General features: G+C 67.0%; 52 protein-coding genes and 1 tRNA gene (2 of these 53 only partly in view). 29 read left to right on the top strand and 24 right to left on the bottom strand.

The genetic code is table 11. The features are described 5' to 3' along the window. The 6 genes in view from V3328_RS02130 to V3328_RS02155 are tightly spaced (at most 56 nt apart) and all read right to left on the bottom strand, a layout consistent with a single transcriptional unit that may run on beyond the window. A protein-coding gene (locus tag V3328_RS02130; protein WP_340327990.1) for an ABC transporter ATP-binding protein crosses the window boundary here: on the bottom strand, positions 1-905 show its 5' portion. 121 nt of this gene lie to the left of the window's left edge; 905 of the gene's 1026 nt are visible here — the first part of the coding sequence; its start codon is at positions 903-905; its stop codon lies off the left edge, out of view. A 38-nt stretch (positions 906-943) separates the two neighbouring features. Continuing rightward, a complete protein-coding gene (locus tag V3328_RS02135; protein ID WP_340327991.1) occupies positions 944-1882 on the bottom strand; it encodes a hypothetical protein in 939 nt (312 codons plus the stop codon). Between the two features lie 5 nt (positions 1883-1887). Continuing rightward, positions 1888-2784 carry an ABC transporter permease subunit gene (locus tag V3328_RS02140; RefSeq protein WP_340327992.1) on the bottom strand — a complete coding sequence of 299 codons (897 nt, stop codon included), beginning with the start codon at positions 2782-2784 and terminating at the stop codon, positions 1888-1890. A gap of 4 nt (positions 2785-2788) precedes the next feature. Further along, on the bottom strand, positions 2789-3799 hold the full coding sequence (locus tag V3328_RS02145; protein ID WP_340327993.1) for an ABC transporter permease subunit: 1011 nt from the start codon (positions 3797-3799) through the stop codon (positions 2789-2791). Between the two features lie 6 nt (positions 3800-3805). After that, entirely contained in the window at positions 3806-4315 is a 510-nt protein-coding gene (locus V3328_RS02150) for a GNAT family N-acetyltransferase (protein ID WP_340327994.1), read from the bottom strand. A 56-nt stretch (positions 4316-4371) separates the two neighbouring features. Continuing rightward, positions 4372-5964, bottom strand: coding sequence for an ABC transporter substrate-binding protein (locus V3328_RS02155; RefSeq protein WP_340327995.1), 1593 nt, complete (start codon positions 5962-5964; stop codon positions 4372-4374). A gap of 341 nt (positions 5965-6305) precedes the next feature. On the opposite strand from V3328_RS02155, the gene V3328_RS02160 reads away from it, so the two are divergent. Further along, on the top strand, positions 6306-7550 hold the full coding sequence (locus V3328_RS02160; RefSeq protein ID WP_340327996.1) for a D-alanyl-D-alanine carboxypeptidase family protein: 1245 nt from the start codon (positions 6306-6308) through the stop codon (positions 7548-7550). A gap of 13 nt (positions 7551-7563) precedes the next feature. Here the strand turns inward: V3328_RS02160 and V3328_RS02165 are convergent, their stop codons facing one another. Beyond that, entirely contained in the window at positions 7564-7791 is a 228-nt protein-coding gene (locus V3328_RS02165; RefSeq protein ID WP_340327997.1) for a sulfurtransferase TusA family protein, read from the bottom strand. Between the two features lie 224 nt (positions 7792-8015). Here V3328_RS02165 and V3328_RS02170 point away from each other — a divergent pair, with 224 nt between their 5' ends. From V3328_RS02170 to V3328_RS02185, 4 genes are all read left to right on the top strand, one after another. Beyond that, positions 8016-9815, top strand: a complete 1800-nt coding sequence (locus V3328_RS02170) for a long-chain-acyl-CoA synthetase (protein ID WP_340327998.1) — start codon at positions 8016-8018, stop codon at positions 9813-9815. Between the two features lie 220 nt (positions 9816-10035). Further along, on the top strand, positions 10036-10584 hold the full coding sequence (locus tag V3328_RS02175) for a DUF924 family protein (RefSeq protein WP_340327999.1): 549 nt from the start codon (positions 10036-10038) through the stop codon (positions 10582-10584). Between the two features lie 82 nt (positions 10585-10666). Continuing rightward, positions 10667-12070: a lipopolysaccharide biosynthesis protein gene (locus V3328_RS02180; RefSeq protein WP_340328000.1), complete on the top strand. Its 1404-nt coding sequence runs from the start codon at positions 10667-10669 to the stop codon at positions 12068-12070. Between the two features lie 34 nt (positions 12071-12104). Continuing rightward, on the top strand, positions 12105-13298 hold the full coding sequence (locus V3328_RS02185) for a GNAT family N-acetyltransferase (RefSeq protein ID WP_340328001.1): 1194 nt from the start codon (positions 12105-12107) through the stop codon (positions 13296-13298). A 3-nt stretch (positions 13299-13301) separates the two neighbouring features. Here the strand turns inward: V3328_RS02185 and V3328_RS02190 are convergent, their stop codons facing one another. The 4 genes from V3328_RS02190 to V3328_RS02205 all read right to left on the bottom strand — a co-directional run bounded on the left by V3328_RS02190 (position 13302) and on the right by V3328_RS02205 (position 18792). After that, entirely contained in the window at positions 13302-14918 is a 1617-nt protein-coding gene (locus V3328_RS02190; protein ID WP_340328002.1) for an acyl-CoA synthetase, read from the bottom strand. Between the two features lie 89 nt (positions 14919-15007). Next, entirely contained in the window at positions 15008-15535 is a 528-nt protein-coding gene (locus V3328_RS02195; RefSeq protein ID WP_340328003.1) for a CAP domain-containing protein, read from the bottom strand. Next, a complete protein-coding gene (locus V3328_RS02200) occupies positions 15532-18084 on the bottom strand; it encodes a DUF3772 domain-containing protein (protein WP_340328004.1) in 2553 nt (850 codons plus the stop codon). Before V3328_RS02200 ends, V3328_RS02195 begins: the two co-directional genes overlap by 4 nt. A 69-nt stretch (positions 18085-18153) precedes the next feature. Next, the gene (locus tag V3328_RS02205; protein WP_340328005.1) at positions 18154-18792 is read right to left on the bottom strand and encodes a DedA family protein; all 639 of its coding nucleotides are present in this window, start codon (positions 18790-18792) and stop codon (positions 18154-18156) included. 170 nt (positions 18793-18962) lie between these two features. On the opposite strand from V3328_RS02205, the gene V3328_RS02210 reads away from it, so the two are divergent. Genes V3328_RS02210 through V3328_RS02225 form a run of 4 tightly spaced genes read left to right on the top strand, consistent with a single transcriptional unit; the run spans position 18963 to position 23934 of the window. After that, the gene (locus tag V3328_RS02210) at positions 18963-19718 is read left to right on the top strand and encodes a sulfite exporter TauE/SafE family protein (protein ID WP_340328006.1); all 756 of its coding nucleotides are present in this window, start codon (positions 18963-18965) and stop codon (positions 19716-19718) included. Positions 19719-19774: 56 nt separating this feature from the next. Then, complete coding sequence (locus V3328_RS02215) at positions 19775-21865, top strand: DUF3604 domain-containing protein (RefSeq protein WP_340328007.1); 2091 nt, start codon at positions 19775-19777, stop codon at positions 21863-21865. A 22-nt stretch (positions 21866-21887) separates the two neighbouring features. After that, positions 21888-22904, top strand: a complete 1017-nt coding sequence (locus V3328_RS02220) for a peptidyl-prolyl cis-trans isomerase (protein WP_340328008.1) — start codon at positions 21888-21890, stop codon at positions 22902-22904. A gap of 10 nt (positions 22905-22914) precedes the next feature. After that, the gene (locus tag V3328_RS02225; RefSeq protein ID WP_340328009.1) at positions 22915-23934 is read left to right on the top strand and encodes a HupE/UreJ family protein; all 1020 of its coding nucleotides are present in this window, start codon (positions 22915-22917) and stop codon (positions 23932-23934) included. A gap of 7 nt (positions 23935-23941) precedes the next feature. On the opposite strand, the gene V3328_RS02230 is transcribed toward V3328_RS02225, so the two are convergent. Further along, positions 23942-24247, bottom strand: a complete 306-nt coding sequence (locus V3328_RS02230; protein ID WP_340328010.1) for a putative quinol monooxygenase — start codon at positions 24245-24247, stop codon at positions 23942-23944. Positions 24248-24562: 315 nt separating this feature from the next. Here V3328_RS02230 and V3328_RS02235 point away from each other — a divergent pair, with 315 nt between their 5' ends. From V3328_RS02235 to V3328_RS02285, 11 genes are all read left to right on the top strand, one after another. Then, positions 24563-25801 (top strand): urea ABC transporter substrate-binding protein, encoded by a 1239-nt coding sequence (locus V3328_RS02235; RefSeq protein WP_340328011.1) that lies wholly within the window; start codon positions 24563-24565, stop codon positions 25799-25801. Positions 25802-25868: 67 nt separating this feature from the next. Further along, a complete protein-coding gene (locus V3328_RS02240) occupies positions 25869-26735 on the top strand; it encodes an ABC transporter permease subunit (RefSeq protein ID WP_340328012.1) in 867 nt (288 codons plus the stop codon). A 20-nt stretch (positions 26736-26755) separates the two neighbouring features. Further along, positions 26756-27811 carry an ABC transporter permease subunit gene (locus tag V3328_RS02245; protein ID WP_340328013.1) on the top strand — a complete coding sequence of 352 codons (1056 nt, stop codon included), beginning with the start codon at positions 26756-26758 and terminating at the stop codon, positions 27809-27811. A gap of 4 nt (positions 27812-27815) precedes the next feature. Further along, positions 27816-28544, top strand: coding sequence for an ABC transporter ATP-binding protein (locus V3328_RS02250; RefSeq protein WP_340328014.1), 729 nt, complete (start codon positions 27816-27818; stop codon positions 28542-28544). Beyond that, positions 28534-29241: an ABC transporter ATP-binding protein gene (locus V3328_RS02255; RefSeq protein ID WP_340328015.1), complete on the top strand. Its 708-nt coding sequence runs from the start codon at positions 28534-28536 to the stop codon at positions 29239-29241. Before V3328_RS02250 ends, V3328_RS02255 begins: the two co-directional genes overlap by 11 nt. A gap of 54 nt (positions 29242-29295) precedes the next feature. After that, complete coding sequence (locus V3328_RS02260; RefSeq protein ID WP_340328016.1) at positions 29296-30810, top strand: amidase; 1515 nt, start codon at positions 29296-29298, stop codon at positions 30808-30810. Positions 30811-30821: 11 nt separating this feature from the next. Further along, positions 30822-32342: an amidase gene (locus tag V3328_RS02265; RefSeq protein WP_340328017.1), complete on the top strand. Its 1521-nt coding sequence runs from the start codon at positions 30822-30824 to the stop codon at positions 32340-32342. 31 nt (positions 32343-32373) lie between these two features. Continuing rightward, positions 32374-33030 carry an urease accessory protein UreF gene (locus V3328_RS02270; protein WP_340328018.1) on the top strand — a complete coding sequence of 219 codons (657 nt, stop codon included), beginning with the start codon at positions 32374-32376 and terminating at the stop codon, positions 33028-33030. Between the two features lie 10 nt (positions 33031-33040). Next, the gene (ureB, locus tag V3328_RS02275; RefSeq protein ID WP_340328019.1) at positions 33041-33733 is read left to right on the top strand and encodes an urease subunit beta; all 693 of its coding nucleotides are present in this window, start codon (positions 33041-33043) and stop codon (positions 33731-33733) included. Beyond that, positions 33730-35433, top strand: coding sequence for an urease subunit alpha (gene ureC / locus V3328_RS02280; protein WP_340328020.1), 1704 nt, complete (start codon positions 33730-33732; stop codon positions 35431-35433). The genes ureB and ureC overlap by 4 nt, the downstream gene beginning before the upstream one ends. Before the next feature lie 16 nt (positions 35434-35449). Beyond that, a complete protein-coding gene (locus tag V3328_RS02285) occupies positions 35450-36298 on the top strand; it encodes an urease accessory protein UreD (protein WP_340328021.1) in 849 nt (282 codons plus the stop codon). A 45-nt stretch (positions 36299-36343) separates the two neighbouring features. On the opposite strand, the gene V3328_RS02290 is transcribed toward V3328_RS02285, so the two are convergent. Further along, a complete protein-coding gene (locus V3328_RS02290; protein ID WP_340328022.1) occupies positions 36344-37054 on the bottom strand; it encodes a cysteine hydrolase family protein in 711 nt (236 codons plus the stop codon). A 232-nt stretch (positions 37055-37286) separates the two neighbouring features. Between V3328_RS02290 and V3328_RS02295 the strand changes: the two genes are divergently transcribed. The 5 genes from V3328_RS02295 to V3328_RS02315 all read left to right on the top strand — a co-directional run bounded on the left by V3328_RS02295 (position 37287) and on the right by V3328_RS02315 (position 41635). Then, positions 37287-38330 (top strand): ABC transporter substrate-binding protein, encoded by a 1044-nt coding sequence (locus V3328_RS02295; RefSeq protein WP_340328023.1) that lies wholly within the window; start codon positions 37287-37289, stop codon positions 38328-38330. A gap of 157 nt (positions 38331-38487) precedes the next feature. Beyond that, a complete protein-coding gene (locus V3328_RS02300; protein ID WP_340328025.1) occupies positions 38488-38898 on the top strand; it encodes a MarR family winged helix-turn-helix transcriptional regulator in 411 nt (136 codons plus the stop codon). Between the two features lie 162 nt (positions 38899-39060). Further along, positions 39061-39137: transfer RNA gene (locus V3328_RS02305), tRNA-Arg, on the top strand. A gap of 199 nt (positions 39138-39336) precedes the next feature. After that, positions 39337-40149 (top strand): thermonuclease family protein, encoded by an 813-nt coding sequence (locus tag V3328_RS02310; RefSeq protein WP_340328026.1) that lies wholly within the window; start codon positions 39337-39339, stop codon positions 40147-40149. Continuing rightward, positions 40133-41635, top strand: coding sequence for a M48 family metalloprotease (locus V3328_RS02315; RefSeq protein WP_340328027.1), 1503 nt, complete (start codon positions 40133-40135; stop codon positions 41633-41635). Before V3328_RS02310 ends, V3328_RS02315 begins: the two co-directional genes overlap by 17 nt. A gap of 80 nt (positions 41636-41715) precedes the next feature. Here the strand turns inward: V3328_RS02315 and V3328_RS02320 are convergent, their stop codons facing one another. The 6 genes from V3328_RS02320 to V3328_RS02345 all read right to left on the bottom strand — a co-directional run bounded on the left by V3328_RS02320 (position 41716) and on the right by V3328_RS02345 (position 49290). Then, positions 41716-42579 (bottom strand): RNA polymerase factor sigma-32, encoded by an 864-nt coding sequence (locus V3328_RS02320; protein ID WP_340328028.1) that lies wholly within the window; start codon positions 42577-42579, stop codon positions 41716-41718. Between the two features lie 150 nt (positions 42580-42729). Next, positions 42730-43305 carry a CarD family transcriptional regulator gene (locus V3328_RS02325; RefSeq protein WP_340328029.1) on the bottom strand — a complete coding sequence of 192 codons (576 nt, stop codon included), beginning with the start codon at positions 43303-43305 and terminating at the stop codon, positions 42730-42732. A gap of 325 nt (positions 43306-43630) precedes the next feature. Beyond that, the gene (gene fdxA / locus V3328_RS02330; RefSeq protein WP_340328030.1) at positions 43631-43969 is read right to left on the bottom strand and encodes a ferredoxin FdxA; all 339 of its coding nucleotides are present in this window, start codon (positions 43967-43969) and stop codon (positions 43631-43633) included. A gap of 303 nt (positions 43970-44272) precedes the next feature. Next, complete coding sequence (locus V3328_RS02335) at positions 44273-44671, bottom strand: RNA-binding S4 domain-containing protein (RefSeq protein WP_340328031.1); 399 nt, start codon at positions 44669-44671, stop codon at positions 44273-44275. Then, a complete protein-coding gene (locus V3328_RS02340; protein WP_340328032.1) occupies positions 44668-47931 on the bottom strand; it encodes a helicase-related protein in 3264 nt (1087 codons plus the stop codon). Before V3328_RS02340 ends, V3328_RS02335 begins: the two co-directional genes overlap by 4 nt. A 474-nt stretch (positions 47932-48405) precedes the next feature. After that, complete coding sequence (locus V3328_RS02345; protein WP_340328033.1) at positions 48406-49290, bottom strand: DUF3108 domain-containing protein; 885 nt, start codon at positions 49288-49290, stop codon at positions 48406-48408. Positions 49291-49599: 309 nt separating this feature from the next. Here V3328_RS02345 and rpmB point away from each other — a divergent pair, with 309 nt between their 5' ends. Both rpmB and V3328_RS02355 read left to right on the top strand, forming a co-directional pair. Beyond that, positions 49600-49893 carry a 50S ribosomal protein L28 gene (gene rpmB / locus V3328_RS02350; protein ID WP_340328034.1) on the top strand — a complete coding sequence of 98 codons (294 nt, stop codon included), beginning with the start codon at positions 49600-49602 and terminating at the stop codon, positions 49891-49893. Positions 49894-50008: 115 nt separating this feature from the next. Then, entirely contained in the window at positions 50009-50557 is a 549-nt protein-coding gene (locus V3328_RS02355) for a queuosine precursor transporter (RefSeq protein WP_340328260.1), read from the top strand. Here the strand turns inward: V3328_RS02355 and V3328_RS02360 are convergent. The 4 genes from V3328_RS02360 to V3328_RS02375 all read right to left on the bottom strand — a co-directional run bounded on the left by V3328_RS02360 (position 50554) and on the right by V3328_RS02375 (position 55251). Next, the gene (locus tag V3328_RS02360; protein WP_340328035.1) at positions 50554-51558 is read right to left on the bottom strand and encodes an esterase-like activity of phytase family protein; all 1005 of its coding nucleotides are present in this window, start codon (positions 51556-51558) and stop codon (positions 50554-50556) included. The genes V3328_RS02355 and V3328_RS02360 overlap by 4 nt on opposite strands. An 11-nt stretch (positions 51559-51569) precedes the next feature. After that, positions 51570-53477 carry a cobaltochelatase subunit CobT gene (gene cobT, locus V3328_RS02365; protein WP_378758881.1) on the bottom strand — a complete coding sequence of 636 codons (1908 nt, stop codon included), beginning with the start codon at positions 53475-53477 and terminating at the stop codon, positions 51570-51572. Positions 53478-53551: 74 nt separating this feature from the next. Then, positions 53552-54538: a cobaltochelatase subunit CobS gene (gene cobS, locus V3328_RS02370; protein ID WP_340328036.1), complete on the bottom strand. Its 987-nt coding sequence runs from the start codon at positions 54536-54538 to the stop codon at positions 53552-53554. A gap of 77 nt (positions 54539-54615) precedes the next feature. After that, complete coding sequence (locus tag V3328_RS02375; protein WP_340328037.1) at positions 54616-55251, bottom strand: J domain-containing protein; 636 nt, start codon at positions 55249-55251, stop codon at positions 54616-54618. Between the two features lie 110 nt (positions 55252-55361). Between V3328_RS02375 and V3328_RS02380 the strand changes: the two genes are divergently transcribed. Next, on the top strand, positions 55362-55637 hold the full coding sequence (locus V3328_RS02380) for a BolA family protein (protein WP_340328038.1): 276 nt from the start codon (positions 55362-55364) through the stop codon (positions 55635-55637). Positions 55638-55646: 9 nt separating this feature from the next. On the opposite strand, the gene V3328_RS02385 is transcribed toward V3328_RS02380, so the two are convergent. Continuing rightward, the gene (locus V3328_RS02385) at positions 55647-56282 is read right to left on the bottom strand and encodes a helix-turn-helix transcriptional regulator (protein ID WP_340328039.1); all 636 of its coding nucleotides are present in this window, start codon (positions 56280-56282) and stop codon (positions 55647-55649) included. Between the two features lie 93 nt (positions 56283-56375). Here V3328_RS02385 and V3328_RS02390 point away from each other — a divergent pair, with 93 nt between their 5' ends. Then, on the top strand, positions 56376-57671 hold the 5' portion of the coding sequence (locus V3328_RS02390; protein ID WP_340328040.1) for an MFS transporter. The gene runs 105 nt beyond the window's last position; the window shows 1296 of its 1401 coding nt (coding positions 1-1296); its start codon is at positions 56376-56378; its stop codon lies beyond the right edge, outside the window.

Raw genomic sequence — 57671 nt, forward strand, 5'->3', positions numbered from 1 at the left:
GGCGGCACGACGGTCCGGCACAGGTCGGTCGCGAACCGGCAGCGCGGGTTGAACAGGCAGCAGGCCGGGCGGTCGCCCTGGCCCGGCACGACGCCCGGGATGGAGGGCAGATGCCGCCCCGTGGCACGCTCCGGCAGTGCCGCCAGGAGAGCGGCCGTGTAGGGATGGTGCGGATCCTCGAACAGGCCGTAGACCGACTGCCGCTCGACCTGCTGGCCGGCATACTGCACCACGACGCGCTCCGCCGTCTCCGCGACGACCCCCATGTCGTGGGTGATCAGCACCAGCGCCATGCCGGTGTCGCGCTGCAGGGCGACCAGCAGGTCGAGGATCTGCGCCTGGATGGTCACGTCGAGCGCCGTCGAGGGTTCGTCGGCGATCAGCAGCTTCGGCCGGCAGGCGAGCGCCATGGCGATCATCGCCCGCTGCGACATGCCGCCGGACAGCTGGTGCGGGAAGGCAGACAGGCGCCGCTCCGGTTCGGGTATGCCGACCTCGCGCAGCAGTTCGAGCGCCCGGGCACGGCGCTCCTTGCGATCCAGACCGAGATGGACGCGCAGCGATTCCTGTATCTGGAAGCCGATGGTGAAGCACGGATTGAGGCTCGTCATCGGTTCCTGGAAGATCATCGCGATCTCCTTGCCGACGATGTCGCGACGCTCGCGTTTCGAGATCGTCAGCAGGTCGCGGCCGGCGAACGCCATCCGGTCGGCGGTGACGGTGGCGGTCCAGGGCAGGAGCCCCATCAGCGCCAGCATGGCGACCGACTTGCCGGATCCCGATTCCCCGACGATCGCCAGCATGTCGCCGGTGCCGACCTCGAAGTCCATGGAATCGACGGCACGAAAGCGGCCGGATGCCGTCTGGAACTCCACGGTGAGGTTGCGGATCTCGAGGAGGGGCATCCCAAGTTGATCGTTCAGGGCCATATCCTATATACTGCTCATGACCGTGGAGGCTTGGATGAATCCGCCAGACCCGAAGCCGACTTCGAGCGAGATCGTGATTGACGAGCGTTCCGGACCGAAGCCGGGCTATTAGCGGCTACGACAGTATCTCTCTGTCCGGCCGGAACCTCGTTTTCTTCCAAGGACGCTGTTAGAGCCGCAATCGCTTCGCTGGCCAGACGCTGCGCCTTTTTGATCATGCCTAAGTAGTCGACATACATCTCCAGCTTGATGGCGGGACTTTTCCCGGCAAATCCTTCCCCGTGCATGTCGTCAATGAAATGCGAAACAGAGGCCGCCTGCTTGTAGTAGGCGACCGTGGGTGCGATCACGCCGTGCGGCAGGATGTGAATCTCCGCAATAACGGCGTCGAACACTTTCGAGGTCGAGTCTCGCGGTACGAACGGCGTGAAGCTTTCCTGCTGCAGGCGCTCCCTCATCGTTGCTGCGCTCCTCTCAAGATCGACCCCGTAGAAATGGTCAAAGTTGCTCTGGATCTCCGCGAGCAGGGCGGACTGAATGTCCCGGATCTTCTCGTCGCGCAGTTCGGTATCGCGCTGGCGGCTGTTCTCGTGAGCCACGAACCAGCCGATCATCGTGAAAACGGCTGCGGTCAGCGCGCTGGTAAGAAGGTAAAGGTCACGCGGGATGGTCACTCCGCCGTTGCCATACGCAAACAAGATGTAATGCAGGATGATCAGCAGCCAGGCGAGCAGAACGGTGGCGAACGCCATCAGCCCCCACCCCCAGGCCTGGTCGCGGAAGGATCGAGGGCCGAATCGCCGCCCGAGCAGTCCCACGATCGCCGCGGCCACGAGCGTCGCGAGCAGCGGTACAAATGCTATCTCGAGGCTGGTCACACCGGTGGTCGAAGCCGTTTGAGGCGCGGCCGCCGTCGGTACGCTTGTCGACTGCACGAGGCCTGTCTGCGCCATCGCACTCAGCTCCGCTTCAGCTTCGGGTCGAGGGCGTCGCGCAGGCCGTCGCCCATGACGTTGATGGCGAGTACGGTGATCAGGATGGCGAGGCCGGGGAAGGTGACGACCCACCAGGCGCGCAGGATGAACTCGCGGGCTTCGGCCAGCATGGTGCCCCATTCCGGCGTCGGCGGCTGGGCGCCCATGCCGAGGAAGCCGAGGGCCGCGACGTCGAGGATGGCGTTGGAGAAGGACAGGGTCGCCTGGACGATCAGCGGCGCAGTGCAGTTCGGCAGGATGGTGCTGAACATCAGCCTGAGCGGCCCGGCGCCGGCGACGCGGGCGGCGGTGACATAGTCGCGGTTGCGCTCGCTCAAAACCGCGGCGCGGGTGAGCCGGACGAAGTGGGGCTGCAGGACCACGGCGATGGCGATCATCGCGTTGACCAGTCCCGGCCCGAGGATCGCCACCAGCACCAGCGCCAGCAGCAGGCTGGGAAAGGCCAGGATGACGTCCATGACCCGCATGATGACGGTCTCGACGGGCCCGCGCAGGAAACCGGACAGCAGTCCCAGCACGATTCCCGCCGACAGCGCCAGAACCGACACCGCCGCGCCGATGAACAGCGAGAAGCGCGCGCCGAAGATCAGCCGCGACAGCAGATCCCGGCCGACGGCGTCGGTGCCGAGGATGAAGCGCGGATCGGATCCCTCCTGGAAGAACGGCGGCTTCAGGAAGGCGTCGCGGAACTGCTCGTCGGGATCGAACGGGGCGACGAAGGGGGCGAAGATCGCGACAAGGACCATCGCGACCAGCACCGCCAGGCCGACGACGGCACCGCGGTTCTCGCTGAAATAGTACCAGAACTCGACGAGGACCTCGAGTTCGGCACGGCGCGGGGCGGGAACGCTGTCTGTCACGGGCCTACCTGTGATGCCTGATGCGCGGATTGATGAGACCGTAGAGCAGGTCGACGAACAGATTGACGATCATGACGATGGCGGCGATCAGCAGAAGCCCGCCCTGGACGGAGGGATAGTCACGGCGGGAGATCGAATCGAGCATCCACTTGCCGACACCCGGCCAGGAGAAGATCGACTCGGTCAGGATGGCGCCGGCGAACAGCAGGCTCGTCTGCAGGCCGATCACGGTCACGACCGGGATCAGGGCGTTCCTGAGCGCGTGGATGCCGATGACCCGGCTCGGCGCCAGCCCCTTGGCCCGCGCCGTGCGCACGTAGTCCTCCGACAATACCTCCAGCATCGCCGAGCGGGTCTGGCGGGCGATCACGGCGAGGGGGATGGTGCCGAGCACGAAGGAGGGCAGGATCAGGTGCGAGACGGCGGACTGGAAGGCGCCTTTCTGACCGGACAGCAGGGAATCGATCAGCATGAAGCCGGTGACCGGCTTGAAGAAGTAGATGAGCGAGATGCGGCCGGAAACCGGCGTCCAGCCGAGCCAGCCGGAGAACACGATGATCAGCAGGAGCGCCCACCAGAAGATCGGCATCGAGTAGCCGACCAGCGCCGTCGACATGACCGTATGGTCGAACGCCGAGCCGCGCCTGACCGCCGCGACGATGCCGACGGGCAGGCCGATCACGACGGCGAACATCATCGCGCACAGCGACAGCTCGACGGTTGCCGGAAACAGCATCAGGAACTCGGTCAGAACGGGCTTCTTGGTGACGATCGAGTTGCCGAGGTCGCCGTGCAGCAGGGCGTTCAGGTAGGTCAGATACTGCTCCCACAGGGGCCGGTCGAAGCCGTAGGCCCTGAGGAGCTCCTGGTAGCGCTCGCCCTCCACGCCGCGTTCGCCCGCCAGCAGCAGTACGGGGTCGCCCGGCAGGAGGCGGATGAACAGGAAGGAGACGATGCTGACGCCGATGAAGGTCGGAATGAGCAGGCCGATCCGGTTGATCAGGAAACGCAGCATTTCCGGTCAGCCCGCCCCGGTTCCGGCGATCTCCTTGACCATGCGGTGGCAGGGCAGGGGTACGGGCCCCTCCGGAGTCGACGCGCCATGATCGTGGACGCCGTCGTCGCGCCAGCCTTGCCTGAGATAGAACCTGTAGGCCCGCTCGTTGCCCGCAGCACACCACAGCAGGCAGTCGCGCGCGCCGGTCGCCGCGATCAGGCGTTCGCCCTCGGCAAGCAGCTTCGGCGCCAGGCCGCTGCCGCGAAACGGCCGGGAGACGTAGATGTTGACGATCTCGTTGCCGTCGACCGAGACGAAGCCGGCCGCCACGCCGTCGACTTCGGCGATCGCCGCCCTCCCGAGGATGCCGGGAATGCGGGCGGCCGTGTCGGAGCGGGCCCGATGCCGCCGCAGGGCGTCGGGCGCGACAGCGCCGTGGGCGTCCCACCAGCCCTCGTGCCAGATATCGAGAATCGTCCCGACGTCGTCGCGGCAGGCGGGGCGGAAGCGGATCGAACTGTTGTCCAGGGTCATGCGAGCGGTCGGGGGAACGGGGCGCCGGCCCGGCCGGCGCCCCGTCGTCGCTGCCGCTATTCCTGGATGTCGACGCCGTCGAAGCGGTGGCTTCCCAGCGGATCCATCTTGTAGCCGGAGACCTCCTTGCGCATCGGCATGAACACCACCGAATGCGCAATCGTCGCCCACGGCGCCTGGTCCTTGAACACCACCTGCGCCTTCTCGTAGAGCTCGGCGCGGGCCTCCTGGTCGCTCACCACCTTGGCCTTCTGGACGAGGTCGTTGAACTCCTCGTTGCACCACTGGGCGCGGTTGGAGCCGCCGACCGCGTCGCAGCCGAGCAGCACGGCCAGGAAGTTGTCCGGGTCGCCGTTGTCGCCGGTCCAGCCGAGCAGCACCGCGCCGTCGCGGTCCTCCGCCTTGGACAGGTCCAGATACTCGCCCCATTCGTAGGAGACGATCTCCACGTCGACGCCGACCTTGGCGAAGTCCGCCTGCATCAGTTCGGCCATGCGGCGGGCGTTCGGGTTGTACGGCCGCTGCACCGGCATCGCCCAGATCTTCATGCTGAGGTCCGTGACGCCTTCGTCCTCGAGCATCTTCCTGGCGGCCTCAGGATCGTACGGGTCGTCCTCGATCGCCTCGTTGTAGCTCCACATGGTGGGCGGGATCGGGTTCTTGGCCGCCTGGCCCGAGCCCTGATAGACGGCCTCGAGGATGGCATCCTTGTTGATCGCCATGTTGAGGGCCTTGCGGACCTTCGGGTTGTCGTAGGGGGCGACCTTGGTGTTGTAGGCGAGATAGCCGACGTTGAGGCCCGGCTGCTCCATCATCTGAAGGTCGGCTTCCTGCTTGATCGACTCCAGGTCGGCCGGGTTCGGATAGGGCATGACGTGGCACTCGCCGGCCTTCACCTTCTGCAGGCGGACGGCGGGATCGGTGGTGATCGCGAAGACCAGATCGTCGATCGGCTGCTTGCCGTCCCAATAGTCGGGGTTGGCGGCGTAGCGGATCACCGCGTCCTTCTGATAGGCGACGAACTGGAACGGGCCGGTGCCGACCGGTTCCTGGTTCAGCATCTCCAGCTTGCCCTCGGACTGCAGCTTGTCGGCGTATTCCTTCGACAGGATCGAGGCGAAGTCCATGGCGAGATTGGCGATCATCGGCGCTTCCGGCCGGTTCAGCACGAACTTCACCGTATGATCGTCGACCTTGTCGATCGACTTGATGAGATCCGGCATCGACATGCCGTTGAAGTACTCCCAGGCGCCGCCGGCGTAGGAATAGAACGGGCTGTCCTTGTCGAGCTGCCGGCTGAACGAGAACACTACGTCGTCGGCGTTGAAGTCGCGGGTCGGGGTGAAGAAGTCCGTCGAGTGGAACTTCACTCCCTGGCGCAGATGAAAGGTGTACTCGAGCCCGTCGTCGGAGACCTCCCAGCTTTCGGCGAGACCCGGAATGGTGTCGGTCGTGCCGCGCTCGAATTCCACGAGCCTGTTGTAAATCGGCTTCGAGGAGGCGTCGAAGGTGGTTCCTGCCGTGTACGGGGCGGGGTCGAAACCTTCGGGACTGCCTTCCGAGCAGTAGACCAGCGTCTTGGCCTGGGCGGCGCCCGCGAAAAGGGCGGCCATGGCCGTGGTGGCGAGCAGCGTTTTCATTATGTTCATCGCTGAATTCCTCTCTGTTCTCTCGTTCGCGGCCGCATCCTGTCGAAGGGATGCGGAGGCGATTGGAGGAATCGGTACCACGTCCTTGCGCGCGGTGAAATGCCGATATGGTGTATGCCCGGCCGCCACGGCCGGATACCCGCACCGGCCGGCCGGAGACTTGGCGTGTGCTGCGAAATGCGTCGGACAGACTTGGCGGAATCTTTCCGTTCCGTAAGTCTAGGCCGTCGGGGCGGTGGCGCCCGGATATGCTCAGCGGGAAGGTGCGAAGCGGCCTAAATTTCGGCGGAGCGTCAGCGTTCAACCTTTGCGTCTTGCACTGAATCCCGCTAACAAGGGGCATGTTGTCGCGCGCACGCACATATTCGCTCGAGGCGCGGCGGGGGCTGGTAGCCACACTTTCCAGTGCCTTGGTCGCGCTCGTCATACTGGCAATCCTGCCGTCGCACGGGCGGGCCGGCCCGGCCCTGGTGTTCGACACCCGGACCGGGGAAGTCCTGCATTCCTACGGCGCCTTCACGCCCTGGCACCCCGCGTCGCTGACGAAGCTGATGACGGCCTACGTGTCGTTCCAGGCCATCCGGCAGGGCTCGGTCAGCCTGCAGACGCCGGTTCGCATATCCGCGAACGCGCTGGCCCAGCCGCCGAGCAAGATGGGTTTTGCGGTCGGCACCGAGATCAGCCTCGAATACGCCCTGCGCATCCTCATGGTGAAGTCGGCGAACGACATCGCCGTGGCGGTCGCCGAGACCGTCGGCGGCAGCGAACCCGCCTTCATCTCGATGATGAACAACACGGCGCGGCGGCTCGGCATGACCGACACCTACTACGTCAATCCGCACGGGCTGCACGATCCCCAGCAGAGGACGACGGCCCGGGACCTGGCGTTTCTGACGCGCGCCCTGATCCGGGATTTCCCGCAGTACCAAGGCTTCTTCGAACTCGCCTCGATCCAGGTCGGCCAGAGCGTCCTGAGGAACCACAACAAGCTGATCGGCCGGTTCCGCGGCGCCGACGGCATGAAGACGGGATATGTCTGCGCGTCGGGCTTCAACATCGTGGCGACCGCGACGCGCGGCGGCCGGCGGCTCGCTGCTGTGGTGATGGGCGGCATGTCCGGCGCGAAGCGCGACGAGGTGACCGAGCAACTGCTTGAGGCGGCGTTCCAGACCGGCGGCGGCTTCAGCCTGTTCGGGTCCGGGCGGCCGAACATCGACAGCCTGCGGCGGCCCGCGACCGTCGGTCCGCCGGTCGACGTGCGGGACTATGTCTGCCTGAAGAAGACGCCGCCGGCCGAGATCGCCTCCTTCGGCATGGAAGCGACGGCGGTGGCCGCCGGAGGCGATCCCTCCGCCATCGTCGGCGCCTCGGCGGCGGGAACGGGCAGCGCGCTGGCGCTGACGTCGGCGCAGGTGATCAATCTCGGCGCGGTGGCCTCGCCGGCCGAGCCGGCGGTGGCATTCGACGTGCCGCTGCCGCGCCCGCGCCCCTCGAGCACGGCGGTGGCGCCCGGCGTCGCGCCGCTCGTCCAGTCGGCGCCGTCGCAGCCGGCGGGCATCCGTCCCCTGCCCAATCCGCTGCGCTGAAGCCCGCCGGAATTCAGCGCGCCTTGCGCTCGATGACGAACGTGTAGACGCCCGCGGATTCGGATTGCTCGACCAGCGAGTGGCCGGTCTCGGTGCAGAAGTGCGGGAAGTCGATCACCGAGGCGGGATCCGTCGCCTCGACCGTGAGCAGCGCCCCCGGTTCCAGGCCCGACAGGACCTTCCTCGCCTTCAAGACCGGCAGCGGGCACAGCAGGCCCTTGACGTCCAACAGGTCTCCCACGACCGAACACTCCAGCAGAACCGAATCCCGTATGGATGGGAAACACCACGAACCGCCGGTGTCAAACTCCATCTGCGGCCCGCACCGGGCATCGGCCGAGCAACGGCGCTGCGGCCACCCTTTTTGAGGGGAAACCTTTCCTGTAGAGTCGCGCGCCGGCCGCCGGAGCCGCCCGGACGGCCGCCCAAGACGACGAAGCGGCGAGAGGATTCGCGGGGAAGGTCATGCCGCTCCTGGAACGGCTGCGCAGCGAGTACATCTATCTCACCGGCTCGATCCGAATCCTCGGCAAGGTCTCGCCGATCGTCAAGAACCGGACCCGGACCTTCCCGGACGTGCTGGACGATCTGGCCGACAGATACGCCGACAACGTCGCGCTGCTCAACGACCGGACGCAGCTGACCTACCGGCAGCTGCTGAACCGCTCCAACCAGTACGCGAACTGGGCCCGCTCCGTCGGCATCGGCAAGGGCGACGCGGTCGCGCTGATGATGCACAACCAGCCCGAATACCTGGCCGTCTGGATGGGGATCATCAGGGTCGGCGGGATCTGCGCGCTGATCAATACCAACCTGACCGGACGGGGGCTGGCCCATTGCCTCAATCTGGTCAATGCCCGCCATGCAATCGTCGGCGACGACCTGGTCGCGACCTACGAGACGGCGCTTGCCGATCTCGATCCGGTGCCGCAGCTCTGGATCTCCGGGAAGCCGGGGGCAGCGGGCGAGTCGATAGATGCGGTGCTCTACGACATGCCGGAGGAGGCGCCGGCCAAGGAGACCCTGCCCGATCTGACCATCGACGACCCGGCGCTGTACATCTACACGTCCGGCACCACCGGACTGCCGAAGGCTGCGGTCATCAACCACTACAGGGTCCAGGCGATCATGGCCGGCTTCGCGGCGCTGTGCAATTCGCGCCCCAGCGACCGCATCTACGTCGCCCAGCCCTTCTATCACACCGCCGGCGGGGTGCTCGCGCCCGGCATCGTGCTGATGAACGGCGGCTCGTGCTTCATGCGCGACAAGTTCTCCTCGCGGCAGTTCTGGGACGATATCGTCGCGTATGACTGCACCATGTTCCAGTACATCGGCGAGTTGTGCCGATACCTGCTCAACGCGCCGCCCAGTCCCAACGAAACCCGGCACAAGATCCGGCTGTGCAACGGCAACGGGCTCAGGCCCGACATCTGGATGCAGTTCAAGACCCGGTTCCGCATCCCGCAGATCATCGAGTGGTACGCGGCGACCGAGGGCAACGTCTCGCTGTTCAATCTCGACGGCAAGCCGGGGGCGGTCGGACGCATCCCGAAGTGGCTCGAAAAGCGCTTCATGACCAAGATCGTCCGCTTCGACGTGGAAGCCGAGACGGTGGTGCGCGGGCCGGACGGATTGTGCATCGAATGCCGGCCCAACGAGGTCGGCGAGGCGGTCGGCAAGATCGTGATCGATCCGAAGGCCCCGTCCCAGCGCTTCGACGGCTATGCCAACAAGGAGGAGACCGAGCGCAAGATCCTGCGCGACGTGATGGAGAAGGGCGACGCCTGGTTCCGCACCGGCGACCTGATGAAGAAGGACGACCTGGGCTACTTCTATTTCATCGACCGGATCGGCGACACGTTCCGCTGGAAGGGCGAGAACGTCTCGACCTCGGAGGTCGCCGAAGCCATCAACGTGTTCCCGGGCGTGCGCGAGGCGACGGTGTACGGCGTGGCGGTCGAGGGACATGACGGACGGGCCGGCATGGCGGCGCTGGTCGCCGACGAGGATCTCGACCTGAACGGCCTGCTGGAGCACATCAACTCGCAGCTTCCCGCCTATGCGCGGCCCCTGTTCCTGCGCATCCGCAAGGAGATCGAGGTGACGGGAACCTTCAAGCAGAAGAAGACCGATCTCAGGAGCGAGGGCTTCGATCCGGCCCGCACCGCCGACGACCTCTACTTCAACAATCCGGAAACGGGTCGGCTGGAGCCGGTCGATGCCGGCCTCCACGACCGCATCCAGGCCGGATCGTTCCGCATCTGACGTTCTTCACCATAGCCGGAGCCGCAATGGTGCGGTGCGCAGAGCGGCATTGGTCAGCGCCGCGCCAGTGGAGCGAAATTGAAAGCTCCACTAGAAACAGTTAGTTGCTAGTGGTCCGATTCCGACATTTGCTCTCGGACTCGCTTCGGCGAGATGCAAATGTCGGAATCGGACCACCAAGGGTCTATCTTGCCGGCCGAACCGCAGAGGACAGTGCCCGATGACCGATCTGCCGACCCCGTTCGACGTTCTGGATTTCTGGTGGAGTGCCGGATACGAGCAATGGTACGCCGGCGGCGAGGACTTCGACGGCCGGTGCCGCGACGCATTCCTTCCGCTGCTGGAGCACGCGTCCGGCGGCGGCCTCTCCGACTGGGAGGGAACGCCCCACGGCGCGCTCGCGCTGCTGATCGTCCTCGACCAGCTTTCCCGCAACATATTCCGCGGATCGCCGCGCGCCTTCGCCCAGGACGAGCGGGCCCGCGGCGTTGCCGAGCGCGCGATCGCCGCCGGGTTCGACCGGGCCTATCCGGCGCCGGCGCGGAACTTCTTCCACATGCCCTTCATGCATTCGGAGGACCTGGACGACCAGGCCCGCTGCTGCGACTACTTCCGGGTGCTCGGCGACAAGGACTCGTATTACTACGCCCTGGTCCACCTCGACGCGATCCGCCGGTTCGGCCGGTTTCCCCATCGCAACAAGGTGCTCGGGCGGGAGACAACCGCGGAAGAGCAGCAATACCTGGACACCGGCGGATTTGCCGCCTGACCGCCCTACCGCTGCCGCAGAGCCGGTGTCCAGGCGCTGATCGCGGTCCAGAGAGCGCCGGTTCCGGCGACAGGATGAACTGGTGAACGACATCGCCTCCGCCGGCAGACCCCCCGACTCCGCACCGCCGCCGGAGGCCGGAAGCGGCCGCGTTGCGCGCCTGCGCGAAGCGCTGGCCGACATCCTGCGCGGGGAGACGGACCGGACGCTGGCGCAGCGCACCGCCTTCCTGGCCTTCGCCATCCGCGCCTCGAGCGCGGCCATCGCGCTCCTCTCGCAGATCCTGCTCGCCCGCTGGCTGGGCAGCCACGAGTATGGCATCTATGCATTCGCCTTCGTCGCGATGGTGCTCGTCGGCGGCCTCATCCCGCTCGGCTTCCCCGCCTCCGGGCAGCGGTTCATTGCCGACTATTCCGAGAGCGGACGGACCGAACTGCTGCGCGGCTTCCTGTTCGGCAGTCGCGTCTTCGTCGTGGCATTCGGGACGGCCGCCGCGGCGGTCGGCATGCTCGGCATTTGGCTGTTCGGAGACCAAATCGGCGGGGACTACCGGCTGCCGCTGTTCCTGATCCTCGTCTGCCTGCCGGCCTATGCGCTGACGGACATGCAGGACGGCATGGCCCGCAACTACGGCTGGATCGACCTGGCGCTGGCGCTGCCCTACCTGGTCCGCCCCCTGATCATCCTGGCGATCGTCGGCGGCACGATGCTGGCCTACGGCAGGGCCGATGCCGTGACGGCCGCCTATGCGCTGATCGCGGCGATCTGGGTCACCGGAATGACCCAGCTCGTCCTCCTGGAGGTTCGCCTGTCGCGGCGGGTTCCGCGCGGCGGGCGCGCCTACGACTGGAAGACGTGGCTCGTCACGTCGCTGCCGATCTTCCTGGTCGAGAGCTTCTACATGCTGCTGACCAACACCGACGTGCTGGTCCTGTCGATCTTCGAATCGCCCGACAAGGTCGGCATCTACTACGCGGCGGTGAAGACGCTGGCGCTGATCTCGTTCGTCCCGTTCGCGGTGACGGCGGCGTCCTCGCACAAGTATGCCGAGTACGGGGCGTCCGGTGACCGGCAGCGGCTGGAAGGCTTCGTCCGCGACACCGTGAAATGGACGTTCTGGCCGGCGCTCGGGGCGACGCTGGCAATCCTGGTCGCGGGGCGCCCGCTGCTGTGGCTGTTCGGCCCCGAATTCGTGGTCGGCTATCCGCTGCTGTTCGTCCTGGTGATCGGGCTGATGGCGCGCGCCACCGTCGGGCCGGTCGACCGGGTGTTGAACATGCTCGGCCAGCAGAACGTCTGCGCGATCATCTACGCGGGCGCCTTCGCACTCAATCTGGTGCTCAACTTCTCGCTCATACCGATGTTCGGCATGGCCGGCGCGGCGTGGGCCACCAGCATCGCGCTCATCGTCGAATCGGCGCTGCTGTTCCTCGCGGCACGGTCGCGGCTGGGACTGCACGTATTCATCCTGGACAGGAGGAGGTAGCGGGCGCCCCGGCGCCTGCTCCGGCGAACCCGAGATGTCGGCCCCAGGCACAAGGAACTCCGCTCCCGGCGCAGCCGAATTCGTGGTGAGCCTGGTCGGCTGGGACCGCATGGATTCATGCCGCGAGGAATGGAAACGCCTTTCCCGGCGCGCGGTGGAGCCGAACGTCTTCTACGATCCGGACTTCGCGCTGCCCGCCGGGGCCGGCCTCGGCCTGTCCGGCGACCTGCTGGCGCTCCTCGTCTGGCGGGAGGCGGGGCACGGCAGCGGCTCGGAAACACGGACGCTGGCGGGGTTCTTTCCCTTCGTCCCGAAGCGCCGCTGGGGCGTGCCGATGACGGTCGGCGAAGCTCTCATCCATCCCTATGCCATGTCGTCCGCGCCGCTCGTCGATGCGGCGGCGGTGGACGACGTGCTGCGGGCGTTCCTCGGCTGGCTGAACATGGCGCGGCAGGCGCCCGCCGCATGGCTGTTCGGCTTCCTGCCGGGCGACGGGACGCTGCATGACAGGCTGTGGGCGATGGCCGAGCGCTCCGACATGGCGGCGCGTCCCTATGACGGGCACGAACGCGCGGTCCTCGACACCGGCAGCCTGTCCGGCGACTACCTGGGCGACGCGCTGAGCGGCAAGGCCCGCAAGGAGTATGGCCGGCTGCGCCGAAGACTCGGCGACCACGGCAACGTCACGGTGACCCGCGCCACCGCCCGGTCCGACGTCGATGCGGCGATGGCGGAGTTCCTGTCCCTGGAAGCGTCGGGCTGGAAGGGGCAGCGCGGAACGGCGGCTGCCTTGTCGGCACCGGTCGAAGCAATGTTCGGAGACATCGGCCGGGGACTTGGCGGCGGTGGCGAAATCCGCATCGACGCCCTCAGGGTCGACGGCAGACCGATCGCGATGACGGTGAGTTGCGGCCGGGCGGAAAGCTGGTGGCTGTGGAAGATCGCCTATGACGAGGGGTTCGCCGCATTCTCGCCGGGCGTGCTGCTCGTCCTCCACCTGACGCAGAATGCGCTGAACGCGAATGTCCGCGTACGCTACGACTCCTGCGCGCTGCCCGGGCATCCCATGATCGACAGGATCTGGCGCCAGCGCAGGCCCTATGCCGACCTGCTGCTGGTGCCGGGGCGCAGCCGCATGAAGCGGGGTCTCGCCGTCAGGCTCGAGTCGCTGCGGCGGACGGCGGAGCAACGGGCGCGCGACCTGCGGGCCTTCGCCGCCAGGGACTAGCCGTCAGGCGCGATCGCGGAGCAGGCGGCGGATCACCTTGCCGGTCGTCGTCAGCGGCAGTTCCTCCAGGAAGGCGATCTCGCGCGGATACTCGTGCGCCGCCAGCCGGTCCCGCACGAAGGCCTGGATGTCGGCGACCAGTTCGTCGGAGGGAACGACGCCCTCGCGCGGCACGATGAACGCCTTGACGATCTCGGTGCGTACGGGATCCGGCTTGCCGACGACGGCGGCCAGCGCGACGGCGGGATGCGAAATCAGGCAGTCCTCGATCTCGCCGGGTCCGATCCGGTAGCCCGCCGACGTGATGACGTCGTCGTCACGGCCGACGAAGGAAAAGTAGCCGTCCTCGTCGACGACGCCCTGGTCGCCGGTCTTCATCCAGTCGCCGACGAACTTCGCCTCGGTCGCCTCGCGGCGACCCCAGTACTCGAGGAACATCACGGGGTCGGGACGTCGCACGGCGATCTGGCCGATCTCGCCCGGCGCAAGGACATTGCCGTCCTCGTCGATCACCGCGACGTCGTGGCCGGGCACCGGCTTGCCGATGGCGCCGGAGCGCGAGACGCCGACGGCGGCGCAGGAGGACAGCACGAGATTGGCCTCGGTCTGGCCGTAGAACTCGTTGACGGTCAGTCCCAGCGTCTCGCGGGCCCAGTCGTAGACCTCCCGGCCGAGCGCCTCGCCGCCGCTGCCGATGGTGCGCAACGACAGGTTCCAGCGCCGGCGCGGATCGGGCACCTTGCGCATCATCCTGAGCGCCGTCGGGGGGATGAAGGCGTTGCGGACGCCGAACTCGGCGATGAGCGAAAAGGCGAGTTCCGGATCGAACTTCTCGAACCGGTAGGCGATGACCTTCACGCCGTGAAACAGCGACGGCAGCAGCACGTTGAGCAGCCCGCCGGCCCAGGCCCAGTCGGCCGGCGTCCACATCACGTCGCCGTCCTGCGGGAAGAACTCGTGCGGCATCTCGACGCCCGGCAGGTGGCCAAGCAGCACGCGATGGCCGTGCAGCGCGCCCTTGGCCGAACCGGTCGTGCCCGACGTGTAGATGATCAGGGCGGGATCGTCGGGTCCGGTATCGGCGGGGTCGAACATGGCCGCGGCCCGGTCGATCTCGCCATGGAAGCTGCGCGCCTCCGCGGTCGCGGCGCCGATCGAGAAGACGGCCTCCAGCGTCTCCGGCCGCGCGCCGAAGCGCGACACCTTGACAAGACCCGCCTCGTCGGTGACCAGCGCCCGTGCGCCGGAATCGGTCAGCCGGTATTCCAGCGCGTCGACGCCGAACAGGGAGGCGAGCGGCACGGCGATCGCACCGAGCTTGTAGACCGCCAGATGGGCGATCGCCGTCTCGGGGCACTGCGGCAACAGCAGCGCGACACGGTCGCCGCGCCCGATCCCGGCGGACCTCAGCACGTTGGCGAAGCGGTTCGACCGGTCCCGAAGCTGTCCGTAGGTGACGGACTCCACGGATCCGTCCGCCGTCTTGTGCTCGATGGCGACGCGGGCGGGATCCCGGTCGGCCCAGACGTCGCAGGCGGCGACGCCGATGTTGAAACGGTCGGGGATCCGCCAGCGAAAGCGCCGGACGAGGTCGTCATATGTCGAAGCGTGCGGGAGCATGGCTGTTTCGGTTCCGGGAACGGCGGCCGGATCGTAGGAATGCCCCGGCGGGATTGCAACGGCGGCGGGCGACCGCGCCGCCGCCGTCCTCACGCGGGCTTCGCCATCACCAGCACCCAGTAGACCTTGTACTTGGTGTTCGCCAGGTAGGCGGCGGCGATGCCCATGTCGGTGGCCGCCGGCATCAGCATCGCGGCGCGGTGGGGAGCGCTGTCGCGCCAGCCCGAGAAGGCTTCGGCGAGGGTGTAGTAGCCGGCTGTGACCGATTCCTCGACCTCGGCCTGCGAGTAGCCGGCGGCGGCCAGCCGGGCGTCGAGCTTGCCGTCGGGGCGGATGGTGGGGCTGGCGCCGGCCTTGGTCGCAAGGTCGCGGGCATAGACGCGGGCCAGGGCCGTGAGCCTGTCGTCCAGGGCCACCGGGCCGACGCCGTTGTTGGCCCGGTAGGCGTTGATGATCTTCAGGGCCTCGGCCTCGTCCAGGTCGCCGGAGACCTCGGCCAGGTTCTGGTACATCGGCGGCCGGGAGGCGGTCTCGGGACCGCCGCACGCCGCCAGGGCGAGGACGGCCGACAGGATCAGGGCGGCCCTCGGCCAGCCGGACAGATGCGGACTGTTCATTCGGTTTCGGTGCCCGGGACCGGCGGTGCGCCGGGCCCGCCTCTGGTCAGTGCTGCCTCGAGACGATCGATATCGCGCAAGTGGACGTCTCGCTGCGGGAACGGGATCTCGATGTTCGCCTCGCGCAGGCGCTTCAGGATCTCGAAGCGGAAGTCGCTGCGCACCGTCAGCGTCGTGTTCACGTCACCGATATAGGCAAAGAGGTTAAAGACCAGCGAAGAATCGCCGAAATCCATGAAATAGACGCGCGGCTCCGGGTAGGCGAGGACGTCGGGATGGGCCCGCGCTATGGCGAGCAGGATGTCGCGCACCTGCTCGGGGTCGGCGCTGTAGCTGACGCCGATCGGCACGATGACGCGGCCCATCATGCTGGAATGCATCCAGTTCTTCACCGTACCGGTGATCAGGTCGGAGTTCGGCACGATGACGGTCGCCCGGTCGAAGGTCTCGATCTCGGTGGAGCGGATCGAGATCTTGCGCACGTTGCCCTGATCCGCCCCGACGACGATCCAGTCGCCCTCCTTGATCGGCCGCTCCGCCAGCAGGATCAGGCCCGAGACGAAGTTGTTGACGATCGATTGCAGGCCGAAGCCGATGCCGACGGACAGGGCGCCGGCGACGATCGCGACGTTCTGCAGATTGAAGCCGAGATAGGTGACCGCGAAGATCGCGGTGATGATGATGCCGATGTAGCCGACGATGGTGCGGATCGAGTTGCGCAGGCCCAGATCGAGCTTGGTGTTCGGCAGGAAGCGGACGCCGAGCCACTTCTGCAGGGCCCGGGTCGCCACGAGACCGATCGCGAGGATGATCAGCGCCGCCAGGATCGACGACAGCGAAATCGTGACGTTGCCGATACGAAGGCCGAAGAACGCCTTCTGGATCCAGATTCGCCAGGCGCCGGTGTCGAACCCCCAGGGCAGCAGGACGAGCGTCGCGCCGAGCACGATGACCGCCAGCCGCAGGGCGCCGCTGGCGATCAGTGCGAACTGCATCGTGCCCGACTCTGAAATCCCGAACGCCGACGCGAGGGCGTAGCCGATCCGGCTCTCGGGCCGCAGGATCGTCTCAACCAGTTCCTCGATGAGACCGAGAAGCAGCCAGACGAGCGCAATGACCGCGCTTGCGAAGACGAGCTGGAGGATGATGAAATTCGCAAGGGCGATGTAGCCGGCGACCAGGGCGACCACCGAGACGGCCAGGACGATCCAAATCAGGCCCTTGAGCCAGGTCCATATCAGGCCCGCCTGTCCGTCTTCCGCTGCCGACCGACTCGGTCCCGCCAGCGACAGGCGCCATAGCCCCGTCGCGATCAGCGCGATCAGCAATATGTCCGTCAGCGCCCGCTTGGCGATCTCCAGCGACACCGGCGCGTACAGGATTTCGTTGGCCTTCTCCAGATAGACGCCGATCCCCAGGACCGCCGCGATCGCGGTGATCGTCACCACGGTCTGGGCGGCCAGGGCGTCGGACAGATCGAGTAGCCGCCAGCCCGGGCGAAGCGGCGCGCACAGGGCGCGGGACAATCCGAACAGAAATGCGAATACCGCAACGGCGGCGATCACACCGCGGTTGAGGTCGACGAGCCTCTCGGAGACGAGCCCGCTGGCGTTGAGCGCGACGAAGAGGACCCACGCCGCCATCACGGGGATGAGCCCGTCGGTGAAGACGACGAGGACCGCCCGCGACAACTTGCGCAGCCGCGGCACTTCATCGGACTCGCCGAGGGCCGGTGCGAACCGCCGCACGTAGCGACGAAGGTAGAAGCCGACCAGCACGGCTCCGAGAGCGGCGCCCAGCAGGATCAATATGGCCTGCGTGTTGACGTTGCGGGCGGCGATCGACCAGGAATCGTCGAACAGGATGCCGAACGACCGGCTGACGCGGGGCAGCGCCTGGATTCCCTCCAGCCACAGGTTCGGGTTCAGGACGCTCTGGCTCTGGACGGTGAGCGACCTCGTGAAGCGGGCGCGTCGCAGGCTGGCCGTATCGCGGATGACCTGTTCGGCCTGGACGATCGCGATCCTGACCTTCTTCAGTGCGGTATCGGCTCGGGCGAGCGCAGCGGATTCCGCGGCGCGGCGTTCGGCGATGTCGGGCGCTTCGGGTGGTTCTCCCTCCGCCGGGGCGGGTCCGAGCTGGTTGAGGCGATCCTGTATGGCAGCAACTTCGGGGGCAAGCTCGCTCTCCAGCCTGCGGGCGTCCTCGATCACCTCCTCGGCGCGCGCGCGCTGGCGGCTGAGCTGGTCCTCGCTGATGCTCTCCCGGTCGATCGCCAGCGCCATGTTGTCGAGCTCGACCTTCCACGCATCCGCCAGCTCTCCGGCCGCGCTGCGACCGACGGGCAGAGGCGCCGCCGGCGACGCGGACGGCGCAGTATCGGGGGTCGTTGAGCCGGGCTCCGCAGGGTCAGAGGAGTCCGTCGCCGGCCCGGACTGCGTACCGGACTGCGTGCCGGACTGCTGGGCGCCGAGCGGGGTCTGCCCGACCAGGATCAACGCAAACAGGGCGACCAGTGCCGCAATCACCCGCCCGTGTCGGGGTGTCATTCGCAACCTCACGTTAGCTTTGCGAGGCACAATAGACGGGATATTCCGGCCGGACGAGGGCGGCACGCCCTAGACCGTGGTCCGGCGCCGCGACGAGCGCGACTTCCAGGCCAGCCCGGCCAGCAGGGCGACCGCCACGAGGAGCACGATCGCCAGGACGGTCCCCTGCCAGTGACCGAGATGACGGACGAGGTTGCGGACGCCGGCGGTATGGTCGGCAAGGTAGTAGGCGCCGAACCCCCAGGTCCCAACCCAGAGGAAGCCGCCGATAGCGTTGAGGACCAGGAATCGCGGCCAGGCCATGCCGGCCGTTCCGGCGACCAGGCCGTTGAGCTGGCGCAGGATGTCGAAGAACCGAGCAAAAACGACGGCGACCGGTCCGAAGCGGGCGAACACCGATTCGACCTTCTCGAACCGCGCCGGAGTCATGCCGATGCGGCCCCCGTAGCGCAGGATCAGGGAGCGGCCGAACCTTCGCCCGATCCAGTACCCGACGCTGTCGCCGGCGACGGCTCCGACCCATGCCCAGACGGCCAGACCGATCATCGAAATCTCGCCGCGCGCGGCGAGCGCGCCGGAGACGACGAGCAGGCTTTCGCCCGGCAGCGGCGCGCCGAAGGATTCCAGGAAGATCACCGCGGCGACGGTGATCGGCCCGTGCGCCTTGATGTAGCCTTCCGCGTCGATGAGCAGCGATTCGTACGCCATCGCTCCAGTCTAGCGCCATTCCGTCCGGCATTCGCAAAGATGTCTCCGCTCGCAGGACGGGGTTGCGCCACACGCATTTGCAAAGACCCGTTGGGCGGGGCAGTCTGCCATCAAATCCCGGCTCCATCTCCCCTCCGCCGGCTTCCGCCAACCATCAAAAGCGGTCTTCCATGTCCGATACAGCCGTGCTCGAGCCGCGCATACTGGCGGCCCTGGCCGCGATCTATCTGCTCGGCGGGTTCGTGAAGGGGGCGGCCGCCTTCGGTCAGCCGCTGTTCACCATCCCTCTGTCGAGCCTGATGCTGCCTGTGCCGACGGCCATCGCCATTTCGGTCGTGCCGGTCTTCGTTTCCAACATCCTGCAGCTGTTCCAGAATTTCGCGGTCTGGCGCGAGGCGCTGCCGTACTGGCCGTTCTACCTGACGCTCCTGATCGGCATGGTGATCGGCCTGCAGGCGCTGACGTCCGTGGATCAGGAGGCGCTGCTGATGGTGATCGGAGCACTGATCCTGGCCTTCGTCGTCACGCGGCTGATCGACCGGCGCGGCCACCTGCCGCCGCCGCCGGGGCGCGTGGTCATGTCGGCAACCGGCTTCCTGTCCGGACTGGCCGCCGGAACGGCGTCCTTCGTGGCGTTTCCCTCACTGCTGATGTTCACCTCCTACGACCTTGACCGAAGGGTGTTCGCCTTCCTCACCTGCGTCATGTTCATCATCGTCACCGTTACGCTGTCGGGCGGACTGGCGGCCTTCGGCCTGTACGGCCGCGCCGAACTCCTGACGGGCGCGCTGTGCATCGCGCCGTCAGCCGTCGGACAGGTGATCGGGCAGCGCATTCGCGACCGGATATCGGACCGCCTGCTGCGGCGCATCATGCTTGCCCTGCTGGCGGGCATCGCCATCAGCCTTGTGCTGCGCGGCCTGTAGCGCCCTTGACACCCGGTATCGGCTTTGTGCTTACCTAGGGTACGGAAGGAAGGCGCATGAAGTATTCTTACATTGCAGCCACGCTGGCGATTTGCGCGGGCGCGATTCCCCTGCTGACGGTGTCCGGGACCGCGCAGGCGGGTTCAAACCCGCCGTTCAAGCAGACCGAAACGCGCGAATCATGCGATTCCTACGACTCGCTGAAACAGCCCTTCTTCGGAGAACTGCACCTCCATACGAGCTATTCCTTCGACGCCTACACCCTGTCGGTGCGCAACGATCCGAATGCGGCATACGAGTTCGCCAAGGGCGGCGAGATCAAGCTGCCGGCCGCGTCCGCCAGGGGCGGCGGACCGCAGACGCGGACCGCCCAGTTGCGCCGGCCGATCGACTTTGCCGCCGTCACCGACCATTCCGAACTGCTCGGTCCGATGGAGATCTGCACCCGGTCGCCAAAGGGGACGACAGGGCGCGACAGCCTGCAGTGCCGTCAGATGCGCACCGGCGAAGTGCGGCCGGGGAACCCGAACTCGTTCAATCCCACCGGCGTTGCCGCCCTCTGGGCGGCCAATCCGATCGCCCGCCCCAACGGCGCCGGTCCGCTGCGCCCGCTTTGCAACGGCGCCAACTGCAAGGCGGCGGACGTCTCCATCTGGCAGTCGATCCAGGAGGCCGCCGAAACGCACTACGATCGCAGTTCCGACTGCAAGTTCACCACCTTCGTGGGCTACGAGTACACGGCCCAGCCGCTCGGCAGCAATCTGCACCGCAACGTCATCTTCCGGAACGCGGACGTTCCGTTCCTGCCGGTGAGCAACGTGACCACGCGGGGGCCGTATCCGCCGGTTCTCTGGAAGAAGCTGCGGAACCGCTGCGTCGACAAACCGGGGTCCGACTGCGATGTGCTCACCATTCCGCACAATGCCAACCTGTCCGGCGGGATGATGTTCCCGGATCCGGCGGACGAGGAGGAGGCGGCCGAGCGGGCGTTCTTCGAGCCGCTGACCGAGATCTACCAGCACAAGGCGGCGTCCGAGTGCCGGTACGACCGGGAGGCCCAGCACGGGGTCCAGACCAAGGACCCGCTGTGCACCTTCGAGCAGATGATCAACGACATTCTCGCGCCGCAGGCCGATCCGCCCGACATCTACAACTTTCCGCCGCGCAACATGGTGCGCAACGCGCTCAAGGACGGCATGGCGCTGGCCGAAGGTCTCGGCGGCACCAATCCCTTCAAGTACGGCCTGATCGCCTCGACCGACAGCCACAACGGCGATCCGGGCGATACGGTGGAGCAGGACTTCCAGGGACATGCGGGAAGTACCGACGCCCCGGTGATCCCGATGCTCTCCAACGTGCGGCTCGGACCCGGCGGCCTGGCGGTGGCATGGGCCGAGGAGAATTCCCGCGACTCGATCTTCGAAGCGCTGCGCCGGAAGGAAACCTACGGCACCAGCGGGACCCGGCCGGTGGTTCGGTTCTTCGCGGGCTGGGACTACGAGTCCGGCATGTGCGGGCAATCCGACCGGATCCAGCTCGGCTATGACGGCGGCGTCCCGATGGGGGGCGACCTGTCGGTGCCTCCGGACCAGGGGGACAAGCCGCGGTTCATGGTGGCCGCGCTGCGCGACACCAACAGCGCCAGGCTGGAGCGCGTCCAGATCGTCAAGGGATGGGTGACGGAGAGCGGCAAGACCCGTGAACGCGTCTACGACGTGGCGGGGCGCGAACGAAAGTATTCGAGGAAGTACATCCAGAAGGTGTGCGACGCGCAGGCGGCCAGCATCGGCCAGCCCACCGTGTCGCTGCCGACCCGCGGCGCCAACGAGCTCTGCACGGTCTGGACCGACGAGGATTTCAGGTCCGACCGGCCGGCGTTCTACTACGTGCGGGTTCTGGAGACGCCGGTCTGCCGGTGGAGCACACTGAGCTGCCAGTCCGCGGGGGTGAATCCCTTTGCCCGGCCGAAGGTGTGCCAGCGCCAGGCGACGCGCGCCAACAATGCGGCGGCGCGGGCCGGCGAGATCGGATGGGGCGAGGTGCCCTTCGACGTCTGTTGCCTGACAGAGCAGAACGATCCGTTCTTCGAGCCTGCCATTCAGGAGCGCGCCTGGACCTCGCCGGTCTGGTATGCCCCCGGGGGCTGAAACGCCGGCGCGGTCTCGGCGGATGCTGCCCGCGCTGATACGCGCGCCGGTGCTGCACTTCGTCCTGCTCGGCGGCCTGCTGTTCCTGGCCGACACGGTCTGGCAGAACCGGACGGCGGCAGGCCATGCCGATGCTGCCGGGATCCCGCTGTCGATCTCGGCGAGCGACATCGACCAGATGCGCCGGGACTTCTTCGTCCAGAACAGGTTCCCTCCGACGCCCGAGCAGCTGTCCGCTGCCGTGGAGACGGCGATCGAGGAGGAAGTCCTCTATCGCGGAGCGCTCGATGCCGGGCTCGACCGCGACAACGAGGCGGTCCGGCAGCGTCTGGTGCAGCTGGCGCGCTTCGTGTCCGACGATCCCGACCAGGATCCGGAGGCGCTCTACCGGATCGCGCTGGACCTCGGGCTCGACCGCAGCGACCTCGTCGTGCGACGGCAGCTGTCCATGATGATGCGGCTTGCTGCGGCAAACACGCCGATGACCGGCGAGACGCCGCCCGACGATGCGGAACTCGAAGCCTATCTGCGCGACAATCCGGAAAAGTTCGTCCGGCCGCGCCGCGTCAGGATCACGCACGTCTACTTCAGCGAGGATACGCACGGCGCGGCGGCGCGGCGACGGGCAGACAAGGTTCTTCGATCGCTGCGTGACGGACGCCTCGGTCCGGACCAGGCGGTCGAGGCCGGCGATCCGTTTCTGCTCGGTCACCATCTGCCATGGCGGACGTCGACCGAACTCGAGATCCATTTCGGCCCCTCCTTTGCCGAGGCGACGGACGACCTGAAGCCGGGAACGTGGTCCGGACCGGTCAGGTCCGGGTACGGCTGGCACCTGATTCGCATCGATGACGTCGAGCCGGCCAGCCTGCCGCCTTTGGCCGAGATCCGCGACAGGGTGCTGGCGACCGTCATAGCCGATCGTCGCGAATGGCGGGTGCGCGAAACGGTGGAACAGATGCGGTCCCAGTATCGCATAGAGGTCGAGTGGCCGTCCCCCGACCGGGTGTCGGCAACGGGGGTCCGGAGCGATGGCTAGGGGCTTTCGATTGGGACTCGTACCGGTTCTTGGCGTCCTGGCGCTGCTGCTCCTCTCGGCGGCGGGCGAGCTGGCGGCGCATCCGCTTGCGCCGTCGCTGCTGGAAATCGTCGAAGGCGGGGCGGGCCAGGTTGACGTGCGGTGGAAGACGCCCGCCAACAAGGTTCCCGGCAGCGACCTCCGACCGTCGCTGCCGGCGCATTGCCAGCCGGACGGCGGCGTCCTACAGGAAGCCGCCGGCACGGCCATCGTCCAGCGCTGGCGGGTCGTCTGTTCGGCCCCGCTGCCCGGCAGCACCGTCGGCGTCGACGGCATCGCGTCGAGCAAGGCCGACGTGATCCTGCGACTGACGCTTGCCGACGAACAGGTGGTGAGCACCGTTCTGACCGCGGACCGGCCGACCTTCGTCGTACCCGACAGCGGCGGGCCTGGAACCGTGCTGCGCAGCTACGCGACCCTCGGAGTAGAACATATCCTGTCGGGCCCCGATCACCTGCTCTTCGTCCTCGGACTGATGCTGCTGGTGGCGAGCGGACGTCAGCTTCTGTGGACGGTGACGGCGTTTACCGCCGGCCACAGCGTCACGCTGTCGCTGGCGGTCCTCGGGTTCGTCAACGTCCCCTCGGGGCCGGTCGAAGCGCTGATCGCGCTGAGCATCCTGATCGTCGCGGTGGAAGCCGTGCGCGGTCCATCGGAGCGCCCCACAGCCCTGCGCCGGTTTCCCTGGGCGATCGCCTTCGCCTTCGGCCTGCTGCACGGCTTCGGCTTCGCCGGTGCGCTGGCCGAGATCGGCTTGCCCGCCGGAGAGATCCCGCTGGCGCTGTTCTCGTTCAACCTCGGCATCGAGATCGGCCAGCTGATGTTCTGCGCGGTCGTGATCGGGCTCTACATGGCCGCAAGCCGACTGCCGTTCGAACGGGCCTCACAGCTCGTCCCGGCCCGCCGGGCCGCCGCCTACGTGATCGGCACCCTCGCCGCCTACTGGGTGTTCGAGCGGACGGCAGCGACGCTGGCGCCGCTGATCGCCTGAGCAGCCGTCAGGCGTCGTCCCGGCTCGCCACTTCGACCGAGGTGAACAGGTCGACCGGCGGCGCGACGAGTGTCTTTGCCGCCTCGAAGAAGCGTGCCGTGGCCGGGGAGGCGTTGTGGCGGTCCTTGGCCGCTTCATCCACGAACCGCTCGTAGGTCGTGAATATCGTCGGCTCGCCCAGCGACCGGCTGACGAAGAAGCCGACCGTGTCCGGCTCATGGTCGCGGACGTAGGCGGCGACATCCCGCAGCGCCTCTTCCAGCGCATCCTCCGAACCTTCCACCGCGCGAATGACGGCTGTGATGGTGATCATGATCGTCCTTTCCTCGTTGCGCCGCGGGCGGACAGAGGCTGGCCGCGCCGGCATGCCGCGCCGGTGCCACCCCCGTGGCCCACGGCATGACGTTTCATCGTCTGGAGCCGGCCCCGCGACGGGACTGCCCAGTTCTTGTGCAAGGCGGATCGAGAAGCGCCCATGCTGTGAACATGCATCTGAAATAATCCATATAAAACATACGTTTGACCAGACTCAGCCCGTTCCTTGTGCAGCTACAATGATCGCCTTGACTTGGGAATTCCCTACTATTCAAACTCATATAGTTGAAAAAGCAACTAATGAGGTTGGCTGATGCCCAAACTGTCTCGTCGTGATTTCCTCCGCACAGCCGCCGCAGCAGGCGCGGCGTCGGCGCTTCCGCTGCCTTTCGCCGCCCATGCGGCCGACGACGCGATCCTTGTCGGAGGGCTGCACGACCTGTCGGGCCCTATCGACTTCGCCGGCATTCCCATGAACCAGATCATGCAGCTCGCGGTCGAGGAGATAAACGCGTCCGGAGGCGTGCTGGGCCGCGAGGTCAAGGCGGTCGTCTACGACCCGCAGTCGAACATGTCGATGTACTCGCAGTACGCGACGCAGATGGCGCTGAAGGACAAGGTCGCCGTCGTGCAGGGCGGGATAACGTCCGCGTCGCGGGAGACGATCCGGCCGATCTTCCATCGCTTCAAGACCCTTTACTTCTACAACACGCTCTACGAGGGCGGCGTCTGCGACCGCAACGAGGTCAGCCTCGGCACGACCCCGGCGCAGACCGTCGAGAAGCTCGTGCCCTACGTGATGAACCTCTGGGGCAAGAAGGTCTACACGGTCGCGGCCGACTACAACTACGGCCAGATCACCGCGGCCTGGGTGAAGCGCTTCGTCGAGGAGAACGGCGGCGAAGTGGTCGAGACCGAGTTCTTCCCGCTCGACGTCACCCAGTTCGGCTCGACGATCTCGAAGATCCAGGCCGCCGCGCCCGACATCCTGATGAGCGTGCTGGTCGGCACCGGGCATCTCGGCTTCTACCGCCAGTGGGCGGCGGCCGGCATGAAGGACAAGATCCCGATGGCCTCGACGACGTTCGGGGCGGCCGGGGCCGAGCCGATCATCATGACGCCGGAGGAGGCCAACGGCATCGTCACCTGCTACGGCTACTACCCGACCATCGACAGCACCGCCAACAAGGACTGGCTGGCGCTCGTCAAGGACCGCTATCCCGAAGACACCCCGATCCTCAGCGAGCTTTCCGAGTGCACCTGGGAAGGCATGATGATCTGGGCCGACGCGGTCAACGAGGCCGGGACGCTCGACCGCGAGCCGGTGCTCGAGGTGATCGAGAGCGGCAAGACCTACGACATGCCGGCCGGCAAGGTCTCCATCGACCCGAAGACTCATCACGCCATCCGCGACGTCTACATCGCCGACCTGCAGGACCGCGTCTTCGAGATCAAGGAGAAGTTCGAGCAGGTCCAGCCCGCCGACACGCAGGGGGTCTGCAACCTCGAAGAGACGCCGGACGCCAACGTCCACCACGAGATCTCGCTGTGATGGCGGCCGCCGGTCCGCGTGACGACCGGCGGCCAACCCTTACGACCGGCACCGGGAACCGCCGCTGATGGATTTTGCACTTGTCGTCGTCGTCGAGATCGCGCGCGCCATCGCCTGGCTCGTCCTGCTCTCGGCGGGTCTGGCCATCATCTTCGGGATGATGCGCGTCATCAACATCGCCCACGGCGAGTTTCTCATGCTCGGCGGCTACACGGTGATCATGGCGACCAAGGCCGGCTTCAACCTGTGGCTGGCGATCCTGGTGTTCGCGCCGCTGGTGGTCGGCATCTTCGGGATCGTGGTGGAACGGGTCATCATCCGCTTCCTGTACGGCCGGCTACTCGACTCGCTGCTGGCGACATGGGGCCTGTCGCTGCTGATGGCCGGCGGTGTCACCATGCTGTTCGGCAACACCGTCGAGGGCGTGTCGACGCCGCTCGGGGGCCTGACGATCGGTCAGTACCAGATAGCCATCTACAACCTCGTCCTGATCCTCTTCGCGGTGCTCCTGCTGGTGTCGATCTGGAGCGTGCTGAAGTTCACCAATGCCGGGCTGATCGCCCGTTCGGTGATGCAGAACCCGAACATGGCGCAGGCGCTCGGCGTCAACGCGACGCTCGTCTACATGGCGACCTTCGGCATCGGCGCGGCGATCACCGGGCTGGCCGGCGGCCTCATCGCGCCGGTCACCGGCGTCGTCCCATCGATGGGCGTCAACCTGATCGGCCAGGCGTTCATCACCGTGATCACCGGCGGCGCCTCGGTGGTGGCAGGGACATTGTCGGCGGCCACGACGCTCGGCAGCATCAGCCAGGCGATCACCTTCGCCGCCGGCCCCGTCTACGGCGACGCAGCCCTTCTCCTCGTCGCCCTGATCCTGCTGCGCATCCTGCCGCAGGGCATCACCGGCCGCATCTTCACCCGCAGCATCTAGGCAGGGACCAGAGACCGCACATGGAACGCCCACTCATCAAGGACGTCGGCTTTCACGTAATGATCCTGATCGGGCTGGTGGTCATGTTCGGGGCGCCGTTGGTCTACGATCTCTTCCAGATCATGCAGATCACCCAGTACGTGGTGCTGTCGGTCTATGCCCTGTCGCTGGCCTACATCTGGGGCTTCGGCGGCATCCTGTCGTTCGGCCAGTCCTGCTTCTTCGGACTCGGCGGCTACACCTTCGCGGTTGCGTCGATAAACATGGGCGAGACCACCCTGCCGTTCGCGCTGGCGTTCATCCTGCCGGCGCTGTTCGGCGCGGCGCTCGGCTACTTCATGTTCTACGGCCGCCTCTCCGACGTCTATCTGGGTGTCGTCACCCTGGTGGTGACGCTGATCTTCTGGAAGCTGATCAATCACACCGCCGGCCCGGAATACGCCATCGGCGACGCTCGGCTCGGCGGGTTCAACGGCATCCCCTCGATCCCGATCCTCAACATTCCCGGCCAGCCCGACGCCTGGCTCGATCCCGAGCAGATGTTCGAGGTCTTCATGGCGGTGCTGATCGTCGTCTATGTCGGCCTCAGGCTGGTCATCGCATCGGATTTCGGCCGGATATCGGTTTCGATCCGCGAGAACGAGACGCGCACGAGTCTGCTCGGCTACGACGTGCGGCGCCACAAGGTGGTGGTGTTCGCGCTCGGTTCCGGAATCGCGGGAATTTCCGGGGCGATGTGGGCCACCTACCAGACCTTCATCGACCCCAACGCCTTCAGTCTCGAAATGTCGGCAAAGGCGCTCGTCTGGGTGATGGCCGGCGGCGTCGGCACCCTGGTCGGGCCGATCCTCGCGGTGATCGCGCTGCAGTGGGTGTCGCTGAAGCTGGGCGAGCTCAACATCATGAACAACTACGTGCTGCTGGGTCTGATTCTCATCCCGCTGGTGCTCGTCCTGCCGCGCGGCCTGGTGCCGTCGATCCGGATCTGGGCGCTCGATGCGTGGACGATCTGGAAAAGCCGGCAAGGCGACCCCGGCGGCCGTCGCCTGGCCGATCCCAAGCCCGCGGCCGAGTAGCCTCATGGACGACTTCAAGATCATCCGGACCGAGGGGCTGACCATGCGGTTCGGCGGCGTCACCGCCGTCGACAACGTCGACTTTGCCGTCGACGACGGCGAACTTCGCTGTCTGCTCGGGCCGAACGGCGCCGGCAAGAGCACCTTCTTCAAGTGCCTCACCGGCCAGCTCACACCGACGCAGGGCACGATCGAGTTCAAGGGCGCCCGCATCGAGGGGATGAACACCCACGACATCGTGAACCTCGGCATCGGCATCAAGACGCAGGTGCCGAACCTGTTCAACGGGCTGACCGCCTACGAGAACGTCCGCATCTCGGCCCGCCGAAAGCATCTCAAGCAGATCGCCGGCGAGAAGGCGATGGAGATGCTCGAACGCTGCGGCGTGGCGGGGCTCGCCAGGCGGGAGGTCGGGCTGCTGTCGCACGGCCAGCGGCAGCTCGTCGAACTGGCCATGGTGCTTGCGGGCGAGCCGACGCTGGTGCTGCTCGACGAGCCGGCGGCGGGCATGACCGGCGAGGAACGCGACAGGCTTGCCGGTCTCGTCACCGAGATCGCCAGGAGCGCCTCGGTGATCGTGGTCGAGCACGACATGCAGTTCATCCGCCAGATCGCCCGTCAGGTCACGGTGTTCCATCGCGGCGCGATCTTCATCGAGGCGCCGGTGGCCGAGATCATGTCGAACCCGGCGGTGCAGGAAATCTACCTTGGAAAGAGCGCCGATGCTGCTTGAAGTCTCGGACCTGAAGGCCGCCTACGGCGTCGTGCCGGCCTTGCACAGGGTCACCTTTCACGCCGCCGCCGGAGAGGTGGTCGGCATCCTCGGCCACAACGGCATGGGCAAGACGACGCTGCTGCGCTCGATCATGGGCTTCGTCAGCGTCACCGGCGGCGACATCAGGTTCGAGGGAAGGTCGATCAGGGGGCTGCCGGTCCACCAGCGCGCGGCGCTCGGTATCGGCCTCGTTCCTCAGGGCCGCGAGATCTTTCCCAACCTGACGGTCGAGGAGAACCTGATGGTCGGCGTGGCCGCCGCGAAGGGAGACATCGCCGCCCGCGTCGCCGATGCCCTGCGCATGTTTCCTCGCCTCGAGCGGCTGATGGACCGGCGCGGCGGCGCCCTGTCCGGCGGCGAGCAGCAACTGCTCGCGCTCGCCCGCTGCCTGTGCCGGCAGCCCAAGCTGATGCTGCTCGACGAGCCGACCGAGGGCATCCAGCCGTCGATCATCGACGAGATCGCCGAGACGCTCCAGCTGCTCGCCGAGCAGAGCGAGATCACGATCGTGCTGGTCGAACAGAACCTCGACTTCATCACCGGCCTCGCCGAGCGCGTCTACGCCATCTCGAACGGGATCCTCGACAGCGAGATCCCGCGCGAGCGGCTCTCCGACAGCCGGGCGGTGAGCGAGTACATGGGCTTTGCCGCCTGAGGCTGCCCGAACAGTCCGAACGATACCAAGCGTAACGAACCAGGGAGACAGGCCATGGCCGTGCAAATGCCCACCGAAGCCCAGGTGAAATCGATCGCCGAGGAACTGGGTTTCACGCTCAGCCCCGAGGACGTCACTTCGTTCCGGGGGATGATGGGCGACTATGTCGGCGCCTACAACATCGTCGACAAGATGCCGGACGCGCTGCCCGAGGTCACCTATCCGCGCACGCCCGGCTACCGGCCCGGACCGCAGGAAAACCCGCTCAACGCCTGGTACGTGAAGTCCACCGTCAAGGGATCCGGCACGGGTCCGCTGGCGGGCAAGACGGTCGCCCTGAAGGACAACGTCATGCTCGCCGGCGTGCCGATGATGAACGGCTCGTCGACGCTCGAGGGCTACGTGCCCGACGTCGATGCGACCGTCGTGACGCGCCTGCTGGATGCCGGCGCCACCATCACCGGAAAGGTCCACTGCGAGTGTTTCTGCCTGTCGGGCGGCAGCCATACCAGCGCGCTCGGCCCCGTCCACAATCCCCGCAAGATGGGCTACAGCGCCGGCGGCTCGTCGTCCGGTTCGGCGGCCGTGGTGGCCACCGGCGAGGTCGACATGGCGATCGGCGGGGACCAGGGCGGTTCGATCCGCATTCCCTCCGCCTATTCCGGCACGGTCGGCATGAAGGGAACCTGGGGCCTCGTTCCCTATACCGGCGTGATGCCGATCGAGATCTACTTCGACCACACCGGCCCGATCACCCGCACGGTCGCCGACAACGCTCTGTTCATGGAGACGCTGGCCGGCCCGGACGGCTACGACTCGCGCCAGACGAACTGCAAGACGGCGACATACACGGAGTATCTCGACAAGGGGGTGGCCGGCCTCAGGATCGGCGTCCTGAAGGAGGGCTTCGGCCATCCCGTCTCGGAGCCCGACGTCGACGAAAAGGTGATGGCGGCGGCCAGGCGGTTCGAGGATCTCGGCGCCACCGTCGAGGAGGTCTCGATCCCGATGCACCTGACGGGTCCGGCGATCTGGGCACCGATCGGCCTCGAGGGGCTGACCCAGACGATGATGCTCGGCGACGGCTACGGCACCAGCCGCCAGGACCTCTACGTCACCTCGCTCATGGACTACCACCGGGGCTGGCGCCGCCGGGCCGACGAACTGTCGGAGACGCTCAAGCTGACGATGCTGTTCGGCGCCTACGCCGACAAGATGTACGGCAAGCGCTACTACGGCAAGGCCGTGAACCTGACCGGCAAGCTGCGGGCGGCCTACGACGCGGCGCTGGAATCGTACGACATGCTGCTGATGCCGACGCTGCCGCTGAAGGCGACCAAGCTGCCCGAGCCTGACGCTCCGCGCGAGGAGTACTGCATGCGGGCCTTCGAGATGCTGTCCAACACCTCGCCCTTCAACATCAGCCACCACCCGGCGATTTCCGTGCCCTGCGGGCTGTCCGACGATCTGCCGATCGGCATGCAGCTCGTCGGCCGGATGTGGGAGGAGGGGACGCTGTACCAGGCCGCGAACGCGTTCGAGCAGTCCGGCGACTGGACGACCTTCTAGGGAGCGCGACGATGGTTCAGGCAACGAAACCGACGATCGGCGAGATCATCGACATCGGCACCGCGCTCGGCGCTCACTATTCCGACGAGGACGCCGCGTTCATCTCCGAGATCATCACGCCGCTGGTGGTCAATGCCGGGCAGGTGCTCAGCATGCCCGACTACCTGCCGGAGGTGAAATATCCGCGCACGATCGGCTACCGGCCCGAGGGCAACGAGAACCCGCTCAACGCCTGGTACTACAAGTCCGAGATCAAGGGTGCGCCCGAGGGCCCGCTGGCGGGCAAGACGGTGGCGCTGAAGGACAACGTGCTGCTGGCCGGCGTTCCGTGCATGAACGGGGCGTCGGTCCTGCAGCAATACGTCCCTGAGGTCGACGCCACCGTCGTGACCCGGCTGCTGGATGCCGGCGCGACGATCCTCGGCAAGGCGCACTGCGAATATTTCTGCCTGTCCGGATCGAGCTACACGTCCGACATCGCCCCCGTCGAAAACGCGCGCAAGCCGGGCTATTCGGCCGGCGGATCGTCGAGCGGGTCGGCGGCGCTGGTCGCGGCGGGCGAGGTCGACATGGCGGTCGGCGGCGACCAGGGCGGGTCGATCCGGATGCCGGCGTCCTTCTGCGGCATCGTCGGCCTGAAGCCGACCCACGGCCTCGTGCCCTATACCGGCATCATGTCGATGGAGGTCTCCATCGACCATACCGGGCCAATGACCGCGAACGTCGCCGACAACGCGCTGATGCTGGAGACGCTGGCCGGCGAGGACGGCTGGGACATCCGCCAGCGCAACGTCGTGACCCATCCCTACACGACCTTCGTCGACAAGGGCGTCGAGGGGATGAGGATCGGGATCCTGAAGGAGGGCTTCGGCCGGCCGGAGAGCGATCCGGAGGTAGACGAGAAGGTGCGGACGGCAGCCGCGAAGTTCGCCGAGCTCGGCGCCGTGGTGGAGGAGGTCTCTGTGCCGATGCACGACGAGATCGCCGTCATCTTCCTGCCGATGATCGCGGAAGGCATGGTGCGGCAACTCACCTTCGGCGCCGGCCTCGGCTCTGGACTTGCGGGATTCTATCCGCCGAGCCTCCTGCACAAGAACCAGGACAACGGCCTCAGGGCAGACGAGTTTCCCGATACGGTGAAGGCGCTGTCGACGCTCGGCACCTACGTCATGAACAAGTGGGGCGGCCGCATCTACGCCCGCGGCCAGAACATGCGGCCGTGGTTCGTCAAGCGCTACGCCGACGTGTTCGAGACCTACGACCTGCTGCTGATGCCGACAACCGCGATGCCGGCGGTCAAGCTGCCCGAGGCCGACTGGTCACGCCAGCAGGTGATCGAGCGGGCCTGGTGCATGCTCGGCAATACCATGCCCTACGACTACACCGGCCACCCGGCCATCTCGATTCCCTGCGGGATGACGTCGGAGGGGCTGCCGGTCGGATTGCAGCTGGTTGCCACTCACTTCAACGAGCCGGCGATTTACAAGGCCGCCGGTGCCTTCGAGGCGTCCACCGACTGGATGACGCCGTGAGGTCTTTTCGCCGGGGCCAGTCGAGGCCGTCATGACCCGATCCCTGCTCCTGGCGATGCAGATTGCCGACAGCTCGTTCCCGAGCGGGGCGTTCGCGTTCTCCTGGGGCGCGGAAGCCGCGCTGGCGGACGGGATGTTGAGCCGGGGAAGTTTCGGAAGCTGGCTGGCGGTCGAGATGCTGCAGCGCTGGCACCGCTTCGACCGGCGGGTCGTCGCGCGCGCCTGGCACTGCCGGGGAGGCGAGCTGGAGGCATGGGACGGCGAGGTCGACACGCTGTTCTGGGCGGAGAGCCACCGCGCCCGGTCGATCCGGGCGGGGTCGGCATTCCTGACCGGGGCGGCGCGGATGGACGACAGGGCTGCACAGGATATCCGGGCGGCGACCGCTGCGGGCCGGATGCGCGGCCACGGGTCCGTTGCGCAAGGCGCCGTTTTCGCCTCGATGGGCCTCTCGATCGAGCTGGCGCTCACCGTCTCGGCGCACGCCACCGCGCAGGGACTGGCGTCCGCCGCCATACGGCTCGGGATGATCTCGGCCATCGACGCGCAGCGGGCCTATTCGGACCTGCGTCCGGCGCTCGCCGACGCGCTCGCGCCGCCCGATGCCGCGGAACGGCCGTCCGCGTTCGCGCCGATTTCCGAAATCGCCATGTTGCGGCCGGCCGAGAGCCGGCTGTTTGCCAACTGAAGGCAGTCCCATGAACCTGACGCCGACGGAACTGGAACGCCTGACGATCTTCACCGCGGCGGAACTGGCGCGCCGCTACCGAGGAGAGGGCGTCCGCCTGAGCCTGCCGGAGGCAACCGCGCTGATCGCCGACGAGATCCTGCTCGCCGCGCGCAAGGGGATGCAGCATCCCGAGCTGGTGGCGATGGCGGCGACTATCCTGACCGCCGGGGAGGTGGAGGCCGGCGTTCCGCAGATGCTGCGCACCCTGTCGGTCGAGGTGTCGATGGCGGAAGGCACCAAGCTGGTCACGATCTTCGATCCGATCGCGCCGGGCGCCGACGACGGACCGGCGCCGGGCGAGGTCATCCCGATGGACGGGGAGATCGAGATCAACGCAGGCCGCGAACGGGTCGAGGTCGAGGTTCTCAATACTGGCGACCGGACCATCCAGGTTCGTTCGCACGCGCATTTCTTCGAGGTGAACCGGGCGCTTCGCTTCGACCGCCGGGCGGCCTTCGGCATGCGGCTCGACCGGCCGGCCGGCGGCGGCGAGCGCTTCGATCCCGGCATCGCCAGGACGGTGACGCTCGTTCCCTATGGCGGGGCGCGGAGGATCAGCGGGTTCTCGATGCTGACCGAGGGCCAGGCCGACGACCCGGCGGTGCGGGAGGCGGCATTCGCCCGGGCGGCGGCCTCCGGTCATCTGGAGGAGACGCCATGAAGATGTCGCGGCGCCAGTACGCCGCCCTCTACGGCCCGACCACCGGCGACGTCTTCCGCCTCGGCGATACCTCGCTGCTGGCGGAGGTCGAGCACGACCACGCGCTGCCCGGCGAGGAACTGACCACCGGCGCGGGCAAGACGATGCGCGACGGCGAGGGCTTCTCCGTCGGCGGAACCGACGCCTCCGGTGCGCTGGACATGATCGTCCAGAACGCGCTGATCCTCGATCCGGTCCTCGGCGTCGTGAAGGGCGACATCGGCGTGCGGCGGGGCCGCATCGTCGCCGTCGGCAAGGCCGGCAATCCCGACATCATGGACGGCGTCACGCCCGGCCTCGTCGCAGGGCCGAACACCACGATGATCCACGGCGACCAGATGATCGTCACCCCCGGCGTCATCGAGGCGCACGCGCATTTCCTGTCGCCGCAGCAGGTCTGGCATGCGTTGGCCGGCGGCTGTACGACGATGATCGGCATGTCGCCGGGCCCGCATTTCGACACGAGCTGCGCGGGACCGCACACGCTCGGCCGGCTGATCCAGGCCGCCGACGAGTATCCGATCAACTTCGGCTTCCTGGGGCGCGGCTGCTCGGATCCCGGCGCGGTCACCGAAAGCGTGGCGGGCGGGGCGCTCGGCGTGAAGATCCACGAGGACCTCGGCGCCTCGCCGGCGGTCATCGACGGCTGCCTGCGGGCTGCCGATGCCGCGGATTTCTCGGTGCACATCCACACCGACACGATCAACGAGTTCGGCTATTGCGAAGACACGATGGACGCCGTCGCCGGACGCACCATCCACATGTACCACACGGAAGGAGCAGGCGGGGGCCACGCGCCGGACATTCTGGCGGTGAACGGCTGGTCGAACGTGATCCCGTCGTCGACCAACCCGACCAATCCGTTCACGCCGGCGGCGCTCGAGGAAGGCGTGCCGATGACGATGCTCGCCCACATGATGAGCTTCGAACTGCCGGAGGACGTGGCCTTCGCCGAGTGCCGGATCCGGCCGCAGACCATGGCGGCCGAGGACATGCTGCACGACATGGGCGCGATCTCGATCTTCGCGACCGATACGCAGGGCATGGGACGGCTGGCGGAGAACGCCACCAAGGCCTTCCAGCTCGCCTCCGTGATGAAGGATCGCGTGGGCCGCCTCGCGGAAGAGAAGACCAAGGGCGCCGACAACGAGCGCATCCTGCGCTATCTCGCCAAGCTGACGATCAATCCGGCGATCGGTGCGGGCATCGACAGCCATGTCGGCTCGATCGAGGCGGGCAAGCTCGCCGACCTCGTCGTCTGGCGGCGCGACCATTTCGCGGCGAAGCCTGAGATGGTGATCAAGGCCGGCGAGATTGTCTGGTCGAAGATGGGCGACGGCAACGGCAGCTTCATCGGCGCCGAGCCGCTGGTCCAGCGGCCGATGTGGGGGGCGTTGGGCACCGCCAAGCACAAGGTCGGGTTCACCTTCGCCAGCCGGCTGGCAATCGACAACGGCGTACAGGCGCGGCTCGGCGTGCAGAAGGAGATCCTGCCGATCCGCTCGGTCCGGGCGCTGTCCAAGGCCGACATGATCCGCAATGCCGCCACCCCGAAGATCGCAGTCGATCCGCAGAGCTTCGCGGTCACGGCCGACGGTGTCTCGATGGACTGTCCGCCCGTCACGAAAGTGCCGCTCGCCCGCAGCCATTTCCTGCGCTGAGCCGGCGCGACCGTCGGTGAACCGCGTCGTCGACACACAGACCCTGCGGCCACTGTCTCCGCCGTGCGCGCTCGATCTCGCTGTGGACGTCGGCGCCGACGGACGCAGCCGTCTGCTGCGCAGGCGCGTCGCGTTCCCGTGGTCGATGGGCCGCGGGTTCGCGCCGGAGTGGCCCGGCGAGCCGATCCTCATCCTGCCGCAGGCCGCCGGCGCCGGCCTCCTGTCCGGTGACGACGTCGAGCAGCGCCTCGAAATTCGATCCGGCGCCGCCGCGCGGCTGGAAAGCGCCGGCGCAACGATGGTGCATCGCGGCGACCGCGGCGCGGCCCGGTCACAGTGGCGGTTCCGGCTTCGGGAGGAGGCAGCTCTCGTCGTTGCCGCGGAACCCCACGTCCTGGCGTCGGGCTGCCGGCTGGAACTGCGGACCGACATCGAGATCGAGGACGGCGCCAGCTTCATCGGCTTCGAGGGGATCTGTCACGCCGCCTCTCTGTCAGGATCCGAACCAGCCGGGGCGTGGTTTGCGGAGACACGCGTAAGGCGGTTCGATGGCCGCACCCTGTTCGTCGACCGGCAGGAAGCGAAAGCGGACGATGCCGGGAGAGTGAAGGCGCTGCCGGGCGCGCCCTCGGCGTTCGGCACCGTTCTGGTTCTCGGACCGGCCGCCGACCGCTGCGGCATTGCTCCCGGCGCCCTCGAGTTGCCCGGCGTCTACGCGGCCGCGGCGGTGCTTCGAGCCGAGGCGGGACTGGCGGTGCGGATAGCTGCGCAGACCGGCGGCGCCCTGCGAACTGCCGGCAGGCAGCTGGTCAGCCGGGCTGCGTCGGCGCTGGGGCCGGCCTGGAGCCGAACGGCAATACGGTGACCGCGCCGTCGGTCCCCAGGACCGCCAATCGCTCGAAACTGCCGGCTATTCGGCAGCGATGAGTTGAGCGGTGGATCGTTCGATCGTCTCCCAGACGCGGTCGGTCGACTGCAGGTCGGAGAAGATCGCTGCCATGTTGCTGAGCGTCGCGTTGTGCTCCCAGTCGGTATGGGTGGCGTTGCCGTCGGTGACGAAGATGACCTTGTAATTGAGCTGGTTCGCGTCGCGGGCCGTCGACTCGCAGCAGCAGTTGGTCAGGGTTCCGGTGATGATCAGCGTGTCGATGCCGGCCTCCTGAAGAATGTCGTGCAGGGGGCAGGTGCCGTGCACGAAGCCGCTGAACCTTGTCTTGTCGACCACCAGGTCGCCGTCGAGGACGTCCAGCCCCGGCCACAGGTCGTGGTCGTGCGATCCCGGCGTGAAGGCTTCCTTCAGGACGCCCGAATGCTCGCCCGACAGGGTATCCTCGTACCAGGCCGGCCAGCCGAGGGGCTCGTTCGCATCGTAAGTGAAGCGCAGATAGACGACCCGGCCACCCGCCTCCCGCAGCGCGGCGCTGATGCGATTGACGTTGTCCACAATTTCGCGGGCGACCGGAACCTCGACCGGCGCGCCTTCGCGCATGAATCCATTCTGAAGGTCGACCACCACATGAGCCGTCCGGGACGGATCGATCCGGTCGAACAGGACATCACGGTCGCCGCGAAGCGCCCGCGAGCGGTCGCGGATTTCCTGTGGAATCTCAATCTTGTGCATTGCTTGACCTCCGCCTCTTGCGAAGCGGTGCGGCACCGACCATCGCCAGCCCGGCGTCGAACTTCCACTCGGGCTGCGGCCTCCACACCCTGCTTCGCCGCCGATTGATTTCAAAGTGGATAGTTGAACTATGAATTATCACCTTGAAACATAGTGCGATGCAACAAATAATTGATGCGGTGCGGCAGACTTCGGGCGAAGTCGTGTCGGACGGCAACGGACCTGGTGGCAGATGCGTATCGGATTGCTGCAGCCCTACTCCGGACCATGCGCAATCTGGCGTATCGGCGGGCAGGCGTGCGCGGCGCTGGGGGCCTGCGAGCCGGTGGCGGGCCGGGTCGAGGACGACACGCCGGTCGAACTCGTTCCTGCCGATTGCGGCTACACCCTGGAATCGGCCACTGAAGCCGCGCTCTACCTGCGGGACGTCGAAAACGTCGATCTGGTGGTCGGCATGCAGCCCAGCCACCAGCGCAACGCCGTATCCCGCGCCCTCGGTGGCCAGGTGGCCTACATCTATACGCCGGAATACGAAGGCGGCTGGTGCGGCCCCGGGGCGATCCCGATCGGGGTCTCGGGCTGGGAAGTGCTCGGTCCCGGCGTGAACTGGCTGCACGAGAAGCGCAAGGTGCGTCGCTGGTTCTTCGTCGGTAACGACTATCTGTGGCCCCGTGCGGCGCACGCGGCCGCGGTGGCGAGCATCCACGCTTCGGGCGCGCAGCTGGTCGGCACCTCCTTCCTGCCGTTCGGCACCCAGACCTACGACCGGCTGTTTCGAGAGATCAGGGCGTGCCGGGCCGACGGCGTCATCGTCGTGCTGTTGGGGGAGGAAAGCGTGCGTTTCCACCGCGCCTTCGGCGAGGTGGGACTGGCACGCAGGATCGCCCGGTTCTGCCTGGCCTGCGACGAGACGCTGCTGTGGGCGCTCGACGCCGGGGCTGCCCAGAACCTGTACGCCTGCCAACCCTATTTCTGGGGTGTGCCTTCGCCGGAGCGCGATTCGATGATCGACCGGTACAAGTCGGCGTTCGGCCCGGCCCAGCCGCCGGTCACCTCCTTGACGATCGGCATCTACGACGGGGTCCGTCTGGCCCGGGCGCTGGGGCGTGTCGCCGAGAGGCCGGACCGCGCCTCCATTGCCCGTCTGGTGCGCAACGGTTTCGATCGGAATTCGGCGCTGCGGCTGCTCGGATTTCCCGCCCATGGCGCAGGGGGCTACCGCCTGACGCTCGCCGTCTCCGACGGCCACACCTTCCGGCCGCGTCTGATCGCCTAGAAAATCCAGAATTATCCCGCCGTCGGCCCGCGACACCGCGTCCGCTTTGTCTTTGTTGAACCCGCCGCAATCGCATATTACTTAATCGAATGATTTGATTCTCAACTGTGTCAGAAGAAACTATTCCCGGAGGCGACGCATGTCTGGAGCGAGATCTGTGACGAAGTTCGATGAGAAGCTCGTGTGGATGCTGGCTCGCGCCAACAGGCGTCTCGAACACGAACTCGAGCGGGAGCTGAAGCCGCGAGGCGTTCCTCTCGAACAGTTCCGGGCCCTGGAAGCCCTGCACCAGCGGGGACCGATGCCGATGAGCGAACTGGCGGAGGCAGCCTTCGTGGAGCGTTCGACGATGACCAAGATCGTCGACCGGATGGTGGCGGCCGGCCACGTCTTCCGGGCTCCCGACGAGGAAGACCGCCGCCGGATCAATATCGTCCCGACCGACGAGGGCCTGGCGCTTCACGACAAGCTTTCGGCCATTTCGGTCGACCTCGAGGAGCGGATCACCCGCATTCTCGACGAGCCGCGCACCCAGACCCTGCGCCGGCTGCTCGCCTCGCTCGCCTGACGACGGATCCCGATGATAAAGACGCTGCATCGGCCGGTATGCGGGCGATCGACCACGCCCAGGCAATGTTGACCCGAATCGCGCATCCTCTTGCCGCGACGGGAGTTTTTCGTTCCTACTTCCAAAATCGGGCAGGGGATTGTAGGTTTGTATCCGTGGAAACTCCCCGTAGCTCAGCAGGATAGAGCACAGGATTCCTAATCCTGGGGTCAGAGGTTCGAATCCTCTCGGGGAGGCCATCGATTCCCGCGCTGCCAGACATCGGGATCGCGCATCATTCCGGAGCGATGGGTATTTCAGGCCGGCGACCTGCCGCCGACATTTCCACGGCCGGACAGTCCGGCCATCCCGAACCGGGTGGAATGCTTGGCTTGCAGCAGTTCCGGACCCATATGGGCAATCGGACAGCCGAAACGACCGCCGGGGAAGGACAACAGGTTGCGCGGCACGATCGCACTGGCAACTCTGACACTTTCTGCCGGGGCGTTGGTGCCGCCGGCATGGGGCGAGGCCCTGGATTGCCCGCCCCAGCCGAACGAACGGGTACGGGTATCGGAGGTGATCGACGGGGACACGATTGCGCTGGAAGACGGCCGGATCGTGCGGCTTGTCGGGATACTGGCGCCAAAGGCGGAACTGTCCGGCGCCTCCGAGGAGGAGCGCCGGTTCGCGAAGGCAGCGCAGGAAGCTCTCGCCAGGGCGGTTCGAGGGTCGGATCTGGGACTGGCGACGAGCGGCGGCCGCCACGACCGCCACGGCCGGCTCCTCGCCCACGCGTTCATTGCCGGTGACCGGCACCGCTGGCTTCAAGGACTGATGATCGATCAAGGACTTGCGCGGGCACACGCAGCTGTCGACAACTCCCGGTGCGTCAGGGTATTGCTGGACCGCGAAGCGGTGGCGCGGGCCGCCTCACGTGGCCTTTGGGCCGGCCCGCTCGGCCAGGTGCGCGCGGCGGAGGCGCCTGAGGAACTTGCCGAGGAGGTGGGCCGTTATGCAATCGTTGAAGGTCGGGTGATATCGGTCGGTGAGAGGCCGCAGAGGACCTACCTCAATTTCGGCACGTACTGGAGCGAGGATTTCACAGCGTTCGTGGATCGCCGCGATGTGCAGCGGTTCACGGACGAGGGATTCGTTCTCGGGGACCTCGAAGGACGCCGCGTGCGGGTGCGCGGCTGGGTCGGCGAGGACAGGGGACCTGTCATTCACATGAAGCGTCCGGAGCAGTTGGAGCTTGTCGGCGAAGAATAGCATTGTCGGGCGGGCACGGACCGCGGCCGGACTTCCGGTGCTCGGCCTCGCGCTGGCACTGGCCGTTGCCGGCTGCGCCAATGGCCGGCTCTCCGACGGAAGTCTGGTGGTTGCCACCCCCCAGGCGGCGCCGGCGAACGCGGGATTCGACCAGCGGGAGATCAACCTCGGCCGCAGCGAGCACCCCAAGATCGTCAAGGCGTTCGGCGGAACCTACGCCGATCCGAAGCTGCAGAAATACCTCGACACGACGGTGGCGGCATTGAGCCGGGCGTCCGACCGTCCCGACCTGTCGTACACGGTGACCGTGCTGAACTCTCCGACGATAAATGCCTTCTCGCTGCCCGGTGGCTATATCTACGTGACGCGCGGCCTGCTGGCGCTGGCCAACGACAGCTCCGAGGTCGCAAACGTCCTGGCGCACGAGATGGCCCACATCACCTCGCGCCACGCCATCGCGCGCGAAGAGGAAGCCAATTCCGCGGCCGTGATGAGCCAGGTCGTCACCGACGTGATACAGGATCCGGAGGCCGGGCAGGCGGCGCTGGCGCTCACCAAGGGGCGCCTCGCCCAGTTCTCCCGCCAGCAGGAACTCGATGCCGACGTCATCGGCATCCGGATGGCGGCGAAGGCGGGATATGACCCCGAGGGATCCGTCGCATTCCTGCGGGCGCTCGAACGGCAGACCGAACTTCACTCGAAAACGCTGAATCAGGTCTACGACGCCGGCCGGGTCGACATCTTCGCGAGCCACCCGGCGACGCCGCAGCGGATCCTGGCCGCCGAGCGCGAGGCGATGCAGGTGGGCCGCAGCGCCGACATGCAGCGCGACCGGGACAGCTATTTCGCGGTGATCAACGGTCTTCCCTACGGCGACGACCCCAGAGAGGGCTTCGTGCAGGGACGCACCTTCGTGCATCCGGAACTGGGCATCACCTTCACGATGCCCGAGGGCTACGGCCTGGAAAACACGTCGCGGGCGGTCGTCGGCTTTTCGGAAGCCGGAGACATCATCCGCTTCGATGCGGTCGCCGTGCCGAGCACCGTATCGCTGTCGGACTACCTGGCGGCGGACGCGGTGCGCGGCGGCCAGGTCACCGACATCCGGCCGATGACCGTTAACGGTCTGGCGGCCGCGACCGCAACCGTAGGGGGCGAGGGGTGGGACTTCAAGGTCGCCGCGATCCGAGGCGAGGGCAACCGCGTCTACCGGTTCATTCTTGCCTCGCGCGAACTCGATTTCGCCCGGGTCAACGAGCTGATGAGCGCTGCCCAGAGCTTCCGCATCATTCCCAAGGAAGAGGCCCGGGCGGTGCGGCCGCAGCGCATCGACATCGTGACCGTGCAACCGGGCGAGACGGTGGAAACCCTGTCGGCGCGCATGGCCTTCGACAACCATCAGGTGGAAAGGTTCCGGGCCCTCAACGGTCTGACGGCCGGCGACCGGCTCAGCGCCGGTCAACTGGTCAAGATCGTTATACGCTGAGCCGGTTCCGGGCGAAGAACCCGAAGGTTCACCTGTTCTGCCGGTTCGTGCCGATCGGGACGAAGCCAGGCCTACTGCGCTCAGGTGAGCGCAGCGCCGGCGTCGGGATCGAGCAGGGCGGCGCGCAGCTTCTCGATCGCTCGGCTTTCGATCTGGCGAACGCGCTCCTTGGAGATGCCGAGCGTCTTGCCGAGCGATTCCAGCGTCGCCCCTTCCTCGCTCAGCCGCCGCTCGCGGACGATGCGCAGCTCCCGGTCGTTGAGAACCTCGAGAGCCGCATAGAGCCGCTTCGTCCGCTTCTCGCCGTCGATCACGTTGCCGACGGTCTCGTCGGGCAGCGGGTCGTCGCTGACCAGGAAATCCTGGCGTTCGGCGCTGCCGCCCTCGCTTTCCATGACCGGGGCGTTGAGGCTGGAATCGGGTCCCGACAGCCGTGCGTCCATCCTGGCGACGTCGTTCTCCGAGACGCCGAGAGCCTGGGCGATCTGACGGTGAATCTCGCTGTCGGGCAGCGGAGACGGCCCCTGGCCGAGCTTCGCCCGCAGCCGGCGCAGGTTGAAGAACAGCGCCTTCTGGGCGGAGCTGGTGCCGCCGCGCACGATCGACCAGTTGCGCAGGATATGATCCTGGATCGAGGCGCGGATCCACCATGTCGCGTAGGTCGAGAAGCGCACCTCCCGCTCCGGTTCGAACCGGGCGGCGGCCTCGAGCAGGCCGACATGGCCTTCCTGGATCAGATCGGACATCGGCAGGCCGAAATGGCGAAACCGCGCGGCGATGGCGATCACCAGCCGCATGTGGGCATGGGTCAGACGATGAAGCGCGGCCTCGTCGCCGTTATCCTTCCACTTCGTCGCCAGCACGTGCTCCTCATCCCTTTCGAGATAGGGGGCGTTCATGGCGGCCCGGACGAACCGGCGCCTGTGGCTCATGGTGTTCGTCATGGCATCAAACCGGCATTCACTCCTTGAGGCCGTTCAAGATAAGAACGGCCGACATGCGAGCACGGTTCACCAATCAAAGCAGAAAAGCCGCCCGGCTTGAAGCCGGGCGGCACGCAGAGCGGGTATGCAAATAGTAAAAGTCGCGTGAACTCAGGCCGCTTCTTCGCGGTCATCTTCCTCGGGTTCGGCCGCGACGCCGCGCTTCGGCCCCTTGGCCAGCATGGCTTCGATCTCTCGGATCGCCTCGGTTTCGGTGAGGCGCTTCACGGCGGCGATCTCACGCGCCATGCGGTCCAGCGCGGCTTCGTAGAGTTGCCGTTCGCTGTAGGACTGCTCGGGCTGCGTGTCGGAGCGGTGCAGGTCGCGCACGACCTCGCCGATCGCGATCAGGTCGCCGGAATTGATCTTGGCTTCGTATTCCTGGGCGCGCCGGCTCCACATGGTGCGCTTGACCCGGGCGCGGCCCTTCAGGACGTCCAGCGCCTTGCCGACGATATCGTCTTCGGAGAGCTTGCGCATGCCGACGGCCGCAGCCTTGGCCGTGGGAACCCGAAGCGTCATCTTGTCCTTCTCGAAATTGATCACGAACAGCTCGAGTTTCGCGCCTGCGACTTCCTGTTCCTCGACCGAGACGATCTGGCCGACGCCATGCGCCGGGTAGACAATGTACTCGCTCGTCTTGAAGCCTTGGCGCTGTATGGATTTCTTGTTGCTGCGGGTTGTCATACTCTTGTTTCGACTCCTGCCGTCGCGCAGGCCGCGACCGATGCCTCTGTAACATCGTCTGCAGGCGCACACCGTACCCGGGCGCGCCATACTGCAGACGCCAAACGCTCGCAAATCCGCGCAAAAAGCGCATCCGGACGACCGTTGAGTCCCGGCGGGAAAGCGTTCCTTGCGCTTATAAAACACGCCCGCAGAGCGGGCGCTTTCGGGCGAGGGATTTCACAAGCTGTTTGAAATATAGCACAAAATTAGGCGGAATCCAAGTGTTGCGGCGCAGCAGCCGCAGCTCGGCCTCGCTCCAGACCCCTCCGCAACCGGCGGATCGTCAGTCGCCTTCGCCCGGCTCCGGGGAAAACTGCGACTCCAGCTTGTTGGCTACGCCGTCCCATTCCTTGGCGTCCGCCGGCGGCTCGCGCTTGATGGTGATGTTGGGCCACTTCTCCGCGTATTCGGCGTTCAGCTCGACCCATTTCTCAAGGCCCGGCTCGGTGTCCGCCTTGATGGCTTCGGCGGGGCACTCGGGCTCGCAGACGCCGCAATCGATACACTCGTCGGGATGAATGACGAGCATGTTGTCGCCTTCATAGAAGCAGTCGACCGGACACACCTCGACGCAATCCATGTACTTGCACCGGATGCAGTTGTCGGTAACGACGTAAGTCATGTGCTACTCCGCGAGGGGCACCGCCGGACGAGGTGCCAAGAGCCCTTTGCAGCCATTCGAGTTCGATCCCGTCTGCGATCGGAGGAGGCCGTCCGGCCCTGGAGCCGGTGCAGGGCCTCGGCCAGGACGGACCCGACCCCGCACCTTCGGGGGTGTCCGCCGTTCGCAAGACCCCCGACCAATCGGGGAACCGGTGCTTTCGGGCCAACTACTGACCCGAACGCACCCCGTCAGAGACGGGTCCAAACAGCTGCAAAAGGGCTCTAGCCCTTTTGTGATTGGCGTTCAAGACGGGCGCAGGGATTAGATTTCTCCGTCGTCCGGCATCCGTGGATGTTCTTTCCACGCGTCCATCTGCCGTCTGTCGCGTTTGGTCGGCCGGCCGGCCCCCCGCGGGCGATGTATCGCCCCGGCGGCGGGCGTTTCCGTCCGTTCGGTCGGCGGCGACAGGTCGGTGTAGGTCGTCGCTGCCTGGCTGGCCGGACCGCGCCGCTCGGCGATCGCCTCGATGCGCAGGATGCGGACGGTATCACGCACCGCGATGGTGACGACGTCGCCATGCCGGACGATCTGGCTAGGCTTGCCGACCTTCGTTCGATTGAGACGGACATGACCGCCCGACACGAGTTCCGCGGCCAGCGTCCGGGTCTTTGCGACCCGCGCGTGCCAGAGCCACTTGTCGATCCGCTGGCTGTCGCTCACGCGTCGGACCGTCGCTCCCGCTCTGCGAGTTCGTCGCGCAGTTCCTTGAGGGCGGCAAACGGCGACAGCGGGTCCGGGGCCTTCGGGGGACGTTTGTCGTGCTTCTGGTCGCTGCGACGGTTGTTCGAGCCCCGGCCCTGGCGCGGGTCTTCCCGGCGGGCCTGCCGCTTGTCGTCGGGACGTCCCTTCCGGCCCTTCCGGCCCTTGTGTTCCTTGCCGCCTTCTCCGCGGTGGCCGCGATCGGCCTGATCCCCAGTGCGCGCGGTGCTGGTCTGCGTGGCCGCATCGGCCCGTCGCGCCGGCTTCTGCCGGCGCGGTCCATCGGGACGGCGCCCGGGACGCCAGACGACGATCTCCGACGGTTCAGACGCTTGCGCCGGCATTTCCGTCGACCCGGTGTCGACCACCGCGGCTGCCTGGGCGTCCTCGCTCCCGACGGCCGTGGCGTGAGGATCCGGGGCGGCATCGGTGGTCATCGGAACGTCGGCGACGGACGAATGGTCCTCGGCTGTCGCATCGGGAACGGTGCCGTCATCGGCCGACGGCGGTTTGCTTTCGGCCGACTGGTCCGAGGCGGCATCCTCGCTAACGCTCGCGGGATCCGCCGCCGGTGCCGCTTGCGGCGTCTCCGGCGAAACTTGCGGCGGGACCTGATATTCCGGCTCGGCACTGCTGTCCGCCGCGGCGGCATCGGCCGGGGTGTCCGCGTTCCCGCCGGAGGGCGCCTGCGAAGCCGGATCCTCCGGCACGGCCGGCGCGCCTGCCGTGGCCGATTGCGGCTCCTCGGCCGGCGTCGGAGCCGGGCGCCGCTCGCTGCGGTACCCAAGAGCCTTGAGGATTTCGGCGAAGTCCTCGCCGGCGCAGCCGGCAAGCGAGGTCATCTGTTCACTGACCTGGAAGACGCGTCCATCGACCGCGCCCGGCGGCGGCGTTGCGCCGCCTTCAGGACGATACGAAAGGGCCGCACGGATCTGATCGGCGATCCGCTCCAGAATATCGATGCGCACCGCGCGCTTGCCGCAGGCGCGGAACCCGAAGGCCCGGTACAGGCCGTAGGAGGTGCCCGGCGCGACCGCAATCGACATGCGGCCCGATTGCACGAGGCCGGCGATCTCGTCGAGGCCCGGCTGGTGCAGCCCGCCGTGATGGAGCGCCCAGAGCTGTGCCGCCAGGACGCGGGGAGCGGGTTTCAGCAGCACCGGCAGGTAGATGTGGTGCGCCCCGAACCGGACTCCGTGGCGACGCAGGATTGCCCTGTCCTCCTGACTCAGTCCCCGCACCTCCTCGGCGACCTTCGGGCGTTCGAGCACGCCGAGCGCCTCGCCGAGCTGGAAGGCGATGCCGCGAGTCATGCCGGTGATCGCCTCATCGGCCTCCAGCGCCTTCAGCGGGCCGAGGTGGGTCTCGATCCGGTCGCCTATCCATTTCTGAAGCCGCGCTTCGGCGTTGTCGCGGGCGGCGCCGGAAAGCTGCTCGTCGGCCAACAGGACGACGCGCGGATTCAGCACCGTCTCGCCCTTCTCGACGCGACCGACGATCGACCCCCTCCAGGTCACGGTTCCGTCCAGCGACAGGAGGATCACCTCGTCGGCGTCCTTGGCCAGTCGCTCGGCGCGCTTGGTCAGCTCGCCCGAGAGGGTCCGGCGGGCGGCGGCGGCAATCGCCTTGAGGTGATTGCCGTCGGCCTCGGGGTCCGGCGAGAAGCGCAGACCGTCCAGCCGGCCGACATGGTGGCCTTCGACCGTAACCTCGCCTCCGGCGTCGATTTCGGCTTCCATAGCGGGATTCTCCCTAAGACTGCGGGCGAGAACGCTGGTGCGGCGGTCGACGAAGCGCTGGGCCAGACGTTCATGCAGGGCATCGGACAGGCGGTCCTCTACGGCACGCGTCCGCTCTTGCCAATGGTCAGGATCGGCGAGCCAGTCGGGCCGGTTCGCCACGAAGGTCCAGGTACGGACGTGGGCAATGCGATTGGACAGGGTGTCGATGTCGCCGTCGTCGCGGTCGCACTGGCCGATCTGGCGGGCGAACCAGTCCTCGTCGACCGCCCCGCGCCGCATCAACTGGCTGTAGATCGTCGCCACGAGGTCGGCGTGATTGGCCGGGGCGATCTTCCGGTAGTCCGGGACCTGGCAGACATCCCACAGGCGCTCGACCGCATCCCGGCCCCTGGCGATATCGGCGATCTCCAGATCCGACGACACCGCCTCCAGCGCCAGCACGTCGTCGCTGGCCGGCGCCCGGGTCAGCGTGTCCTCGCGCGGCAGCGCGGAAAGGCTCGAATGGAGGGCCGCCAGACTGTCGAACTGCAGAGTGGCATTGCGCCACTGCAGGAGGCGGACCGGCTCGAAGTCGTGGCTTTCGATGCGCGAGACGAGATCGTCGTCGAGCGGATCGACGCGACCCGTCACGCCGAACGTGCCGTCGCGCATGTGGCGGCCGGCGCGGCCGGCGACCTGGCCCATTTCCGCGGCATTGAGGTTGCGGAACTGCCAGCCGTCGAACTTGCGACGGGCGGCGAAGGCGACGTGGTCGACGTCGAGATTGAGCCCCATGCCGATGGCGTCGGTGGCGACCAGGAAATCGACGTCGCCGTTCTGGTAGAGCCCGACCTGGGCGTTGCGCGTGCGGGGACTGAGCGCGCCGAGCACGACGGCTGCGCCGCCGCGCTGCCGTCGGATCAGTTCGGCGATCGCATAGACGTCTTGCGCCGAGAACGCGACGACCGCGGAGCGGCGCGGCAGGCGGGTGATCTTCTTCTGGCCGGAATAGGCGAGATGCGACAGGCGCGGCCGGGTCACCACGTTGAGGTTCGGCATCATCCTGGTGAGGATCGGCCGCATGGTGGCGGCGCCGAGCAGCAGCGTTTCCTCGCGCCCGCGCCGGCGCAGGATCCGGTCGGTGAAGACGTGGCCGCGGTCGAGGTCGGCGGCGAGCTGCACCTCGTCGATCGCCACGAAGGCGACGTCGAGATCACGCGGCATCGCCTCGACCGTCGAGACCCAGTAGCGCGGATTGGCAGGCTTGATCTTCTCCTCGCCGGTGACGAGGGCGACTGCGTCGGCACCGACGCGATCGACGACGCGGTTGTAGACCTCGCGGGCAAGCAGGCGCAGCGGCAGGCCGATGACGCCGGACTCGTGGCCCAGCATCCGTTCGATCGCCAGATGAGTCTTGCCCGTATTGGTGGGGCCCAGAACCGCGGTAACGCTGCGGCTGCGCGCCGCGGGATGATGGCCGACGTCCGGCGCGATACTCATGTCGCCTCCAAAGGGACGGAAACTTCAGCAAATCCCCGGGGGTAGGGCCGTGTCGCATCTTCGATCCGCCCTGTAAAGGGCGCAGAACCGGCAGCGAATGGGGGAGTGTTCCATAACGACACAACAGGCGTCCTGACATTAACGTAGAGAACGTGATGAGAACAAACAATGCCCGAATCGCTGACTCTCCCGACTTCGCGATTCGTTCCCGGCAAAATCTGGTGTAACGGCTTCATGCGCCTACCAAATCTGGATCGGATGCCGTGCCGGAACGGGGGGGCGGGCCAGCTCTTGTTAACATTGCGGGGAGGCATGTTTCGCGGCCACCGTCACGTCCGCGGCGCCGCAACATCCATGCTTGGATCGGGAGGTGGTCCAACCGGACTCACCCGGACCGCGTGCCGCGGCCGGGCTCGACGAGGCCCCAACTGCGGCGGATGCGGGTTTGCGGCAGCGCCGGACGGCGACCCCGTCCTATTCGGCGAGCGCGGCGGCCTTGACGTTCAGGGCTCCGGTCGCGGTCACTCCGGCCGACTGGATGACGGCGGAGCCGAGCGGCGTCGGGATCGTGACCCGATAGGGCAGCAGCAGGTCGGAGCCGCTGACGGGCGACAGCAGGACCTCGATGTCGAGCTTCTCGGCCATCTTGACCTCGTCGCGATCGGTGCGATGGCCGGCGACGGGACGATAGTGGGCGCCGCAGACGAGAACCTGGCCGCCGGGGACGGCGCTGTCGCTTACCGGCTGGATGCGGCGATAGCGGAGTTCGACGTCGAAGCGCTCGCGGCCGTTGAAGATCGGCACGGTGCGCTCGCAGGCGTGCTTGTCCATTTCCGCGCCGGAACTCCCACCGGCGACGATCAGGGCGCTGATCGGATCCAGCGTGCCCCTGGTGTGGGCATCCGTGACCTTCACCCGGTTGGGGTGGTTGAGCCAGTAGGGCGTCGGCTCCGGCGTGATCTTGAGACGCCGCACCCCGGACGAGCCCATCGTCATCCGCACCGTGGAGGTTTCCTCGCCGTCCGATGCGTTGACGCTGAAGGCGTTGGGCACGATCCTGCCGGAGTAGAGCTCTCCGGCCGACGAGGCGCTGGCGGTGTATTCGTAAAGCACCCCGGCGATGCCCGTCAGCTTGCCGTAGCCGTCGAGGCGATATCTCCGGCCGTCGAAATTGCCCATGAAATTCGCTTCGCCGATCGGGACGCCGGCGAGGCTGACGCGATACTTGGCCTGGAAATTGTAGTCGCCCGCACTGGCAGGCTGCACCGGCAGCACGGGTGCGGCCAGCACAATACCGGTGACCATCAGGCTGCAGGCCACCTTCCGTATCGGACCGAACACTGACGCAACAGCCTTCATTATCATCGCCTCATGCCTCAGCGATCGCCCATTCCGGTCGCTGTCGGGAACGACACGTCCCGTACGCCGGAGCGTTTCAAATTACGGTTAAGGAACGGTTATCCTCGGATTGGGTCAACACCGTGACGGGAGGCTGGAACGGGGCCCAGTTCGCGTCGATTTCGACCTTGCGGCGGGCGCAGGCGGCTTGACGCTGTGCGGCATCGTCATTATACGCATGCCGAACTCCCTAATCGGCAAGGCCAGATCCGGCCGCCGGCTCTTCCGGCGGGCGTTGAGAATTGAGCCGAGAACTTGAGGATATGAGCAATGGCCCGGCGTTGTGAACTGACCGGCAAAGCGGTCATGACCGGCAACAATGTGAGCCACGCCAACAACAAGACGCGGCGTCGGTTCCTGCCCAACCTTGTGAACGTGACGCTGATGAGCGACGCGCTCGGGCGCAGCGTGCGCATGCGCGTTTCGGCCCATGCGCTGCGCAGCGTCGAGCATCGCGGCGGTCTGGACAACTTCCTGGCAAAGGCCAAGGAAGCCGAACTGTCCGACAAGGCACTCGGCCTGAAGCGCAACATCGCCAAGGTCCGCGCCACCGCCACGTCCTGAGCGTATCGCCCTTCCGGGCGTTGGCGGGCGCTCCGGCGCATCCCGAGCAGGGGATCCTTTTGTGACGGATCCTTCGACGATTGACCGAAGCCGGTATCTCATCCCGGTGGCGGCGATGTCCGGTGTGGTCATCGCCTCGAACATACTCGTCCAGCACCCGTTCACGCCGTTCGGCCTCCAGGACTACCTGACCTGGGGCGCCTTTACCTATCCCTTCGCGTTTCTCGTCACCGACCTGACCAACCGGCGCTTCGGGCCGTCTGCCGCGCGCAAGGTGGTCTATGCGGGGTTTGCCATCGCGGTGCTGCTGTCGATCATTCTGGCGACGCCGCGCATCGCGCTGGCGTCGGGCACGGCGTTTCTGACCGCCCAACTCATCGACGTTGCCGTATTCCACCGCCTGCGCCGGCGGTTCTGGTGGCAGGCGCCGCTTGCCTCCTCGATGATCGGATCGACGGTCGACACGGCGCTGTTCTTCACGCTCGCCTTCGCCGGCAGCGGCGTCGGCGAGGCGACCTACTGGGGGCTGGTCTTGCCGGTCTGGATCGGCTGGGCGGTGGTCGACTATCTGGTCAAGCTGCTGCACGCCCTCGTCATGCTCGGCCCCTTCCACCTGCTGCGCGGTGCGACGCAGCCGGAGCCCGAGGAATATCCGGCGCTTTAGAGCAGTTCGAACTGCAGCAGCAGTGTTCGCTGCAGGGCGCTGAAATTGTCGTCGGAGACGATCGTGACGATGGTGCGGCCGGCCGGGTCCTCGTGGACGCAGATGCCCTCCATGTTGTCGATCCAGTAGGCCATTCCGCCGGTGAACAGCACGTCGCCGGCCATCGGCTGGGGGCCGTCGAGTTCGGTCGCGTCGAGGCGCCGGATCCGCATGGCCACGCCGGTCAGTATGTTGAAGCGTCGTTCGAGGACCAGCAGGTCGCCGCTCGACAGGGCAAGGATGTCTGTGACGTCGAAACCGCTGCTGCGCCTGAGCGCGATGTCGCGGGCGCCGGCTCCGGTGACGATCCAGCCGGGAATTTCGTCCGAGGTTTCGTCGGGAACGCTTTCGGCGAAGACGATGACCGCGCCGGCATTCGGCGCGCCGGGCGGGACGACGGCGATTCCTTCCAGTCCCTTGTTGTGGGGCAGGCTGATCACGCCGTCCGGCAGCGACATCCGCGTCGGCTTGCCGATGGCTCCGTCGCCTGCCACCGGGAAGGCGAGCACCCGGTTGTCGCGCTCGAAGCCGACCAGGATATCGTCGGGCAGGCCCTTGCCGGTCCGGGCGCGCAGCGACTCCGCGTCGGAGCCGAACTTGACCCCGAGCGGCTGGCCGTCCTCGCCGGGCAGGCGGCGGACCACCACGTCCGACAGCCCGACCGGGCGGTCGCCGTCGTAGTCGATGGCGGCGGTGAACAGATCGCCGATATCGCTGACCATCATGATGCGCCGGCCATCGGGCGAGATGTCGATGCCCGAAAGCCCTCCGAACCGCGGGTCGGGCGAGTCGATCTCTATTCCCCCGATATAGCGCAGCCGCCCGAACCGCGTCTGCTCGGGCTGTTGCGGATCAAAAGCCGCAATCGGCGCGGCGCTGACCGGGAGCGTTTCCTGCGCCGATCCGGTGCCGGCCGACAGGCACAGCACCAGCCCGGCGGCCAGTACGATCTGGGTCCGCACGGCCAAGGCGCTCAGGCCGGAGTCCGCAGGCGCTGCCGGCGTGTCGTCATGGTTCCCACAGCGTCGTCCTCGAACAGTTCCGCCAGCTTCTCCGTCATCGCGCCGCCGAGTTCCTCGGCGTCGACGATGGTCACGGCGCGGCGGTAGTAGCGGGTCACGTCGTGGCCGATGCCAATGGCGATCAACTCGACCGGCGACCGCGTCTCGATATCCTCGATGACCTGGCGCAGATGGCGCTCCAGATAGTTGCCCGGATTGACCGAGAGGGTGGAGTCGTCGACCGGTGCCCCATCGGAAATCATCATCAGGATGCGCCGCTGCTCGGGGCGGGCCAGCAGCCGGTCGTGGGCCCAGGCCAGCGCCTCGCCGTCGATGTTCTCCTTCAGCAGGCCCTCGCGCATCATCAGGCCGAGATTGCGCCGGGCGCGCCGCCACGGCATGTCGGCGGGCTTGTAGATGATGTGGCGCAGGTCGTTGAGCCGGCCCGGATTGAGCGGCTTGCCCGACGACAGCCAGTTTTCCCGGCTCTGTCCGCCCTTCCAGGCGCGCGTGGTGAAGCCGAGGATCTCGACCTTGACGCCGCAGCGCTCCAACGTCCGCGCCAGGATGTCGCCGCAGGTTGCCGCGACCGTAATCGGCCGGCCGCGCATCGAGCCCGAGTTGTCGAGCAGCAGCGTCACCACCGTGTCGCGGAAATTGGTGTCGCGCTCCATCTTGAAGGTCAGCGGGTGGAGCGGGTCCATGATGACGCGGGGCAGCCGCGCGGCGTCGAGCGCGCCTTCCTCCAGGTCGAAGTCCCAGGCACGGTTCTGCTGGGCCATCAGGCGGCGCTGCAGGCGGTTCGCGAGCCGGGTGACGACGCCCTGCAGGTTCTGGAGCTGCTTGTCGAGAAAGCCCCGCAGGCGATCCAGTTCGTCCTGGTCGCAGAGTTCGTCGGCGGTCACGGTCTCGTCGAAGCGGGTCGTGAAGATCCGGTAGGCGTTGGGGCCGTCGGTGTTGGAGAACGGGAAGTTGGGACGCCAGGGCTCGGTGGAGTCGGTGGCGTCGGCCGCGTCGGCATCCTGCTCGATCTCCTCGGCCCGCGTCTGGCTCGCCTCGACCTCGCCGTCCTCCTGCTCGGAACCTTCCTGGCTCTCGTCGGAGGCTGCTTCCGAGGCGTCCTGCTGCCCTTCCTCGCCGCTTTCGCCCTGGGAGTCGGAGTCGTCTTCGCCCTGTGCGGATTCGTCCTCGTCCTCCTGTTCGGCCCCGAGCTCGTCGGCCATGTCGAACGCCGCGATCATGTCGCGGACCAGACGCGCATAGGCGTCCTGATCCTCGATCACGCCGGACAGGCGATCCAGTTCGCCGCCGGCCTTCTGCTCAATCCAGCTCCGCCACAGGTCGACCGCGCGCTGACCGCTCGGCGGTGGCGCCCGGCCGGTGAGCCGTTCGCGCAGCATCAGCGCGACCGCTTCCTCCAGCGGCGCGTCGGACCGCGATTCCGCCGCCGCGACGTTCATGCGCTGGTATCGGGCCTCAAGCATGGCACCGATGTTGTCGGCGACGCCCGACATCCGCTGCGAGCCGATGGCTTCGCAGCGGGCCTGTTCCACGGCTTCGAACAGGGCGCGCGCATTGCGGCCCTGCGGCAGGAGACGGCGGTGGACGCCCTGGTCGTGGCAGGCGATCCTGAGCGCCATTGAATCGGCGACACCCCGTGCGATCGCCGCGTCGGCCCGGGTCAGTTTGCGCGGCGGCTCGGGTAGCCTGACGCTGGTGCCCGAGGTGCCGGCACGATCCGAGGCGTAGGTTACCTCCACATCGCTATGCCCCGATATCGCGCGGACGGCCGCCGTCACCGCCCGCTTGAACGGTTCCGTCGGGGTGCTGCGGGTGTTCTGGGCCGGTTTCCTGTTGCTCGTCGGGCGTATGTCGGGCACGTCGTCAGCACTTCCTTACCAGGGGCCGAATACCGTCCGGCCCGCGATTGAGGGCCCCGCGAACCGGGGCAACGTCAGTTCAGCGCCACGTTCACCGTCGATTCCGGCAGTTCGGTGCCGAAGGAGCGCTGGTAGAACTCGGCGACGATGCCGCGTTCCGCCTCGTCGCACTTGTTGAGGAACGTCATTCGGAAGGCCTGGCCGAGTTCGCCGAAGATCTGCGCGTTCTCCGCCCAGGTGATCACCGTGCGCGGGCTCATGACGGTCGACAGGTCGCCGTTCATGAAGGCGTTGCGAGTGAGATCTGCGACGCGGACCATCCGCGATACTATGTCGCGGCCCTCGTCGCCCGTGTAATGCTTGGCCTTGGCCAGGACGATGTTCACCTCGTCGTCGTGCGGCAGGTAATTCAGCGTCGTGACGATCGACCAGCGATCCATCTGGCCCTGGTTGATCTGCTGGGTGCCGTGATAGAGGCCCGAGGTGTCGCCGAGGCCGATGGTGTTCGTGGTGGCGAACAGCCGAAACGAGGGATGCGGGCGGATGACCTTGCGCTGGTCGAGCAGCGTCAGCTTGCCGGAGACCTCGAGCACGCGCTGGATGACGAACATCACATCGGGCCGGCCGGCGTCGTACTCGTCGAACACCAGCGCCGTGTTGGTCTTCAGCGCCCAAGGCAGGATGCCGTCCTGGAACTCGGTGATCTGCAGGCCGTCCTTGACGACGATGGCGTCCTTGCCGACCAGGTCCAGACGGCTGATGTGACTGTCCAGGTTGACGCGCACGCAGGGCCAGTTGAGGCGGCTGGCGACCTGCTCGATATGGGTCGACTTGCCGGTGCCGTGATAGCCCTGGATCAGGACGCGCCGGTTGTAGGCGAAGCCGGCAAGGATCGCGAGGGTGGTTTCACGGTCGAACTGGTAGTCCGGGTCGAAGTCGGGAACGTGCTCGTCCGACTCCGAATAGGCCGGGACCTCGAGATCGCTGTCGATGCCGAAAACCTGCCGGACGGACACCTTCATGTCCGGCAAGCCGCTCGGCTCCGTAGCCTCAGTAATCATGCTGCCTCCAGCTTGCGGGACACGCGCTGCGTCCCGTCACACTAGCGTTCGTGTTGAGTGAAGTGCGCCGACAATAATCAGCAATCGCGATAGAAGCCAGAGGCCTTCAGCGTGTTGTAGGCCTCGATGATCGACCGGAGCCGATCCTCCGTGCTTCGATCGCCGCCATTGGCGTCGGGATGGTGACGCTTCACCAGTTCCTTGTAGCGGTACTTGATTTCGGGGCCGCTGGCGGTTTCGTCAAGTCCCAGGACGTCGAGCGCGCGCCGTTCGAGGGTGCCGACGCGGCGCCGCCGGACCTCCGTTTCCTCGGTCGAGGGAGATCCGCGGCGGGCTTCGGCGAAGAAATCGAACGGATCGACGAAGACGCCGGCGCGAGCCGCGGCGGCTGCGCGACGGCCGGCGTCGCGCCGGTCCCGGGAGTTGACGCCCATCGACCATGTCGGCCGATGTCCCGTGGACCGCGACGACAGCCACGCCTTCACGTCGTCCTCCGACATGCCGGAGAACCAGTTGTAGGTCTTGTTGTACTCGCGAACATGGTCGAGGCAGAAATTGTAGTACTCGCCCTCCAGCGCGCGACCCTTCGGCGCGCGGTGCGGCGCCGGCCGCCGGCACCCCGGGGCGTCGCAAGCCGGCGCCTGTTCGGGGGCTGCCGGTTCAGCATCCGGGCGGATGCGGATCTGGTCGAACCATTTGGAGTCGAGCTTCATGGGGCCGGATTATGGGTATCTGTGTGAATCGGCACAAGCGCTGTGGCGGGTTTCGCGCAGTGCATGGCTGCGGGCTTGACAGGATTGACGCATCCGGCCACGACGATTTCATGACCAGCGACGCCAGACCCGCGAAAGACCGGATCGCCGAAAAGTTGACGGCGGCCTTCCACCCCGTCTCCCTCGAGGTGATCGACGAATCCGACCGCCATCACGGCCATGCCGGCTGGCGCGAGGGCGGCGAGACCCATTTTCGCGTCAAGATCGTATCCGGTGCCTTCGCCGGCAAGACGAGGATCGAACGGCATCGGATGGTCAACGAGGCCCTCGCCGACGAACTGGCCGCCGGCGTGCACGCGCTGGCAATCCACGCCGACAGCGCCTGATCGCGAAGTTCAGAGCGGGGTGATCCGGTAGGCGCAGCGTCGGGCCCCCTGCAACAGGTGCTCGACGCGTTCGATCCTGCAGTCCGGGCCAAGCACGCGGGCGAAGATGTCCTGCTCGGCGCGGCAGAAGTTCTGGCAGCGCCGCGCCGCGGCGCAGATCGGGCAGTGGTTTTCGACAAGCAGGAAACTGCCGTCGGGCTGTTCGCTGCACTCGGCCATGTAGCCCTCGATGTCGCGTTGGCGGGCGAGTTCGGCGACCCGGTCGGCCAGCGGCGCGATATCTTTCAGGGCATCCCGATAGCGGGATTCGGACTGGCGTTCGCGGCGCGCGATCAGGCGGTCGAGCGCGGCGTCGCCGAGCAGGTCGCGGACGGCGTCGATCAGGCCGACTGCGAGTTCGGCATGGGTGTCGGGAAAACGGGCCCAGGCCGCATCGGACAATCGCCAGACCCGCTTCGGCCGGCCGGCGCCGCGGTGCTCGTCCACGAACGTGACGAGATCCTCCCCCGATAGCCTGTCCAGGCGTTCACGCACCGCCTGTGGCGAGATGTCGAGGCGCTCGGCAATCTGCGCGGCGGTGGCCGAACCGCGCATCTTCAGATGGAACAGGACTTTGTCTTCCGTGACGGTGCCGGTCTCGGGCAAGGCGGATCCTCGCGATGAAATTTAACAAGGAGATACTTGTTAAAACAATCTTGTTGGTTTAGCAAGGCATGCCTTGTTCATAGCGGTGATACCATGCCCAGCCCCTCCGACGCCGATTTTCGTACCATCGTCCTGCAGAGCGGGATCGGCCGGGTCGCCATCCTGTGCCTCGGCGTCTGGCTGCACGCGGCCGACTCGCTGCTGGCCGCTACCGTGATGCCGAGCGCCGTCGCGGATATCGGCGGTCTCGACTACATCTACTGGACGATCGCGCTTTACGAACTCGGCTCGATCTCGGCGGGCTTCCTCGCCGGCCTGCTTGCCGTCAGCTTCGGGCTGCGGCTGGCGATGGCCGGCGCCGCGCTCGTCTATGCGCTCGGCTGCGGGGCGAGCGCCTTTGCGCCGGACATGGCGACGATGCTGATCGGCCGCATGCTGCAGGGCGTCGGCGGCGGCTGGATGATCGCGCTGTGCCATGTCGGGATGGCGCAGATGTTTCCCGAACGCCACTGGCCCAAGCTGCTGGCGCTGATCTCGGCGACCTGGGGCGCCTCGGCGCTGGTCGGGCCGCTGATCGGCGGGGCGTTCGCCACGATCGGGCTGTGGCGCGGGGCCTTTGTCGCCTTCGGTCTGCAGGCGGTGGTGTTTGCGATCCTGGCGCTGATGCTTCTGGAGACCGGCCGGTCGAAGGTCGTCGAAGAGGCTGTGCTGCCCTGGCGGCGGCTGGTGCTGCTCAGCTCGGGCGTGTTGCTGATCCTGATTGCCGGCATCCATCCCGCGCCGCTGCTGGCACTCCTGCTGGTTCTCGCCGGCTTCGGGCTGATGCTGCTGGCGCTGAGGCTCGACGGACGCGGGCGGGGGCGCCTGCTGCCGGCGCGTCCGTTCGACATACGGGCGCCGTGGGGGGCCGGCTTCACCATGGTGCTGACCCTGTCCATCGCGACGGTGTCGTTCACCGTCTACGGACCGCTGATCATGGAATCGCTGTTCGGGGTGACCCCGTTCATGGCGGGGCTGATGATCGCCATCGAATCGGTGTCGTGGTCGGTCGCAGCGATCGTCTTCGTCAACGCCCGGCCGCGGCTGGAGCCCTGGCTGATCCGTTTCGGGGCGCTCGCGATCACCGGCGGGATCGTCGGCTTCGCCCTGGTCATGCCGTCCGGGCCGCTGTCGGCGCTGGTCCCCTGGGCGATGCTGCAGGGGGCGGGCTTCGGCGTCGCCTGGGCCTTCATCCTCAGGCGGATCGTGGCGTCGGTTCCCGCCGGCGAGCGCGAGCGGGCGGCTTCGGCTGCGCCGACGCTGCAGATGGCCGGCTATGCGATCGGGGCAGCCCTGTCGGGTATCGTCGCCAACGCTGCCGGTCTCGGCGACGGCCTCTCGCCGGAGGCG

Source organism: Microbaculum marinum (assembly GCF_037855135.1).
Classification (GTDB): domain Bacteria; phylum Pseudomonadota; class Alphaproteobacteria; order Rhizobiales; family Tepidamorphaceae; genus Microbaculum; species Microbaculum marinum.

Coding starts and splice junctions, on each gene's coding strand:
- V3328_RS02150 (WP_340327994.1), bottom strand. CDS start 4,315: ATGACCCTGGACAACAGTTCGATCCGCTTCCGCCCCGCCTGCCGCGAC.
- ureC (WP_340328020.1), top strand. CDS start 33,730: ATGAAGATGTCGCGGCGCCAGTACGCCGCCCTCTACGGCCCGACCACC.
- V3328_RS02345 (WP_340328033.1), bottom strand. CDS start 49,290: ATGAAGGCTGTTGCGTCAGTGTTCGGTCCGATACGGAAGGTGGCCTGC.
- V3328_RS02325 (WP_340328029.1), bottom strand. CDS start 43,305: ATGACAACCCGCAGCAACAAGAAATCCATACAGCGCCAAGGCTTCAAG.
- rpmB (WP_340328034.1), top strand. CDS start 49,600: ATGGCCCGGCGTTGTGAACTGACCGGCAAAGCGGTCATGACCGGCAAC.
- ureB (WP_340328019.1), top strand. CDS start 33,041: ATGAACCTGACGCCGACGGAACTGGAACGCCTGACGATCTTCACCGCG.
- V3328_RS02235 (WP_340328011.1), top strand. CDS start 24,563: ATGCCCAAACTGTCTCGTCGTGATTTCCTCCGCACAGCCGCCGCAGCA.
- V3328_RS02265 (WP_340328017.1), top strand. CDS start 30,822: ATGGTTCAGGCAACGAAACCGACGATCGGCGAGATCATCGACATCGGC.
- V3328_RS02200 (WP_340328004.1), bottom strand. CDS start 18,084: ATGACACCCCGACACGGGCGGGTGATTGCGGCACTGGTCGCCCTGTTT.
- V3328_RS02245 (WP_340328013.1), top strand. CDS start 26,756: ATGGAACGCCCACTCATCAAGGACGTCGGCTTTCACGTAATGATCCTG.
- V3328_RS02260 (WP_340328016.1), top strand. CDS start 29,296: ATGGCCGTGCAAATGCCCACCGAAGCCCAGGTGAAATCGATCGCCGAG.
- V3328_RS02340 (WP_340328032.1), bottom strand. CDS start 47,931: ATGAGTATCGCGCCGGACGTCGGCCATCATCCCGCGGCGCGCAGCCGC.
- V3328_RS02215 (WP_340328007.1), top strand. CDS start 19,775: ATGAAGTATTCTTACATTGCAGCCACGCTGGCGATTTGCGCGGGCGCG.
- V3328_RS02270 (WP_340328018.1), top strand. CDS start 32,374: ATGACCCGATCCCTGCTCCTGGCGATGCAGATTGCCGACAGCTCGTTC.
- V3328_RS02320 (WP_340328028.1), bottom strand. CDS start 42,579: ATGACGAACACCATGAGCCACAGGCGCCGGTTCGTCCGGGCCGCCATG.
- V3328_RS02380 (WP_340328038.1), top strand. CDS start 55,362: ATGACCAGCGACGCCAGACCCGCGAAAGACCGGATCGCCGAAAAGTTG.
- fdxA (WP_340328030.1), bottom strand. CDS start 43,969: ATGACTTACGTCGTTACCGACAACTGCATCCGGTGCAAGTACATGGAT.
- V3328_RS02240 (WP_340328012.1), top strand. CDS start 25,869: ATGGATTTTGCACTTGTCGTCGTCGTCGAGATCGCGCGCGCCATCGCC.
- V3328_RS02170 (WP_340327998.1), top strand. CDS start 8,016: ATGCCGCTCCTGGAACGGCTGCGCAGCGAGTACATCTATCTCACCGGC.
- V3328_RS02205 (WP_340328005.1), bottom strand. CDS start 18,792: ATGGCGTACGAATCGCTGCTCATCGACGCGGAAGGCTACATCAAGGCG.
- V3328_RS02230 (WP_340328010.1), bottom strand. CDS start 24,247: ATGATCACCATCACAGCCGTCATTCGCGCGGTGGAAGGTTCGGAGGAT.
- V3328_RS02195 (WP_340328003.1), bottom strand. CDS start 15,535: ATGAACAGTCCGCATCTGTCCGGCTGGCCGAGGGCCGCCCTGATCCTG.
- V3328_RS02190 (WP_340328002.1), bottom strand. CDS start 14,918: ATGCTCCCGCACGCTTCGACATATGACGACCTCGTCCGGCGCTTTCGC.
- V3328_RS02175 (WP_340327999.1), top strand. CDS start 10,036: ATGACCGATCTGCCGACCCCGTTCGACGTTCTGGATTTCTGGTGGAGT.
- V3328_RS02220 (WP_340328008.1), top strand. CDS start 21,888: ATGCTGCCCGCGCTGATACGCGCGCCGGTGCTGCACTTCGTCCTGCTC.
- V3328_RS02375 (WP_340328037.1), bottom strand. CDS start 55,251: ATGAAGCTCGACTCCAAATGGTTCGACCAGATCCGCATCCGCCCGGAT.
- V3328_RS02135 (WP_340327991.1), bottom strand. CDS start 1,882: ATGGCGCAGACAGGCCTCGTGCAGTCGACAAGCGTACCGACGGCGGCC.
- V3328_RS02250 (WP_340328014.1), top strand. CDS start 27,816: ATGGACGACTTCAAGATCATCCGGACCGAGGGGCTGACCATGCGGTTC.
- V3328_RS02295 (WP_340328023.1), top strand. CDS start 37,287: ATGCGTATCGGATTGCTGCAGCCCTACTCCGGACCATGCGCAATCTGG.
- V3328_RS02355 (WP_340328260.1), top strand. CDS start 50,009: ATGTCCGGTGTGGTCATCGCCTCGAACATACTCGTCCAGCACCCGTTC.
- V3328_RS02185 (WP_340328001.1), top strand. CDS start 12,105: ATGTCGGCCCCAGGCACAAGGAACTCCGCTCCCGGCGCAGCCGAATTC.
- cobS (WP_340328036.1), bottom strand. CDS start 54,538: ATGATTACTGAGGCTACGGAGCCGAGCGGCTTGCCGGACATGAAGGTG.
- V3328_RS02210 (WP_340328006.1), top strand. CDS start 18,963: ATGTCCGATACAGCCGTGCTCGAGCCGCGCATACTGGCGGCCCTGGCC.
- V3328_RS02255 (WP_340328015.1), top strand. CDS start 28,534: ATGCTGCTTGAAGTCTCGGACCTGAAGGCCGCCTACGGCGTCGTGCCG.
- V3328_RS02145 (WP_340327993.1), bottom strand. CDS start 3,799: ATGCTGCGTTTCCTGATCAACCGGATCGGCCTGCTCATTCCGACCTTC.
- V3328_RS02160 (WP_340327996.1), top strand. CDS start 6,306: ATGTTGTCGCGCGCACGCACATATTCGCTCGAGGCGCGGCGGGGGCTG.
- V3328_RS02155 (WP_340327995.1), bottom strand. CDS start 5,964: ATGAACATAATGAAAACGCTGCTCGCCACCACGGCCATGGCCGCCCTT.
- V3328_RS02290 (WP_340328022.1), bottom strand. CDS start 37,054: ATGCACAAGATTGAGATTCCACAGGAAATCCGCGACCGCTCGCGGGCG.